This window comes from Microcystis aeruginosa NIES-4325 (genome assembly GCF_008974145.1).
Taxonomy (GTDB): Bacteria; Cyanobacteriota; Cyanobacteriia; order Cyanobacteriales; family Microcystaceae; genus Microcystis; species Microcystis aeruginosa_G.
The window spans coordinates 22,961-80,631 of record NZ_BJKP01000011.1; the positions used below are offsets into that span (position 1 = coordinate 22,961).

Annotated in this window: 55 protein-coding genes, 1 pseudogene and 1 riboswitch (1 of these 57 cut by a window edge); of the genes and pseudogenes, 39 read left to right on the top strand and 17 right to left on the bottom strand. The window is 44.4% G+C overall.

Annotated features, from left to right (window positions below; translation table 11 throughout):
* The 7 genes and pseudogenes from MiAbW_RS08030 to cobJ form a co-directional block, all read left to right on the top strand.
* The coding region (locus MiAbW_RS08030) for an NERD domain-containing protein (protein ID WP_151695751.1) at positions 1–480 on the top strand (480 nt) is incomplete at its 5' end.
* A 57-nt stretch (positions 481–537) separates the two neighbouring features.
* Positions 538–1,194 carry a DUF3782 domain-containing protein gene (locus MiAbW_RS08035; protein WP_151695674.1) on the top strand — a complete coding sequence of 219 codons (657 nt, stop codon included), beginning with the start codon at positions 538–540 and terminating at the stop codon, positions 1,192–1,194.
* A riboswitch (cobalamin riboswitch) is annotated at positions 1,165–1,323 on the top strand. It overlaps the preceding gene by 30 nt.
* 57 nt (positions 1,324–1,380) lie before the next feature.
* Positions 1,381–2,805, top strand: a complete 1,425-nt coding sequence (cobG, locus tag MiAbW_RS08040) for a precorrin-3B synthase (protein WP_151695675.1) — start codon at positions 1,381–1,383, stop codon at positions 2,803–2,805.
* A 1-nt stretch (position 2,806) separates the two neighbouring features.
* Entirely contained in the window at positions 2,807–3,436 is a 630-nt protein-coding gene (locus MiAbW_RS08045; RefSeq protein WP_151695752.1) for a precorrin-8X methylmutase, read from the top strand.
* The gene (gene cobI / locus MiAbW_RS08050) at positions 3,433–4,137 is read left to right on the top strand and encodes a precorrin-2 C(20)-methyltransferase (RefSeq protein WP_151695676.1); all 705 of its coding nucleotides are present in this window, start codon (positions 3,433–3,435) and stop codon (positions 4,135–4,137) included. Before MiAbW_RS08045 ends, cobI begins: the two co-directional genes overlap by 4 nt.
* Positions 4,138–4,277: 140 nt before the next feature.
* Positions 4,278–4,484 (top strand): annotated as a pseudogene (locus tag MiAbW_RS08055) (hypothetical protein); the annotation flags it as partial.
* On the top strand, positions 4,481–5,926 hold the full coding sequence (gene cobJ / locus MiAbW_RS08060) for a precorrin-3B C(17)-methyltransferase (RefSeq protein ID WP_151695677.1): 1,446 nt from the start codon (positions 4,481–4,483) through the stop codon (positions 5,924–5,926). The pseudogene MiAbW_RS08055 and the gene cobJ, both read left to right, overlap by 4 nt.
* A 147-nt stretch (positions 5,927–6,073) precedes the next feature.
* On the opposite strand, the gene MiAbW_RS08065 is transcribed toward cobJ, so the two are convergent.
* Positions 6,074–6,697 (bottom strand): choice-of-anchor R domain-containing protein, encoded by a 624-nt coding sequence (locus MiAbW_RS08065; protein WP_238707221.1) that lies wholly within the window; start codon positions 6,695–6,697, stop codon positions 6,074–6,076.
* 559 nt (positions 6,698–7,256) lie between these two features.
* On the opposite strand from MiAbW_RS08065, the gene MiAbW_RS08070 reads away from it, so the two are divergent.
* From MiAbW_RS08070 to MiAbW_RS08085, 3 genes are all read left to right on the top strand, one after another.
* Positions 7,257–8,012 carry a cobalt-precorrin-6A reductase gene (locus tag MiAbW_RS08070; protein WP_151695678.1) on the top strand — a complete coding sequence of 252 codons (756 nt, stop codon included), beginning with the start codon at positions 7,257–7,259 and terminating at the stop codon, positions 8,010–8,012.
* A gap of 367 nt (positions 8,013–8,379) precedes the next feature.
* Positions 8,380–9,366, top strand: a complete 987-nt coding sequence (dusA, locus tag MiAbW_RS08080) for a tRNA dihydrouridine(20/20a) synthase DusA (RefSeq protein ID WP_151695753.1) — start codon at positions 8,380–8,382, stop codon at positions 9,364–9,366.
* Positions 9,367–9,381: 15 nt separating this feature from the next.
* Entirely contained in the window at positions 9,382–10,212 is an 831-nt protein-coding gene (locus MiAbW_RS08085) for a DUF362 domain-containing protein (RefSeq protein WP_151695679.1), read from the top strand.
* A gap of 230 nt (positions 10,213–10,442) precedes the next feature.
* On the opposite strand, the gene MiAbW_RS08090 is transcribed toward MiAbW_RS08085, so the two are convergent.
* Positions 10,443–10,646 carry a sugar transferase gene (locus MiAbW_RS08090; protein WP_373996346.1) on the bottom strand — a complete coding sequence of 68 codons (204 nt, stop codon included), beginning with the start codon at positions 10,644–10,646 and terminating at the stop codon, positions 10,443–10,445.
* Positions 10,647–11,046: 400 nt separating this feature from the next.
* On the opposite strand from MiAbW_RS08090, the gene MiAbW_RS08095 reads away from it, so the two are divergent.
* From MiAbW_RS08095 to MiAbW_RS08105, 3 genes are all read left to right on the top strand, one after another.
* Positions 11,047–11,277 carry a hypothetical protein gene (locus MiAbW_RS08095; RefSeq protein WP_045360450.1) on the top strand — a complete coding sequence of 77 codons (231 nt, stop codon included), beginning with the start codon at positions 11,047–11,049 and terminating at the stop codon, positions 11,275–11,277.
* 25 nt (positions 11,278–11,302) lie between these two features.
* Positions 11,303–11,797 (top strand): phosphoribosyltransferase, encoded by a 495-nt coding sequence (locus MiAbW_RS08100; protein ID WP_151695754.1) that lies wholly within the window; start codon positions 11,303–11,305, stop codon positions 11,795–11,797.
* A gap of 244 nt (positions 11,798–12,041) precedes the next feature.
* A complete protein-coding gene (locus MiAbW_RS08105) occupies positions 12,042–14,774 on the top strand; it encodes a cation-transporting P-type ATPase (RefSeq protein WP_151695755.1) in 2,733 nt (910 codons plus the stop codon).
* 44 nt (positions 14,775–14,818) lie between these two features.
* On the opposite strand, the gene pyrC is transcribed toward MiAbW_RS08105, so the two are convergent.
* A complete protein-coding gene (gene pyrC, locus MiAbW_RS08110) occupies positions 14,819–15,853 on the bottom strand; it encodes a dihydroorotase (protein WP_151695680.1) in 1,035 nt (344 codons plus the stop codon).
* Between the two features lie 599 nt (positions 15,854–16,452).
* Here pyrC and MiAbW_RS08115 point away from each other — a divergent pair.
* The 3 genes from MiAbW_RS08115 (at position 16,453) to MiAbW_RS08125 (ending at position 20,077) form a co-directional block, all read left to right on the top strand.
* On the top strand, positions 16,453–18,099 hold the full coding sequence (locus tag MiAbW_RS08115; RefSeq protein WP_151695756.1) for a DNA methyltransferase: 1,647 nt from the start codon (positions 16,453–16,455) through the stop codon (positions 18,097–18,099).
* A gap of 201 nt (positions 18,100–18,300) precedes the next feature.
* On the top strand, positions 18,301–19,047 hold the full coding sequence (locus MiAbW_RS08120) for a hypothetical protein (protein ID WP_151695681.1): 747 nt from the start codon (positions 18,301–18,303) through the stop codon (positions 19,045–19,047).
* Between the two features lie 163 nt (positions 19,048–19,210).
* Positions 19,211–20,077 carry an Rpn family recombination-promoting nuclease/putative transposase gene (locus tag MiAbW_RS08125; RefSeq protein ID WP_151695682.1) on the top strand — a complete coding sequence of 289 codons (867 nt, stop codon included), beginning with the start codon at positions 19,211–19,213 and terminating at the stop codon, positions 20,075–20,077.
* Between the two features lie 81 nt (positions 20,078–20,158).
* Here the strand turns inward: MiAbW_RS08125 and MiAbW_RS08130 are convergent, their stop codons facing one another.
* Positions 20,159–20,713, bottom strand: coding sequence for a Uma2 family endonuclease (locus tag MiAbW_RS08130; RefSeq protein WP_151695683.1), 555 nt, complete (start codon positions 20,711–20,713; stop codon positions 20,159–20,161).
* Positions 20,714–20,920: 207 nt separating this feature from the next.
* Here MiAbW_RS08130 and MiAbW_RS19570 point away from each other — a divergent pair, with 207 nt between their 5' ends.
* From MiAbW_RS19570 to recN, 8 genes are all read left to right on the top strand, one after another.
* Entirely contained in the window at positions 20,921–21,097 is a 177-nt protein-coding gene (locus tag MiAbW_RS19570) for a hypothetical protein (protein ID WP_172967354.1), read from the top strand.
* A complete protein-coding gene (locus tag MiAbW_RS08135; protein ID WP_151695684.1) occupies positions 21,094–22,152 on the top strand; it encodes a DUF3326 domain-containing protein in 1,059 nt (352 codons plus the stop codon). Before MiAbW_RS19570 ends, MiAbW_RS08135 begins: the two co-directional genes overlap by 4 nt.
* Positions 22,149–22,730 carry a CPBP family intramembrane glutamic endopeptidase gene (locus tag MiAbW_RS08140; RefSeq protein WP_151695685.1) on the top strand — a complete coding sequence of 194 codons (582 nt, stop codon included), beginning with the start codon at positions 22,149–22,151 and terminating at the stop codon, positions 22,728–22,730. Before MiAbW_RS08135 ends, MiAbW_RS08140 begins: the two co-directional genes overlap by 4 nt.
* A gap of 95 nt (positions 22,731–22,825) precedes the next feature.
* Positions 22,826–23,269, top strand: coding sequence for a DUF3531 family protein (locus MiAbW_RS08145; RefSeq protein WP_151695686.1), 444 nt, complete (start codon positions 22,826–22,828; stop codon positions 23,267–23,269).
* 252 nt (positions 23,270–23,521) lie between these two features.
* Positions 23,522–25,876: a GH116 family glycosyl hydrolase gene (locus MiAbW_RS08150; RefSeq protein WP_151695687.1), complete on the top strand. Its 2,355-nt coding sequence runs from the start codon at positions 23,522–23,524 to the stop codon at positions 25,874–25,876.
* Between the two features lie 597 nt (positions 25,877–26,473).
* The gene (locus tag MiAbW_RS08155; RefSeq protein ID WP_151695688.1) at positions 26,474–27,532 is read left to right on the top strand and encodes a DUF2157 domain-containing protein; all 1,059 of its coding nucleotides are present in this window, start codon (positions 26,474–26,476) and stop codon (positions 27,530–27,532) included.
* An 88-nt stretch (positions 27,533–27,620) separates the two neighbouring features.
* On the top strand, positions 27,621–28,301 hold the full coding sequence (rppA, locus tag MiAbW_RS08160) for a two-component system response regulator RppA (protein WP_151695689.1): 681 nt from the start codon (positions 27,621–27,623) through the stop codon (positions 28,299–28,301).
* Positions 28,302–28,351: 50 nt separating this feature from the next.
* Positions 28,352–30,106 (top strand): DNA repair protein RecN, encoded by a 1,755-nt coding sequence (gene recN, locus MiAbW_RS08165; protein WP_151695690.1) that lies wholly within the window; start codon positions 28,352–28,354, stop codon positions 30,104–30,106.
* On the opposite strand, the gene MiAbW_RS08170 is transcribed toward recN, so the two are convergent.
* Positions 30,083–30,724, bottom strand: a complete 642-nt coding sequence (locus MiAbW_RS08170) for a Uma2 family endonuclease (protein WP_151695691.1) — start codon at positions 30,722–30,724, stop codon at positions 30,083–30,085. The genes recN and MiAbW_RS08170 overlap by 24 nt on opposite strands.
* Before the next feature lie 122 nt (positions 30,725–30,846).
* Here MiAbW_RS08170 and MiAbW_RS08175 point away from each other — a divergent pair, with 122 nt between their 5' ends.
* Entirely contained in the window at positions 30,847–32,019 is a 1,173-nt protein-coding gene (locus MiAbW_RS08175; RefSeq protein WP_151695692.1) for an NAD(P)/FAD-dependent oxidoreductase, read from the top strand.
* A 15-nt stretch (positions 32,020–32,034) separates the two neighbouring features.
* Here MiAbW_RS08175 and MiAbW_RS08180 read toward each other — a convergent pair whose 3' ends face one another.
* Entirely contained in the window at positions 32,035–32,310 is a 276-nt protein-coding gene (locus MiAbW_RS08180) for a hypothetical protein (RefSeq protein ID WP_002768833.1), read from the bottom strand.
* Positions 32,311–32,747: 437 nt separating this feature from the next.
* Here MiAbW_RS08180 and cysS point away from each other — a divergent pair, with 437 nt between their 5' ends.
* Positions 32,748–34,190 carry a cysteine--tRNA ligase gene (gene cysS, locus MiAbW_RS08185; RefSeq protein ID WP_151695693.1) on the top strand — a complete coding sequence of 481 codons (1,443 nt, stop codon included), beginning with the start codon at positions 32,748–32,750 and terminating at the stop codon, positions 34,188–34,190.
* Here cysS and MiAbW_RS08190 read toward each other — a convergent pair.
* Positions 34,173–35,702, bottom strand: a complete 1,530-nt coding sequence (locus MiAbW_RS08190; protein WP_151695694.1) for a glycine betaine ABC transporter substrate-binding protein — start codon at positions 35,700–35,702, stop codon at positions 34,173–34,175. The genes cysS and MiAbW_RS08190 overlap by 18 nt on opposite strands.
* 118 nt (positions 35,703–35,820) lie before the next feature.
* Between MiAbW_RS08190 and MiAbW_RS08195 the strand changes: the two genes are divergently transcribed.
* Both MiAbW_RS08195 and MiAbW_RS08200 read left to right on the top strand, forming a co-directional pair.
* A complete protein-coding gene (locus MiAbW_RS08195; protein WP_151695695.1) occupies positions 35,821–36,825 on the top strand; it encodes a CHAD domain-containing protein in 1,005 nt (334 codons plus the stop codon).
* 12 nt (positions 36,826–36,837) lie between these two features.
* On the top strand, positions 36,838–38,271 hold the full coding sequence (locus MiAbW_RS08200) for a bifunctional orotidine-5'-phosphate decarboxylase/orotate phosphoribosyltransferase (protein WP_151695696.1): 1,434 nt from the start codon (positions 36,838–36,840) through the stop codon (positions 38,269–38,271).
* A 404-nt stretch (positions 38,272–38,675) separates the two neighbouring features.
* On the opposite strand, the gene MiAbW_RS08205 is transcribed toward MiAbW_RS08200, so the two are convergent.
* From MiAbW_RS08205 to carA, 5 genes are all read right to left on the bottom strand, one after another.
* Positions 38,676–38,972, bottom strand: coding sequence for a DUF1816 domain-containing protein (locus MiAbW_RS08205; RefSeq protein WP_080603678.1), 297 nt, complete (start codon positions 38,970–38,972; stop codon positions 38,676–38,678).
* Positions 38,973–39,084: 112 nt separating this feature from the next.
* On the bottom strand, positions 39,085–39,951 hold the full coding sequence (rlmB, locus tag MiAbW_RS08210; protein WP_151695697.1) for a 23S rRNA (guanosine(2251)-2'-O)-methyltransferase RlmB: 867 nt from the start codon (positions 39,949–39,951) through the stop codon (positions 39,085–39,087).
* A gap of 25 nt (positions 39,952–39,976) precedes the next feature.
* On the bottom strand, positions 39,977–40,393 hold the full coding sequence (locus MiAbW_RS08215) for a Mini-ribonuclease 3 (protein WP_151695698.1): 417 nt from the start codon (positions 40,391–40,393) through the stop codon (positions 39,977–39,979).
* 3 nt (positions 40,394–40,396) lie between these two features.
* A complete protein-coding gene (locus MiAbW_RS08220; protein ID WP_036399615.1) occupies positions 40,397–40,747 on the bottom strand; it encodes an STAS domain-containing protein in 351 nt (116 codons plus the stop codon).
* Between the two features lie 74 nt (positions 40,748–40,821).
* Positions 40,822–41,970 (bottom strand): glutamine-hydrolyzing carbamoyl-phosphate synthase small subunit, encoded by a 1,149-nt coding sequence (carA, locus tag MiAbW_RS08225; protein ID WP_151695699.1) that lies wholly within the window; start codon positions 41,968–41,970, stop codon positions 40,822–40,824.
* A 197-nt stretch (positions 41,971–42,167) separates the two neighbouring features.
* Here carA and MiAbW_RS08230 point away from each other — a divergent pair, with 197 nt between their 5' ends.
* Together MiAbW_RS08230 and MiAbW_RS08235 are read left to right on the top strand one after the other, a co-directional pair.
* Positions 42,168–43,052: a helix-turn-helix domain-containing protein gene (locus tag MiAbW_RS08230; RefSeq protein ID WP_151695700.1), complete on the top strand. Its 885-nt coding sequence runs from the start codon at positions 42,168–42,170 to the stop codon at positions 43,050–43,052.
* 529 nt (positions 43,053–43,581) lie between these two features.
* Complete coding sequence (locus MiAbW_RS08235; RefSeq protein ID WP_151695701.1) at positions 43,582–44,361, top strand: pentapeptide repeat-containing protein; 780 nt, start codon at positions 43,582–43,584, stop codon at positions 44,359–44,361.
* 41 nt (positions 44,362–44,402) lie between these two features.
* Here MiAbW_RS08235 and MiAbW_RS08240 read toward each other — a convergent pair whose 3' ends face one another.
* The gene (locus MiAbW_RS08240; RefSeq protein ID WP_151695702.1) at positions 44,403–44,930 is read right to left on the bottom strand and encodes a hypothetical protein; all 528 of its coding nucleotides are present in this window, start codon (positions 44,928–44,930) and stop codon (positions 44,403–44,405) included.
* Positions 44,931–45,129: 199 nt separating this feature from the next.
* Entirely contained in the window at positions 45,130–45,459 is a 330-nt protein-coding gene (locus tag MiAbW_RS08245) for an NAD(P)H-quinone oxidoreductase subunit M (RefSeq protein ID WP_002738864.1), read from the bottom strand.
* Between the two features lie 185 nt (positions 45,460–45,644).
* Between MiAbW_RS08245 and rpsO the strand changes: the two genes are divergently transcribed.
* The 4 genes from rpsO to MiAbW_RS08265 all read left to right on the top strand — a co-directional run bounded on the left by rpsO (position 45,645) and on the right by MiAbW_RS08265 (position 48,232).
* Entirely contained in the window at positions 45,645–45,914 is a 270-nt protein-coding gene (gene rpsO, locus MiAbW_RS08250) for a 30S ribosomal protein S15 (protein WP_151695703.1), read from the top strand.
* A 24-nt stretch (positions 45,915–45,938) separates the two neighbouring features.
* Positions 45,939–46,403 carry a PAM68 family protein gene (locus MiAbW_RS08255; RefSeq protein WP_151695704.1) on the top strand — a complete coding sequence of 155 codons (465 nt, stop codon included), beginning with the start codon at positions 45,939–45,941 and terminating at the stop codon, positions 46,401–46,403.
* A 58-nt stretch (positions 46,404–46,461) separates the two neighbouring features.
* The gene (aroF, locus tag MiAbW_RS08260; RefSeq protein WP_151695705.1) at positions 46,462–47,517 is read left to right on the top strand and encodes a 3-deoxy-7-phosphoheptulonate synthase; all 1,056 of its coding nucleotides are present in this window, start codon (positions 46,462–46,464) and stop codon (positions 47,515–47,517) included.
* Between the two features lie 64 nt (positions 47,518–47,581).
* Positions 47,582–48,232: a Uma2 family endonuclease gene (locus tag MiAbW_RS08265; protein WP_151695706.1), complete on the top strand. Its 651-nt coding sequence runs from the start codon at positions 47,582–47,584 to the stop codon at positions 48,230–48,232.
* 22 nt (positions 48,233–48,254) lie between these two features.
* Here MiAbW_RS08265 and aspS read toward each other — a convergent pair whose 3' ends face one another.
* The gene (gene aspS, locus MiAbW_RS08270) at positions 48,255–50,042 is read right to left on the bottom strand and encodes an aspartate--tRNA ligase (protein WP_151695707.1); all 1,788 of its coding nucleotides are present in this window, start codon (positions 50,040–50,042) and stop codon (positions 48,255–48,257) included.
* Positions 50,043–50,399: 357 nt separating this feature from the next.
* Between aspS and MiAbW_RS08280 the strand changes: the two genes are divergently transcribed.
* On the top strand, positions 50,400–51,182 hold the full coding sequence (locus MiAbW_RS08280) for an aldolase/citrate lyase family protein (RefSeq protein ID WP_151695709.1): 783 nt from the start codon (positions 50,400–50,402) through the stop codon (positions 51,180–51,182).
* A 1,112-nt stretch (positions 51,183–52,294) separates the two neighbouring features.
* A complete protein-coding gene (locus tag MiAbW_RS08285; protein WP_151695710.1) occupies positions 52,295–52,867 on the top strand; it encodes a choice-of-anchor R domain-containing protein in 573 nt (190 codons plus the stop codon).
* A 280-nt stretch (positions 52,868–53,147) separates the two neighbouring features.
* On the opposite strand, the gene MiAbW_RS08295 is transcribed toward MiAbW_RS08285, so the two are convergent.
* Positions 53,148–53,972 (bottom strand): DUF3598 family protein, encoded by an 825-nt coding sequence (locus MiAbW_RS08295; RefSeq protein WP_151695757.1) that lies wholly within the window; start codon positions 53,970–53,972, stop codon positions 53,148–53,150.
* 37 nt (positions 53,973–54,009) lie between these two features.
* On the opposite strand from MiAbW_RS08295, the gene panD reads away from it, so the two are divergent.
* From panD to MiAbW_RS19710, 3 genes are all read left to right on the top strand, one after another.
* Positions 54,010–54,429 (top strand): aspartate 1-decarboxylase, encoded by a 420-nt coding sequence (panD, locus tag MiAbW_RS08300; RefSeq protein ID WP_151695711.1) that lies wholly within the window; start codon positions 54,010–54,012, stop codon positions 54,427–54,429.
* 74 nt (positions 54,430–54,503) lie between these two features.
* Complete coding sequence (locus MiAbW_RS08305) at positions 54,504–55,691, top strand: TRC40/GET3/ArsA family transport-energizing ATPase (protein ID WP_002741890.1); 1,188 nt, start codon at positions 54,504–54,506, stop codon at positions 55,689–55,691.
* A gap of 287 nt (positions 55,692–55,978) precedes the next feature.
* A complete protein-coding gene (locus tag MiAbW_RS19710) occupies positions 55,979–56,188 on the top strand; it encodes a hypothetical protein (RefSeq protein ID WP_181014229.1) in 210 nt (69 codons plus the stop codon).
* Positions 56,189–56,780: 592 nt separating this feature from the next.
* Here the strand turns inward: MiAbW_RS19710 and MiAbW_RS08320 are convergent.
* A protein-coding gene (locus MiAbW_RS08320; RefSeq protein ID WP_151695712.1) for a collagen-like protein crosses the window boundary here: on the bottom strand, positions 56,781–57,671 show its 3' portion. Its footprint extends 474 nt past the window's final position; the window shows 891 of its 1,365 coding nt (coding positions 475–1,365); its start codon lies off the right edge, out of view — the gene reads right to left on this strand; the stop codon is at positions 56,781–56,783.

The following is a 57,671-nucleotide window of genomic DNA, read 5'->3' on the forward strand; positions in this document are numbered from 1 at the left end:
ATTCTCAAAGAACAATCTTTAAAAACCGATCGCCAAATTACCAGAGTCAGTCAAGAAATTGGTAATCTTGGCGGTAAATGGGGACGTTTTGTCGAAAATATGGTAGCCCCAGCTTGTGAGACTTTATTTTTAAATCGTCAGATTCCCGTACATCAAGTTAGTCAAAGAGTCAGAAAAGGTCTTGACGGTAAAACCCTAGAAATTGATGTGTTAGTAACTAATGAAAATCATGTGCTGGTAGTGGAAGTCAAAAGTAGTTTAAGTGTAGATGATGTCAAAGAATTAATCAAAAATCTAACAGAATTTAGGCAATTTTTTCCCGAATATAACCACAAACAATTATATGGGGCAGTAGCAGGCATTGAAATCGAAGAAGGAGCGGATAAATATGCTTATCGTCAAGGTTTATTTGTCTTGGCACAAAGGGGGGAAAATGTAGCGATTCTTAACGATACTGATTTTCAACCAAAAACGTGGTAGGGTCTTTAAAAACAAGATATAATCGGGTTAGTGCCAAGTTAATTCAGAGGAAAAATTATGACCACCACCGCCGATGACGTTTGGAGATTATTAGCCCAATTAGTACAAGCTCAAAAAGAGACAGAAAGATGCTTTCAAGAAACCGAGCGACGCTTTCAAGAAACCGAGCGTGTTCTCAAAGAACAATCTTTAGAAACCGAGCGACGCTTTCAAGAAACCGAGCGGATTCTCAAAGAACAATCTTTAAAAACCGATCGCCAAATTACCAGAGTCAGTCAAGAAATTGGTAATCTTGGCGGTAAATGGGGACGTTTTGTCGAAAATATGGTAGCCCCAGCTTGTGAGACTTTATTTTTAAATCGTCAGATTCCCGTACATCAAGTTAGTCAAAGAGTCAGAAAACGTCTTGACGGTAAAACCCTAGAAATTGATGTGTTAGTAACTAATGAAAATCATGTGCTAGTAGTGGAAGTCAAAAGTAGTTTAAGTGTAGATGATGTCAAAGAATTAATCAAAAATCTAACAGAATTTAGGCAATTTTTTCCCGAATATAACCACAAACAATTATATGGGGCAGTAGCAGGCATTGAAATCGAAGAAGGAGCGGATAAATATGCTTATCGTCAAGGTTTATTTGTCTTGGCACAAAGGGGGGAAAATGTAGCGATTCTTAACGATACTGATTTTCAACCAAAAACGTGGTACAATCCTTAAACTTGTCCTTGGGAAAGTCCAGTGCGATTCTGGTACTGTGCCGCAGCTGTAATCAAGTAAAAAATAAAAAGAGTACATCTTCCCTTTTTCCTTGCGAGTCAGAATACCAATTACAAGCTTTTGATCGGTAGTATAGACAACTAATTTTCTAACTACTTCTCTGCGTCGCATGGAGAACAAACAACGGTGAATTGGTTAGTTAAAGCAAATGCTTGTCCCGGTTTATTTTATGGAACTGCTGCCCAGGATGGGTTTTTAATTCGTCTCCGCACCCCCGGTGGATGGCTCAATTCTCTCCAGGGAAAAGCGATCGCCACTTGGCTCGAACAATGGCAGAGTACAATACAAGTTACCAATCGGGCAAATCTGCAAATTCGCGGACTGCAAAAATCCCCCACTTTAGAAGAATTTCAAACCCTACAAAAATTAGGGTTAGCTGCCCATAATCCCAGGGTTGATCATCTGCGTAATATCATGTCCAGTCCCACGGCTGGAATTGACTGCCAAGAATTGATCGATACTCGTCCATTAGTCCAAGAATTAGATAATTTTATCCAAAATTATCCATCAATTGCCCAACTAAGTCCTAAATTTAGTATCGGGATCGATGGCGGTGGTGCAGTGGGAATTAGCACTGGTTCAACTATGGCCTGGCAACACCGCTATAATGAGATTCAGCTATCGGCAATTACCGTCAAGAATCCAACAAATTTAACTTCTCTTGTTTGCTTTCGATTAGCACTCGCGGGAGATAAACAATTCTATGAAACGGACTTATTAATTGAGCCAGAAAACTGTTTAGCTGTAGTCAAAGCTCTAGTAAAGGTTTATATCGATTATGTTCAAAAAACCCCCAATATCAAGGGGAAAAAACCGCGGATGAAACACCTGCTCAAAGATTGGGGATTAGCCAAATATCTCGAACAAGTTAACTCCCAATTACATCGGACTTCTACCGGCATAATACAAGGGGAAGAATACCAGCAAGCTGTCCATTCTACTCAGCCCTATTTTCATTTGGGAATTCATCCTCAAAAGCAACCTGGATTGTCTTATATTGGTCTATCATTAAGATTAGGACAATTGACGGCTAATCAACTATGGGGATTAGCGGCACTATCAGAAACTTTTGGCAGTGGTCAGTTACGATTAACCCCTTGGCAGACTGTTATATTACCCGATATTCCCGATGAAAAAGTGTCAGAATTGTTGCCAAAACTGGCATCACTAGGATTATCCGCTTCTCCCAGATGGGATGCGGGGATAGTTGCCTGTAGTGGTAAACCGGGCTGTGCAGCAGCGGCCACTGCAACTCAAATTCATGGTTCTATCCTAGCAGATTATTTGCAGGAACGCTTAACCTGCAATTCTCCTGTTAATATTCATTTGACAGGTTGTGCTAAATCCTGCGCTCAACCGAGTCCAGCCGAAATTACTCTTTTAGGAACTACCATCGAGGAAAATGGCCAAATACTAGAAGCTTATCAAGTCTATGTGGGGGATAGTCAAAAATTCTTAGAAACACCTATATTTGAGGGAGAATTTGCCAAGATTCCCCCGCTCATAGTCCAAATTTTAAGCTCCCAAAAATCGAAAAAATTAGATGAATAGAATGGAATACATTAAGAATGGTGAGGAAATTTACCGCAAATCTTTTGCTATTATTCGGGCTGAAACTAACTGGGAAAATCTCCCCGATGACTTAGCTCATGTGGCGGTTCGTCTAATTCATTCCTGCGGCATGACAGACATAACAGAAGATTTAGAAGCATCACCAGACGCGGTTAAAATCGGACGAAATGCCCTCGCTGGGGGTGCAGCAATTCTTTGTGATTCTCAAATGGTCGCTAATGGCATTACCAAAGCCCGCTTACCTAAAGATAATCCGATTATTTGTACCCTCAATCATCCAGAAGTGACCGAGTTAGCACGACAAATTAATAATACCCGATCCGCTGCCGCTTTAGAACTTTGGCGACCTCATTTAGCTGGAGCAGTGGTAGCCATTGGTAATGCACCAACCGCACTTTTTCGCCTACTAGAATTGCTCGACGATCAAAATGTAGATAAACCAGCTTTGATTTTAGGCTTTCCCGTCGGATTTGTAGGAGCGGCAGAGTCGAAAATAGAATTAGCAACTAATAGTCGTGGCGTGCCATTTATTACCCTGCACGGACGTAGGGGAGGCAGCGCAATCGCAGCAGCAGCAGTCAATGCTTTAGCAAAAGAGAACGAATTATGAATAAATTAGGCAAACTTTATGGATTAGGAATCGGGCCTGGTGATCCCGAATTGTTGACGCTAAAAGCACACCGGATTCTCACAACTGTTCCGGTAATTGCCTATCCTACCTTAGAAAGTGGCAAAGTTTTGGCACGGGCAATTGTGTCGGATTTTATCCGTCCCGAGCAGATAGAAATTCCCATGCCTTTACCTTTTAGTGTCGAGCGCAGTTCTCAACCTCATTATGATATTGCCGCCGAAAATATCGCCGAACAGTTAAACTTAGGTCGAGATGTGGCGGTTTTATGTGTGGGCGATCCGATGTTGTATGGCACATTTATGTATATCTTTAATCGCTTGTGCGATCGCTTTTCCATTGAAGTCGTGCCGGGTATTTCTTCAGTGATGGCAAGTGCAGCAATGCTGGGTGTACCTATCACTTATCGAAATGACGTATTTAGTATCATGCCCGCTACTTTAGAGGCGGAAATATTGCGGGATCGCCTAGCCTTTATCGATGCAGCAGCCATTATTAAATTAGGCAGACATTTCGCTAAAGTTCGTGATATTCTCCAGGAATTAGGATTATTAGAACGCGCCCTCTACATCGAACGAGCAACCTTACCCAATCAGCAAATTATTCCGATTACAGAAGTCGATCCAGAGGCTGTCACCTACTGGTCATTAATTCTGATTCCTAGTAAAACTAAACCCCAATAACTCTATAGAGACAATTAAAAATTAAATCAATCTATAATGAAATTATTGCTGTTTTGTTCCCAAAGACTGCCACCATGACTTCTTCCCTGGCTAAATCCCTAAATTCTCAGGCTTTGACATACTCCCACCGTCAAGCTACGTTACCCAACCAAGAAGGGGTGATTTGCTCTCTAGTATTTCCGGGTTTGTGGTTAGATATTTCAGCTTGCAGTGAGCTTGTCGAATCCGCCATACTCAACGGCAATATGTCACGGGTGTTGGACAGCTTAAAGGCTGGAATTAACTCAGCAGAACATCAAGAATTTATCCAAAAGTTAACCGCAGCGCAGTCGGGAGAAGCCAAATGAAACCTCCAGCTATTCTCATTTTAGGAGAAACCAGCATCCCCGTTGCTCGTCAAGTGCAAATAGCCCTACCGGAAGCAGTAGTTTATGGGTTAATAAATCGTACCCAGTCGGCGGATTTTACCTATAGTAATTTTGGCGAAACGGTGCGAGAATTTTTCCATACGGGAACGCCAATTATTGGCATTTGTGCGGCGGGTATTTTAATTCGCACTGTAGCACCTTTATTAACTAATAAATGGCAAGAACCGCCTGTATTAGCGATCGCAGAAGATGGCAGCGCTGTAGTGCCTTTGTTGGGGGGTTTACAAGGGGTTAACGATCTCGCTCGTCAAATTGCCTCGGTTTTGCAAATTTCCCCCGCAATTACCACCACTGGTGATATTAGATTTAAAACTACTTTATTATCGCCACCACCGGGTTATCAGTTAGTTAATCCCGATGATGCTAAGAAGTTTCTGTCTGATTTATTGGCGGGTGAAAAAGTAAAATTAATCGGTGAAGCGGACTGGTTAAAAAATAGTAATTTACCGATTTCATCAGCAGCAAAACTGAGCATTGAGATTATTGATAAAAGTAACTTAAACTTGGCAAAACCTAGCAATACCTGTTTAGTTTATCTGTGGGAGGAAAGCCAGCAAATTAAGGAAAAATCAGGTTTGTCTCTAGGGGATTTAACCCAGGAAAGTCAAGGTAAATTAGCCATAGTTGGAACTGGACCGGGTGCGCTAAATTGGATGTCGCCAGAAGTTCGAGAAGTATTGGAAAAAGCCACGGATTGGGTGGGTTATAAAACTTATTTGGATTTGGTAGAATCCCTGAGAAAACCAGAAATTGTCCGCCATGAATCGGATAATCGGGTGGAACTAGATCGCGCGGAAATAGCCCTAGATTTAGCGGCTAAGGGGCGATCGGTTGTCTTAGTTTCTTCCGGAGATCCGGGCATTTATGCCATGGCCGCGGCCGTGTTTGAGGTATTAGAAAAAAAAGCCAAACCGGCATGGCAGCAGATCGCCATTCAGGTCTGTCCGGGGATTTCAGCCATGCAAGCGGCGGCCGCCAGGGTTGGCGCACCTTTAGGCCATGATTTTTGTGCGATTTCCCTATCAGATATTCTCAAATCTTGGCAGGTGATTTCTCAGCGCATTGAGTTTGCAGCCCGGGCAGATTTAGCGATCGCATTTTATAATCCTGTGTCTCAAGAGCGCACTTGGCAATTGGAGAAGGCAAAAGAGATTTTATTACAATGGCGCTCGCCGCAAACTCCTGTGGTATTAGCGCGTAATTTAGGGCGAAAAGGGGAAACAGTGACGGTGAAATTCCTAGAGGATATGACTATTAACGATGCGGATATGCGGACTATAATTTTGATCGGGTCGAGTAAAACTCGCCTGATTGAGCAAGGTAAAACAAAACAGTGGGTTTATACTCCACGTCACTATTAGGTGATAGGACAAAATTAATTTCTTGGTTGGGATAGGCAAGAGGCAGTGTAACCCATCGGGGAAGGGAGGGAGACGCTGACTTTTCCCATTGCCAGGTGGAACCTTGGCACGAGACAAGAGAATCGAGTCGCCCCCACCCTACTGTTCCTATTTCCGTTTCTTCAGGCTAGAAGCTAACCCTAATCCTCCCAATCCTAACAAGGCAAGCACGGAACCCGGTTCAGGGACGCTAGTGGGTGGTGGACTGTTCTCTGTTCCCTCAAGGCTAAATTGGTAAAAACGACCCGTAGGAAAAATATTCCAAGATGCTGATTGATCGACACTGACAACGTAACCATCATCAATCGTCCAACCGGGGAGTCCTGTTTGATTGTTAGAGTTAGCAACACCCCATGGATACACCCCTACCCCTCCAGTCAATGAAGAAATACCACTGACTAACCAGTAAGTGGTATTAGCGGCTAATGCTTGCGGAGTAGTCAGGGTAAAGGTGTTATTGGCGAGAGTGGTAGTAATGGAAGCAGGGTTAGTAAAATTCGTTATCACAGTACCAGGTTGTCCACTGCTGTTGCTATAGAGACGAAGAAACAAGTTGGGACTGGCGACGAGTTCTTGGAACAAAAGAGTAGCAGAATTAAGGTTATAACTGCCACTGCCAGTGGTAAAGCTTTTTCCTTGCCAAAAGTCAAATTCTGTAAATCCCACGCCCAAAGTTGATTCACTTAAGTTCTCAACGAGGGTGACAGCAGAAGCTTGTTGTCCTAAACCCAAGGAAAGAAGGAGAGCAAGGCTACCCCCCCCCGATTTTTGCCAGAATTTGCTGATTTTTGGTCATTTTTGGAAGTCCTAAAGACAAAAAGGTTGAAATTGGTCTTGATTGATGGTCTATCTTCTGAGCATCTGCTCGGAAAAAAGGTTTGTAGTAACTTAGCGCAGATTAACTCGCTAGGTTGTACGGCCTCGTCCGCAGAATACAGAATTTAGTGTAGAAATGTCAAGTTTTTAAGATAGGTAGTTGATAAGTAGCTGGTTATTAAAGACTGATTATTTATTCCCCTTTTTGCATGAGTGCATGAGTAGAAAATGGGTTTCTCGGAGAAACCCATTTTCTGTGCGTTACTCAACGGATATGGTTAATTGCCCTCACCCCTAACCCTTCTCCCAGAACGGGAGAGAGGAGTAGGATGTCTGCCTCTTTGTGTGATAAGTTTAACTTATATGGGAGCGATCTTTCTTTGTGTTCTTTGTGTCTTTGTGGTTCCTTCCTTTACCCACCCAAGAGAGCCGGTGGGAAGATGGAAAATTAGTTAACCTTTTGGCAATTATCTGGATGACCAAAAATAAAAGAGTGCTGATTTTAGGGGGAACGGGGGAAGCGGCGGCATTAGCGGCTAAAATTGCGGCAATTCCGGGTGTAGAGGCCATCGCGTCCTTTGCCGGTCGCACGAGAGAACCGATTACTCTTACAACTCCTTCTCGCCGGGGGGGGTTTGGTGGTGCCACCGGGTTAGCCAATTATCTGCGGCAAGAAGGCATTGATTGTTTAATTGATGCTACCCATCCCTTTGCCGCACAAATTTCCTTTAATGCCGCTCAAGCCGCCTTGGATTGTGGTATTCCTCGATTAATCTTAAGTCGTCCAGCTTGGGAAAAAGTATCTGGAGATAATTGGATTGAAGTAGAAAACAATCAAGCGGCGGCGAATATTTTATCGGGGTTAGCGCCGCGGATATTCCTCACTATTGGTCGGCAGGAACTGGCAAGTTATGCACATTTAAACAATATCTGGTTTTTGATGCGGATGATCGACCCGCCGGAACCAGATGCCATCGTACCGATTGGAAAATTATTGTTGGAACGGGGGCCTTTTTCCTTGCAGTCAGAGCGCTCTCTTTTGCAAGAATATAACATTGGGGCGATCGTGAGTAAAAATAGCGGCGGTGATGCCACCTACGCCAAAATTATCGCCGCTAGAGAGTTGGGAATAACTGTGGTCATGGTACAACGTCCACCCGTACCTGAAGGAGAAAAAGTGGCTGATGTTAAAAGTGTCCTGGCATGGTTAGAAAAAAGACTGCTCTCTTGATTTTTCTGGGAAAATCATCAGTAAGGTTGGCTGAAAAAGTCAATTGTCTGGTGTTAGGGTGATGGGGTGATCGGGTGATCTGACAGGTGTAGGTATTTTACAACTAAGAGGAAGGGGAGTTGTAAAAAGCATCAACGGGGGTGGGAGGGAAAGAACTCCAACGATGAAGGTGAATCGACAACCCTTTTAGTAAATCAGCAACGCCGCAATTTATTTTGCAGGACTACTTAACCAGTAATTTAGATGGTCAACTTACCAAAAGGCTTTAAAATATCTTGGGGGGAAGACAGGTTATTCTATGGGTTTCTCTGGAGAATGTCTCTATAAGCGATCGATGGCTACCCTCAAGGAGAAAATCAAGGGGAAGATGGGCAATATTTTAAGTGTGGCGCCGATGATGGATTATACTGATCGCCATTTTCGCTATTTTTTGCGACAAATTAGCCGTCGTCCCCTTCTCTACACGGAAATGATCACGACGATGGCGATTAAACACGGCGATCGCTATAAGTTGCTGGGGTTCTCCCTAGCAGAAAAACCTCTAGCTTTGCAGTTAGGGGGTGATAATTCCTATCTTTTGGCAGAATGCGCTAAAATAGCTGAAGATATGGGTTATGATGAGGTAAATCTCAATGTGGGTTGTCCTAGTTCCAGGGTAAAAGAGGGCAATTTCGGCGCTTGTTTGATGGCTAACCCGGAATTAGTTGCGAGGGGAATATCGGCAATGAATCAAGCTGTATCGATTCCCGTGACTGTAAAACAGAGAATTGGCATTGATGATCAGGATAGTTACGAAAATATGGCCAATTTTGTCCGTATTGTTGCGGATGCGGGTTGTCAACGTTTTACCATCCATGCGCGCAAAGCTTGGTTACAGGGATTAAGTCCCAAGGAAAATCGCACCGTCCCCCCCTTACGTTACGATGATGTTTATCGCCTAAAAAATCAGTTTCCCCATTTGTTTATTGAAATTAACGGCGGTATCATTAATTTAGAACAGGCTAGACAACATTTACAATTAGTAGATGCAGTTATGATCGGTCGGGCAGCCTACGATAATCCCTATTTATTTGCCACAGTCGATCGAGATTTTTATGGGGAATCGGTTACTCCTCCTACCCGGGAAGAAGTCATCAAAAAAATGCTTCCCTACATCGATGAGTGGGTGAGTAAAGGTTATAAATTACACCAGATCAGCAAACATCTTTTACAGCTTTTTGCCGGTCAGCCCGGAACTAAGGCCTGGAAGCGTTATATTAGTGAAAATAGCCATTTTACTGGGGCTGATTCTGGGGTAATCTGGCAAGCTTTACAGCAGGTAAATTCCCTAAATGATCTGGCTAATTCCCATTGATTTATTTTCCTCTCTATGATTACCCAATCTTCAATTACTGCTGGGGTGAAAAATTCAGCTATGGCGGATTTTGTTTATCAACCTCCCCCAGCAGTTATCACAGCTAAACGTATTTTAATTAAACCTAATTTAGGTTATCCTGTGCCTCCACCGGTAACGGTTAGTCTGCCGGTATTAAGTCAAGTTTTGCGGGGATTGAGGGAGGTAAATACCAGGGCAGAAATTATCTTGTTAGAGGGAGTTTGTTCGGCTATTTCTTTGAGAGAAATTATCGATATTTTGGGGGTAAAATCTATTCTCGATCCTGGAATAACTATTCTTGATGCTGATAGTTTACCACAGCAAGAATATCCGAATATTTCCCCTTTTCCTGTCCGTTTTCCCTCGATGTTTGCCCCTAAAATTATCGAAGAAGTGGACTGTAGGATCACGATTGGAACCTTAAAACGTACCCATTTAAAGGATAAACCCCTGATTTCTGCTTCTTTAAAAAATCTCTATGGACTCTTTCCTCGTAGTCATTATAAAGCCCGTAGTCCCAACTCGCGAGGGCAATTACATCGCCCCTCCGTACCGCTAATTTTACAGGATGTTTATTTTTGTATCGGTCATCTTTTTGATGGGGCAGTGGTGGACGCTAATCTCAAATATTTTAGTAGTAATTGGCGACCAGATCGAGGAAAATCTATTCCTCTGGGTCAGGTGTTTTGGGGTGATGATATAATTAGCGTGGATCGCAGTGCTTGTCTGTTAGGTGATGAACCAATGCCGAGTTATTTAGATGCGATCGATTCCCTTCGTTATCAACTTTTAAACGGAACTAAAATAGACAAACACTTGTATTAAATAAGATCGGGCTTATTATAGCGTTTCCTAAGCTAGTGAGGTACACCTATTTTTCTTCCCTTTTGCCTTTTGCCTCTTGCCTTTTGCCTAAAACCCATAACTTTTGTACCTCAGCAGACTGAAAAACGCTATATTTCTACTACCTTCATTTCCATTGATTAATAAGCACCTTTGCCAAAGAGAACAATTCGCAGGGTTTCCACTAAGATATCTAGGTCTAAATTCAAAGACTAATTATCGATGTAATACAAATCCAAGCGGGCCGCATCGTTAAAATCATCGATATCCGATCGCCCAGAAATCTGCCATAGTCCGGTAATTCCGGGTAAAACTTGATGACGGATATGATGCCATTGGGCGAATTTTTCCACATCCCGCAGGGGTAAAGGCCGCGGACCGATTAAACTCATTTGACCTAATAAAACATTAAATATAGCGTTTCCTGTTCGCAAGAGGTACATTATCGATGTTAAAAAGTCTGATCAGCAAAGGTTTAAGTGTGCCACTCAGGTGTGAGAACCGCTATATTTTGCCTTCTCATCTCTTGATCTGACAACGCCTAAATCCCCTGTGGCAAGGGCTTACCACCCGTTAAAACCGATGGCTAACCCTCGCTCACGATTTTCTGGTTTTGGCCCGTCGGCCGTCGGTTGACGCAGATTCGACAAGCTCACTGCAAGATGCCAAATATAGGTTACACTTCATCTTGGGGAGAAAGGCAGATTCGACAAGCTCACTGCAAGCTGTAAAAGTTATCGAAGCAGCAATTCAGCCCTATACCGTAAACACACCGCTTGCCCCTTTTTGACTGTTAACCCCCGTATCTGAGACATTATGGATGCTTTTAGTCCCTTTCCCCCTGACTGGACAGAGAAGGCCGTTCACGCCTACAATTTTTGTTGTCCTTACTGCGGGGCAAAGGCTAAAGAAGCTCAGGCCGTTTGGATCAATCGCCGCGCCCCCGTTTTAGGAGAAGATTCCCGTCGTAAATGGCAGGAATTCTATCATTGTCAATGCGATCGAGTTTGGTGGGCTTGGAGTAGTGATCGACCCGCCGAAAAATAAAAATTCGGAATCGAGAATCGAAAATATGGCCGATGTCTATGTTTCTTGGGATGAATACCATCGTCTGATCGAAAAATTAGCGGTAAAAATCGATCGTTCTGGTTGGCAATTTCATCAGATTGTCTGTTTAGCCAAGGGAGGATTGCGCGTCGGTGACATTCTCTGTCGTCTTTTTCGTCAACCCCTAGCCATTCTCTACGCCGCCTCCTACGGGGGGCAAAATCAGCAAATTCGGGGAGAATTAACTATTTCCTCGAATTTAGCCATGGTCGAGACCAAATTGGACAGTCCCTTGTTATTAGTGGATGATTTAGTCGATTCGGGCATCACTCTCCAAAAAACCTCGATTTTGTTACAGGAAAAATACGGGATTACCAATATCAAAACTGCGGTGATCTGGTACAAAGCAGCATCAATAATCAAACCTGACTATTATGTGGAATATTACCCAGATAATCCTTGGATTCATCAACCCTTCGAGCGTTACCAGCTAATTACACCCAAAGACCTCCTAGAATAAAGTCAGTTTGGTATCAGCAGCAGGGAGTTTTGGCGTGGCTGAATCAAGCTATCAATGCCAACTCTCCAGACAACTAGGAGCAGCCGCCGCTTAATCAATTGTCGCTGACGGGGGAATTAATATCGGGAAAAATCAGCAATCGTGAACCGATACAAGACAAAAGCGCTTATGGTGTGCAGCAAGAGCAAGAACCTATCCGACTGATAGGATCAGAATATCCATCTGCTAAATATTGGAGAGCATGATGCCAGTTAAATTATCGTGGCCCCTGTATCATCAACTTTCTCAACCAGAAGTGATTGAATACTTGACCAGCGATGGGTCAGCGGGCTTATCAGCAGAAGAAGTGGCCAGTCGCTACGAAAAATATGGCCCGAATGAACTGCGATTTAAGCCAGGGAAACCAGCTTGGTTGAGATTTTTGCAGCAATTTCATCAGCCGCTACTCTATATTCTCCTGCTTGCGGGTACTATTAAGGCATTTTTAGGGTCTTGGACGAATGCCTCGGTGATTTGGGGAGTTACTCTGATCAATGCCATTATTGGCTATGTGCAGGAAGCTAAGGCGGAAGGTGCGATCGCTTCCCTAGCCAAAGCCGTAACCACAGAAGCGACGGTGTTGCGAGAGGGACAAACCCTCCGGATTCCATCTCGGGATTTGGTGCCTGGAGATATCGTTTTATTGGCATCGGGGGATAAAGTACCGGCGGACTTGAGGCTGCTGAAAGTCCGGAATTTGCAGGTGGATGAGTCTGCCCTGACCGGGGAATCCTTGCCAGTGGAAAAAGCGATCGAACCCTTACCCGGGGATACGCCCCTAGCAGAAAGGACAAACATGGCCTACGCAGGGAGTTTCGTTACCTTTGGACAGGGCAAAGGGATCGTTGTGTCCACGGCCAATGCCACCGAAGTGGGGCAGATTTCCCAGTCGATGGAAAGCCGAGTCAGCCTTAGCACACCCCTGACCCGTAAATTTGCCCAATTTAGCCGCACCCTACTCTACGCAATTTTGACCCTAGCAACCTTGACCTTTGCCATCGGGTTAGGACGGGGGAAATCTTGGATTGATATGTTTGAAGCTGCCGTTGCCCTGGCAGTGAGTGCGATTCCGGAAGGGCTGCCGGCAGTGGTAACGATTACCTTGGCCATTGGGGTCAACCGCATGGCCCGTCGTCATGCGATTATTCGTAAACTGCCCGCAGTGGAAGCATTGGGGAGTGCGACCGTCATTTGTTCCGACAAAACCGGAACCCTAACCGAAAATCAAATGACTGTACAGTCCATTTATACCGAGGGGCAATATTACGCCGTTAGTGGTGGTGGCTATAGTCCCAGGGGCGAAATTAGTCTGATCACCGATGGCAACCCTGGCAGCCCCTTTGCAGAGGAATTGCCCCCGGCCCTGGGGGATTGTCTGGTAGCTGGTTTGCTTTGTAATGACTCCCAGCTAAAACAAACGGGAGAAGATTGGTCAGTGGTGGGGGATCCTACGGAAGGGGCGCTGATTGCGGCCGCCGCCAAAGCAGGTCTCAGTCAATTGGGGCTATTGTCTTTAACCCCACGATTGGATGCAATTCCCTTTGAATCTGAGTACCAATATATGGCAACCCTGCATGATGGCATACCTCGTCTGATCTATGTCAAGGGATCGGTTGAGTCGCTGATGCGTCGTTGTTGCCAGATGATCGATCGCTATGGTCAGATGACCGCGCTGAACGTCGAACAGATCGAGCAAGCGGTGGAAACGATGGCAGAGCAGGGTTTACGGGTGCTTGCCTTGGCCAAAAAAGCAGCAGCGACCCATCAGCATTCTATCGACCATGAGGATATCGAAACAGGCTTGGTGTTTCTAGGATTACAGGGCATGATTGACCCGCCTCGTCCAGAGGCGATCGCTGCCGTTCATGCCTGTCAAAGTGCCGGGATTCGGGTCAAGATGATTACTGGTGATCATCTTGTCACGGCGCGGGCGATCGCTGAACGGATGGGCATTAAAAGGGCAGCACAAGTCTTAGCATTTGAGGGAAAACAATTAGCGCAAATGGATAATCATCAACTGGCCCAAGCGGTTGAAGATGGATCGGTATTTGCCAGGGTTGCTCCTACCCAAAAACTGCAACTGGTGGAAGTACTCCAGTCTCAAGGAGAAATCGTGGCGATGACGGGCGATGGTGTCAATGATGCGCCGGCTCTCAAGCAGGCCGATATCGGCATTGCCATGGGGAAAGGAGGAACGGAAGTCGCCCGGGAATCTGCTGATATGCTCCTCACTGATGATAACTTTGCCTCGATCAAGGCCGCTGTGGAAGAAGGACGCACCGTTTATCAAAATTTACGCAAAGCGATATCTTTTCTCTTACCCGTCAATGGTGGTGAATCGATGACCATTCTGATCAGTACTTTACTGGCGCGAGATTTACCCATCCTCTCCCTACAAGTACTCTGGTTGAACATGATCAACTCGGTCACGATGACTGTTCCCCTGGCCTTTGAAGCAAAATCCCCCGGCATTATGCAGTCACCACCACGCAATCCCAATGAACCTTTGATCACCAAAAAACTATTGCGCCGAATTTTGGCTGTTTCATTGTTTAACTGGATTCTGATTTTTGGTATGTTTGAGTGGGCTAAATCGACCACAGGAGATATTGCCGTTGCCCGCACAATGGCAATTCAATCCCTTGTGGCAGCACGGGTTATCTATCTGCTCAGTATCAGCCAATTAGGGATGAGCCTAGTGGACTACCTGCGCCGTCAGTCAACGTCGATCACTAATGCACCGATCCTAATTTTGGGGATTGTGGCTGCTGTTGCCCTACAAATTTTGTTTAGTCAATGGGGGGTGATGAACAGTCTGTTTGCAACAGCCCCACTAACCGGTCATCAATGGCTAATCTGTTTATTGCCGATGCCGCTCATGGTGCTTTGGGCAATTTTTGCCAATGTTATCGATCCTCCTCATTGTCATGGGAAATAACTAATCGTCAATTCTTGACCGCAACTACCAAGACTGGCGGTTTTCTATTCCCCTAATTGCCAGGTTATCTCTTCACCTGCTCGTAACGGCACCAGTCCGGATTCGGGAAATGGCAATTCATCGGGAATGCGCCAAGGGGTTTTGGTTAAGGTGATTTGTTCGGTATTTCGGGGGAGTTGATAAAAATCTGGCCCGTGGAAGCTGGCGAACCCTTCCAGTTGCTCAAGTGCATCAACGCTCTCAAAGGCTTCTGCGTACAACTCTAGGGCGTGCAGAGCCGAATAACAACCCGCGCAGCCACAGGAACTTTCTTTGCTGTAGCGAGAATGGGGTGCGCTATCGGTCCCTAGAAAAAACTTGCGGTTGCCCGATGTGGCCGCTTGCAAAAGTGCCAAACGATGATCCTCTCGTTTCAAAATCGGCAGGCAATAAAAATGGGGACGAATGCCACCGGTAAAGAGAATGTTTCGGCTAAATAATAAATGTTGGGGCGTAATTGTGGCGGCGACGTTGTTGTTAGTAGATAGAACAAACTTGACCGCATCGGCAGTGGTAATGTGTTCAAATACGACACGCAGTTTCGGAAATCTTGTTATCAGTGGGATTAAGTGCTTCTCAATGAACACTTTCTCTCGATCGAACACATCAATATGACCATCAGTAACTTCTCCGTGCAGTAGTAGCGGCATATCCAGCTGCTGCATCGTCTCAAAAACGCCATCGCACCTACGAAGGTCCGTCACCCCCAAGTCGGAATTAGTTGTGGCACCGGCCGGGTAGTATTTCACCGCTTTGACAAACTGGGAGGCTTTCGCCGCCATAATTTCTTCGGGACTGGTATTATCGGTGAGATAGAGGGTCATCAGTGGCTCGAACTTTTGACCCTCTGGAACTGCTGCCAGAATGCGATCGCGATAGGAGGCAGCATCAGCCACTGAGCGCACTGGGGGCTTTAAATTCGGCATGATAATGGCACGGGCAAACTGACGCACCGTATGGGGTAGAACCGCTTTCATTGCCGCACCATCGCGGAGATGAAGGTGCCAGTCGTCGGGTCGAGTTATTGTGAGTCTTCGCATTGTTCAATCATACTACGGTTAGGGTTGCCACCTCACCCAAGATAAGGGTTTTAGTTGATTGGAAAGAACCTTTGATTTTAGCAGCGAAATTGATTTGACGGTGACAATAATTCCTCTTGACAAAATCCCAGCACTTGACATATACTTATTTATATAATGGGAATCCGTGCCTGCCTGCGACCCCCTCATTTTCAGGCTAGATAGACTTAAGGAAAATTAAATTTTGGGCGCACACAGTTCGAGCAACTCACTGACCACGATGCGCTTCTTTTTGCATGAGTAGAAAACGGGTTTCTCGGAGAAACCCGTTTTCTGTGCGTTACTCAACGGATTTATAATTCCTCTTGACAAAATCCCAGCACTTGACATATACTTATTTATATAATGGGAATCCGTGCCTGCCTGCGACCCCCTCATTTTCAGGCTAGATAGACTTAAGGAAAATTAAATTTTGGGCGCACACAGTTCGAGCAACTCACTGACCACGATGCGCTTATTGTAATTAGTACAATTATATTATTTTCTGGAGCGATTGTATTTTTCCTCTTTAAGGGGGAATAATAATACAATTGAGAATGCAGTCAATCCCCTTAATCTCTATGGTCAATAAACTATACTACGGTGATAACCTAGAAGTGCTGCGGAAATATATCAAAGATGAATCGATCGATCTTTGTTATATCGATCCACCCTTTAATTCTAAACGCAATTACAACCAAATTTATAACAACTTAGGCAAGGAAGATCAAGCACAAGCACAAGCGTTTGTAGATACCTGGACATGGGATAATCACGCTAACGAAGCTTTAGAAGAAATTCAAAGCAACTATCAGGGTAAATTTACCAGTCAGACTATCGATTTAATTGACGGTTTAACCAAAGTTTTAGGTAAAGGCAGTCTTCTCGCTTATCTGGTGAGTATGACTCTGAGGATCGTGGAAATCCATCGAGTTTTAAAATCTACCGGTAGCTTTTATCTCCACTGCGATCCTACTGCTAGTCATTATTTAAAAATAGTTTTAGATGCTATTTTTTGCTCTCAGGGGGGTGATTTTAAAAATGAGATTATTTGGAAACGAACGTCAGGGCATAGTGATTCTAACAGGTATGGAAGAGTTCATGACGTAATTTTCTACTATTGCAAAAGCTCAAAAGTAGATTGGTATCAGCAATATCAAGCCTATGATCAAAAATATATCGAGCAATATTATAAATATAGTGATTCTAATGGTCGTCGATTTATGTCTGGAGATATAGGAGCGTCTGGTTTATCAGGTGGCGGCTACGATTATGAGTGGAAAGGAATAAGAAGAATTTGGCGTGTGCCAGAAGAAACAATGAAGAAACTAGATAAGGAAAACCGCATTTATTATACAAAAAATGGCTTTCCCAGACTGAAAAGATACTTAGATGAAATGGAGGGATTGCCTATACAAGATACTTGGATAGATGTCGAAGCTTTAAGATCATGGCATACCGAAAAACTCGGTTATCCCACGCAAAAACCAGAGGCATTGTTAGAAAGAATAATCAAAGCAAGTAGTAATAAAGGAGATGTAATTTTAGATGCCTATTGTGGGTGTGGAACGACTATCGCTGTAGCAGAGAGATTAGAGAGAAACTGGATTGGAATTGATATAACCTATCAGAGTATTAGCTTAATGTTAAAGCGATTAGAGGACTCCTTTGGTAAAAATGTTTTAGACAAAATTGAACTGAATGGTATTCCCAAAGATCTAGAATCAGCCAAAGCATTAGCCACTAAACCCGATGATCGTACCCGCAAAGAATTTGAGAAATGGGCGGTTTTAACCTATAGTAATAACCGGGCTGTGATTAATGACAAAAAAGGGGCAGATAAAGGAATCGATGCTATTGCCTATTTTCAGGGAGATAAAGACAATCGGGAGAAAATTATTTTTCAAGTAAAATCTGGTAATGTCAAATCGGGAGACATCAGAGATCTACAGGGAACTATGACACTACAAGGGGCAGCCCTGGGTATATTTATCACCTTGAAACCCCCTAGCAAAGATATGATACAAACAGCCAAATCTGCGGGAATTTATCGCGGTCGTTATATGAGTCAAAGTGTCGATAAAATTGAGATTGTGACAGTACAAGAAATCCTTGAACAGAAAAAACGTCTCGATGTTATCCTCACCTTTGAAGTCCTGAAAGCTGCCGAAAAACAAAGGGAAACCCAAGGACAACAAATGAGTTTAGATATACCCTTCCCCGATTAAAGTTTTTTTCTAAAAAAGACTTGACAAAATCCCCGTACTTGACCCATACTCTCTGAGGGTACGGGTAGAAAGTGGACGCTATCAGTGTCTTGTCCACACCAGTCCGTTAGATTGTCGGTAATCTCGATTTCCTCCCTACTGATTCGGAGAGGGGCAGAAAAACCGCATCTTTTCTCGATTTATTTTTTTATCTCCCAGAAAATGCGTAAACTCTTTTCCGCTTTCTTCCTCGCTGCCTTAATCACCACCCCCGTTATCCTACCTTCTCCAGCCTTAAGCGAAGTTCGTCAAGAACGGGTACAATTCAAAGCAGGAACATCTGGAACAACCATTCAAGGCAAAATCAAGGGAGGACAGGTCGTTCAGTACCTAATTCGCGCTAATGCTGGGCAGAATATCTCCCTTGCCTTCAATAGCGATAATGGGGGTGCTTCTTTCAACCTTTTTGCACCGGGTAAAGTCCCCGGCAAGGATGCGGCGATGGTTATCGGGTCTAACGCCGGTAACACTTATGAAGGAATCCTACCAGCGGACGGCGATTATACGATCCAAGTGGGTTTGATCCGCAATTCAGCGCGGAATAATGAGGTGGCTAATTATCGCCTAAAAATCTTTATTTCCAATTACTACGACCAAAGCGATGCCAAAGTACCCGGAACAAATTACCATGCTACGGGTAGTGTTACCTGTTCTATGGGCGACGGAAAACCGGCGGGATCTTGTCCCTTTGGTGTCACCCGTCGAGGCAACGGTAGTGCTGATGTCACTGTCACCAAACCCGACGGCCGCAAGCGTATCATTTTCTTTGAAAAAGGGAAAGCGATCGGCTACGATGTTAGTCAGGCGGACTCCGGGGCGTTTAGTGCCTCGAAAGAGGGCGATATTTATTTTATTCGCATTGGCAAAGAACGCTACGAGATTTTTGAAGCGATCATCTTTGGGGGTTAGGTGCTGCTTTTCGTAACAGCCAAGCATAAAATCCCCATTTAGGATAGTTTGAAGTATATCTGGGCCTTTAGGAAGGTTTTTAACCCTCCTTTTGTTATTTTTTGGGATAGGGTTTTGATTTTGTTAAAATATAGGTCAGACTTAACCTATAATTGAATTGAAAATGTATGATTCTACCTGTAAATTTATCGCCCTTGAATATTCGAGAGACTTGGCCGATTGGTTACTGGGTAAACCCTTAGAATTAACAGAAATTAAACCCTCGGAATTATCCCTAGAGCCAATTAGAGCCGATACTTTAATCTTTTTGGAGTCGGAAGAATTAATCTTACATATCGAGTTCCAAACCGACCCTAAAGAAGATATTCCCTATAGAATGCTAGATTATGCCACCAGACTCTATCGACGCTATCCCCGTAAACCTATCCATCAAGTGGTTATTTATCTAAGGAAAAGTGACTCGCCCAAAGTCCGACAGAATGATTATAAACAAGGGAAAACCTCTCATCAATTTGAAGTGATTAGACTTTGGGAACAACCCTCGGAACCCTTATTAAAGGCCCCCGGACTGTTTCCTTTTGCCATACTCGCTCAAGCGGAGAAACAAGAAAACTTACTGCGGCAAATTGCCCAAGAAATCGAGCAAATCAGCGATAGTCGAGAACAAAGTAATCTGGCTGCATCTACTGCAATTCTAGCCGGGTTAGTATTAGAGAAAGACATCATCCAACGATTATTGAGGAAAGACATCATGAAAGAATCAGTTATCTATCAAGAAATCTGGTCGGAAGGTTTACAAGAGGGACGACAAGAGGGACGACAAGAGGGACGACAAGAGGGACGACAAGAGGGAGAAGCTAACCTAGTTTTACGTCTATTAAATCGGCGTGTAGGGGACATTTCTCCCGAATTATTGCCCAATATTCGCAGTCTTGACCTAGAACAGTTAGAAAACTTGGGAGAAGCTTTGTTAGATTTTCAGTCACCACAGGATTTAGAACAATGGCTGGAAAATTGCCGAGCCAGTTAGTACAAGTAAACTAAATGCTGTCTGTCTATCCATTGCCATGGAAGCAGCAAGCTCTCAACTCCCTTGAGAGTAGTTCACATTTTAATCTATTCCCCGGTAGAGATCGGCGATCGCTAACTCTAGGTTAATACTTGGCAGGATCACCCGATCGCCTGTCTCGTAAATAGTTGTTTCCCATATCCCCTGAGAATTACGACGACGGCATTCCACGCGCTGGACTTCTTGGGAAATTAATACATATTCTTCTAAAGTTTCTATCTGTTGATAATCTTGGAATTTTTCGCCCTTGTCAAAAGCGGCCGTACTGGGGGAAAGCACTTCCGCAATTAGTTTCGGATAGCGTTTCAGATAACGATCTTGGCGATCGCGCGGATCGCAGGTAACAAAAGCATCGGGATAGTAATAAAACTGATCTTGATAGTTAACCTTGACATTACCCGAGTAAAACCGACAGTCTGTAGAGTCGCCGAAATGTTCGTCAATGACTTTGAGAAAATTGAAGGCAATGCGATCGTGATTATCCGTACCGCCGGCCATCGCATAAACCAAACCACGTCGGTATTCATGACGGATCTGACTCTGGCGCTCGATAGCGAGATATTCTTGGGGACTGATGTAGTTGGGAACTGCGATCATAATCTCTAGGGGAAAGCCTACTATTAATCATAGTACGAGAACGGCTCTGGCTCTCCTATTCTTTGTGTGATCAGTTTAACTTACATAGCAGCGATCGATCTTTGTGTCCTTCGTGTCTTTGTGGTTCCTGACCCAGAGAGCCGATAAACCAGCGCAAGAGGGCAAAATCTTGATAAACTGAGGGGATAACTATCCTGGACCATTCCCATGACCACTCACTTTATTAGTGCCGAAATCGACCTACAGGAAACCCCGCAACAACTGCAGCAAGAAATCGAAAAAGAATTAGCCAAACGCGGTGAACCCTTGCGTTGGGCAATCACAGAAGTGGATACCGAGAATAATCAAGTCAAAATCGAAGCGATTGTCACCACTGCCTCGTGAATTCCCGTCCCTATACCGCCGTACTAATTATTCCCACTGGCATCGGGGCCGCGATTGGCGGTTATGCTGGGGATGGCATTCCCGTGGCCAGAGCGATCGCCCAAGTTTGCGATCGCCTAATTACCCATCCCAATGTCCTTAATGGCGCACAACTGTACTGGCCTCTAGCCAACACCTATTATGTGGAGGGTTACGCTTTAGATCGTTTTGCCCGGGGGGATTGGGGATTAAGTCCCGTCCATCAAAATCGCATCGGGTTAATATTCGATCGCGCCATTGAATTTGACCTCTTGCAAAGACACCTTCAGGCTGCCGATGCTGTCCGGGCCACCCTAGGCTTATATCTGACCGATTACGTTATCACCGATGCCCCCTTAAATGTGCAGTTGCGAGGGGCAGCCTCTGGGGCCAGTTGGGGAACAATTGGCAATCCCGACAGCTTGCTGCGGGGAGCAGAAAAACTGATTAAGCAGGGCCGAGCGGAAGCGATCGCCATTGTTGCCCGTTTTCCCGACGATCCCGATAGCATTGCCCTGGCTAATTATCGCCATGGTCAAGGGGTGGATCCCCTTGCCGGGGCCGAAGCGGTAATTTCCCATCTGGTGGTGCGACAATTCCAAATACCGGCGGCCCACGCCCCCGCTTTAAGTCCGCTGCCCCTCGATCCGCAACTTTCCCCCAAGGCCGCGGCCGAAGAAATCGGTTATACTTTTTTACCCTGCGTTTTGGTGGGTTTGAGTCGCGCCCCCCAATTGGTCAAGCGGCCCGCTCCCAATGCTATTTGGGGCCGGGAGGTGGACGCGCTGATCGTTCCCGCCAGTGCCTGTGGATCCAGCACAGTTTTAAGTTTTTGTCAAGAGAAAACTGTACTGATTGCCGTGCGGGAAAATAGTACAAGAATGAAGGTGGCCCCAGAACCTCTAGGGGTGAAAGCAATTAGGGTACACTCGTATATGGAGGCGATCGGTGCGATCGTTTGTCAACGGGCAGGGGTTAACCTAGCATCTCTTCGCCCTAATTTAAACTCTTTACGCTGTTTATCCGAGAATCCGTGACTAATTCCCCTAATCCCGAATTTGATCCCCTGACACGCACACAAGTCCTCACCATTATGGCGGTAACGGCGATTATCTTGCTGGTAGTCGCCAAAGTTTGGCAATATTTCGGTGCGATCGCTATTCCCGCCATTCGCTGGACTCTCCCAGATTTCCTGTTCGGATTAGCCTTAGCGGGGGTAATTAGTGGAATTAGTGGGCTTCTCTATCGTTTTTGGTCTAGTTATCGCCATAGTGCTAACGCTTACTTAGAATTAGTCATTAAACCTTTAGCTTGGCCCGATTTAATTTGGATTGGATTACTGCCGGGGTTAAGTGAAGAATTATTATTTCGTGGGGTAATTTTGCCAGCTTTGGGCTTAAATATCTTTGGTTTAACCGTTTCTAGTCTGATTTTTGGCATCCTCCATTTTAGCGGTTCCCAACAATGGCCTTATGTTATCTGGGCAACTGTTGTCGGTTTTGCCCTCGGTTATACCGTCATCATAACTGGTAATTTATTAATCCCGATCCTCGCTCATATTATCACCAATCTCCTCGCTAGTTTTCTCTGGAAATTACAGCATAGTAATCAGTAATCAGTAATCAGTTATCAGTTATCAGTGGGTAAGTAATCAGTAATCAGTTATCAGTTATCAGTTATCAGTGACTACTCCTGTCTCCTATAAAAAAAATGGAAGTGCAATTTCGCGAATTTAATCCTTTTGATGTCTGGTTTTGGCTGGAATTTTCCACAGTTCCCTCGAATATAGAACAGCAGTATGTAGAAGAAGTTTTTGCCTCTTGGTTTTATTTGGGTAAATTAGGGGCTTTCAATGCCGAAAACCTACAGGTACAGGAGGTGGGAATCGATATTAGTTATATGGAATACGATCCAGATATGGCCGAAAATGCCTTTATGTCACCGATGCACAATATGACCGATTTTGAATACTTAGGTACTTGGGGACGTTGTTGGTTTGATCTCGGCACTAGCGATCCTATTGCTTTAGATATTTTAATCAATGCCTTGACCCAATTAAGTAAGGATTTTGTCGATATTAAACGTTTAATTATCGGTGGAGAAAATCAAGATTGGCCAGTTAGCGATCGCAGTAATTATCTCTTTAGCGAATAATTAGGGTTTACTGAAAAAGTTTCTTGGTGGAGTCAGTAGACCTCTTGCAAAAGTCTTAAGTATATCCTTGTACAGCAACATTTTTGAAGATTATCAACTACTAATAAATAATTAACTGAAAGTCCCTCCCATTATTGTTTCTATCGTTTGTTTTCGGATTTATGCAAGAGGTCTAGTATTCTCCGAGTCAGGAGTTTCCCACACCTCACTTCCCCACTTCCCCACACACACCCCACTTCCCCACTTAAATCTATGCTTAATCTCGTCTCCCTTCCAGAAATTCCCGCAGCCGCTTGGAAACGTCCTCTAGGCAAAGGTTGGGAAAAACCCTATAGCGTCCGCTACACCAGCAATTTAGATGATGGTCCTTGGCATGGGATGCCCCTAGGGGGATTTGGGGGCGGTTGCATCGGACGTTCCCCCAAAGGTGACTTTAACCTCTGGCATCTGGACGGCGGTGAACACAGTTTTAATAGCCTTCCTGCCTGTCAATTTAGCATTTTTGAACAAACAGAAGACGGAAGCGCCCAAGCCTACGCTATGGCGACGGAAAGACCCACGGATGGAACATTATCGCGCTGGTCGTGGTATCCATCCGAAAAGGGAACATATTCGGCCCTTTATCCCCGCAGTTGGTATGAGTACAAAGATGTTTTTCAGACTCAATTAATTTGCGAACAATTCTCACCGGTTTGGGCGCATAATTACCAAGAAAGTAGTTATCCTATTGCCCTATTTGAATGGACGGTTCATAACCCCACCGATAAACCGATTACTATTAGTATTATGCTGACTTGGCAAAATACAATCGGTTGGTTTACTAACGCGATTAAATCCCCAGTGGTTAAAGTGAGAGATGATGGTAGTCCCGTCTATGAATATCAATCGAAATGGGGGGAAAGTGAGGGTAATTATAATCAATGGATTGTCGATAATTTCCGCATTGGCTGTCTGATGCGTCGGGATTACGAAGACCCCAGGGAAGGGGATGGACAGATGGCGATTGCTAGTATCACTAATCCGAGTCTAGAGGTATTCTATCTGGGTAAATGGAACCCTGCGGGCGATGGGGGCGAAGTTTGGGACTATTTCGCCATGAATGGCTCTTTACTGGATATTGAGGACGAAACCCCCGCCGAAAAAGGGGAACAAACGGCCACGGCCATGGCGATTCGTTTTACCATTCGTCCGGGGAAAACTCGCAAAATTCCTTTTATTTTAGCTTGGGATTTACCCGTCACCGAATTTGCCCAAGGAATTAACTATTATCGTCGTTATACGGACTTTTTCGGTCGCAATGGTCAAAATGCTTGGGCGATGGTACGCACAGCCTTAAAACACGGCGATACATGGCGAGAAAATATTATTAACTGGCAAAAACCGATCCTAGAACGCAGCGATCTGGCCGATTGGTTTAAAATGGCTTTATTTAATGAATTATACCTCCTAACTGACGGCGGCACTCTCTGGACAGCAGCCACGGAACAGGATCCTATCGGTCAATTTGGGGTCTTAGAATGTATTGATTATCGTTGGTATGAAAGTCTTGATGTGCGTCTCTATGGTTCCTTTGGGTTACTGATGTTATGGCCGCGCTTAGAAAAGTCCGTCATGGAAGCTTTTGCCAGGGCAATTCCCAGCAGTGACAATACTCCTCGGATTATCGGTTATAACCAAGCTAGTGCCATTCGTAAGGCTAAAAATGCCACTCCCCACGATTTAGGCGCCCCCAATGAACACCCTTGGCAAAAGAGTAATTACACCAGTTATCAAGATTGTAATCTCTGGAAAGATTTAGGCAGTGATTTTGTTTTATTAGTCTATCGGGATTATTTATTAACGGGGGCTAAAGATGAGGATTTTCTGCGGGAATGTTGGCCGTCAATTGTCCTGACTTTGCAATATTTAAAAACTTTTGACCTTGATAAGGATGGGATTCCCGAAAATTCCGGCGCACCAGACCAAACCTTTGATGATTGGCGTTTACAGGGAATTAGTGCCTATTGTGGTGGTTTGTGGATAGCGGCACTAGAAGCGACGCTTAAAATTGGGGCAATTCTTGGGGAAGATACGGCAATTTTTGCCAGTTGGTTACAGCAATCTCGCGCTATTTATCATGATACTCTCTGGAATGGAGAATATTATAATTTAGATAGTGGCAGTGGTTCCGATGTGGTGATGACTGACCAATTATGTGGTCAATTTTATGCCCGTTTATTGGCTTTACCGGATGTGGTAGAAAATCAATACACGCAATCAGCTTTAAGTAAGATTTATGAGGCTTGTTTTCTCAAGTTTTATGGGGGAAAATTTGGGGCAGCTAATGGTTTAAAACCCGATGGTACTCCCGAAAATCCCGAGGCTACTCATCCCTTGGAAGTTTGGGTAGGAATTAATTTTGGGTTGGTGGCTTTTTTACTACAAATGGGAATGGAAAAGCAAGGATGGCAAATTACGGAGGCGGTGGTGCAACAAATTTATGAAAATGGCTTACAATTTCGCACCCCAGAAGCAATAACGTCGGTGGGAACTTTTCGCGCCTGTCATTATTTACGCGCCATGGCTATCTGGTCCATCTATGGGGTTTTGACGGAATTTCAGGGCTAAGTTTTCTTTGCGACTAACACTAGGTCGCCTTTTATCAGTTTTAATGTAACAATGCCATTAATATACACAATTCTGGCTTTAAGTCAATAGCCTTTACAAAACTTCAAAAATTGCCTCACAAAAAAATGTCATCCCTAGGGGCTTTTTTTGGGGAATGGTATCAATACAGTCCCCTGATTGTCTCGTTTTTGCGTTGATTTGAGGCTTAACGCTTAGACTAAGCCCACAGCATACCACCACTATACCAGATTAAGAAATGTAGTCAACCCCGATTTACAGCCAAATTTGGGCAAATTCTGGGAAAGTTCAGATATTGTAACTTCCTTGTTACATTTAACTGATTGGCTAAAGTATTTAAATATTTTAATTATTTAATAATAAATAATATAGCGTTTCCTAAGCTAGTGAGGTACACCTATTTTTCTTCCCTTTTGCCTTTTGCCTCTTGCCTTTTGCCTAAAACCCATAACTTTTGTACCTCAGCAGACTGAAAAACGCTATAATTTATACTTATAATAATCCCTTCTCTCCACTTGCCACTCTTCCATACCTTTTAAACAGGATTTAGTATCATTAGCTTAAGGACTATAGAAGATTATGAGACTAGAAAAAGAAGATTTTGATTGGGCGGTACAAGAAAACCTAATTACTGCCAGCCAAGCTGAAAATTTATGGACGGCTTTTTTGTCCCGTTATCCCCAAGAAGATGAAGTTAATCGCCCTCGCTTTAATTTTGCTAATGTGGCCTATTATTTTGGGGCATTAATTGTTATCTCCGCCCTAGGGTGGTTTATGAACAAAGCTTGGGAGAGTTTCGGCGGTGCAGGCCTATTTTTTATTGCCCTGTTTTATGCAGTTTGTTTTATTTTTACGGGAAAAAATCTCTATTTTCGGCAAAATCTCAAAATACCTGGCGGCCTTTTATTTACCATGGCAGTGGCAATGACTCCCTTAGCAATCTACGGTTTACAACGCTGGACAGGATACTGGCAGGCCGGAGATCCTGGCATCTATCGAGATTTCCATACATGGATTAAAGGCAGTTGGTTTTTAATGGAATTAGGCACGATTATCGCAGGATTAATAACTTTGCGATTTGTTAAATTTCCTTTTTTAACTGCACCCATTGCCTTTAGTCTGTGGTATATATCAATGGACTTAACCCCTTTACTATTTGGAGAAAACGAATATACATGGAGACTGCGACTGTGGGTATCATTTTGGTTTGGAATTGTCTGTTTAATAACGGCCTATTTAATTGATGTACGTCAGCGTCGCAGTCGGGGCGATTTTGCTTTTTGGCTATACCTATTCGGATTAATTATGTTTTGGTTTAGTCTATCTTTCCTAATCGAGGATAATGAAGCGCAACGATTTTTGTACTGTCTAATTAACTTGGGATTGATGTTATTATCCATCCTGCTAAAAAGGAGATTATTTGTGGTTTTTGGAGGTATCGGAGTCTTTGCCTATCTTTCCTATCTTTCCTATCGTCTCTTTGCCGATTCAATTTTCTTTCCCTTTGCCCTAACCGCCCTAGGACTTAGTATTATCTATATGGGAGTTTTATATCAGCGTCATTACCAAACCTTGGCTAGATTTATTGAAAGTTATATTCCTCTCGAATGCCGCAATTTATTACCCAAAGATCGATAATTAGGAGAAATGGGGATATGGGGAAATGGGGATATGGGGAGATTCAACTAAAAAAAACCAAAAACCCAACACCATCTTTTTTACTTTTATGAAAATACTTATCGTTGATGATGAAAAAGAATTAACCGAACCCTTAGAACAAATTCTTGCTCAAGAAGGCTATGACGTTGATATTGCTAATAATGGTCGGACGGGGTTAGAATTGGCACGAGAGAATAATTATGACCTCTTAATTCTCGATTGGATGTTACCCCAGCAATCTGGATTACAAATCTGTCAATATTTACGCGATCAGGGGGACACCACTCCCGTTTTATTTCTAACCGCTAAGGATACCATAGACGATCGAGTGGCGGGATTAGATGCCGGTGCTGATGATTATTTAGTCAAACCCTTTCAACTGCGAGAATTATTAGCGAGAGTCCGCGCTTTATTGCGTCGTTCTCCCAATTTTGAAGCTAGTAATAGCAGTAAATTAAAATGCGCTGATTTAGAACTCGATAGCGAAAATCAAGTGGCCTATCGTCACGGTCGCACGATTAGTTTATCAGCAAAAGAAGTACAATTGTTAACTTTATTTATGACCCATACCGGGCAACTTCTCACCCATGAACAAATTTATCAGCATCTCTGGTCAGAAGGAGAGCAACCTAATAGTAATGTAGTTCCTGCCCTGATGCGCTTGCTGCGGCGTAAAATCGAAGTGGCCGGAGAAACACCTCTAATTAATACTGTCTATGGGAAAGGCTACCGTTTCGGGGAAAATTAGGGGATGCTGAAAGATAATAAGAATAGCAACTGATTACTGATTACTGATATATGTTATCCTGCCTACAAATTGAAAATTTTACCCTCATCGATCGCTTAGAACTAACTTTCGGCAGCGGATTAAATGTACTGACCGGTGAGACGGGGGCAGGAAAATCGATTATATTAGATGCGATCGATATTGTTCTCGGTGGTAAAGTCAATCATCGCGTCATCCGTCAGGGAAGCCAACAATCAACCCTAGAAGCAACTTTTTCTCTGACTCCAGAATTAATTGTTTGGCTAGAAAGTCAGGAAATTGACCTATTAGAGGATAATACTCTAACAATCAGCAGGGAATTAGTGATTACTAATAATTCCTTGCGTTCTCGTTCTCGGATTAACGGAGTCGTCGCTAATCGCCAACAAATGGCGCAAATAAGAGATTTGTTGGTAGAAATCACTGCCCAAGGTCAAACAGTCCAGTTAATGGACGCTAATCGACAGAGGGAATTATTAGATCTCTACGGGGGTGAGTCGCTGCTGCGGCAGCGGGAACAAGTAGCCACAGCCTACCTTAACTGGCAAGAAAGCAAGAATAGTTTAAATAATAGGTTGCAATCGGAACAAAATCGCCTACAGAGATTAGATTTACTAGAATATCAACTAAAAGAACTAGAATCAGCTAATTTAACTGACGCTGACGAGTTGGAACAGTTGGAACAGGAAAGAAACCGACTCTCCCACGCTGTCGATTTGCAAAATTCCAGCTATCAAGTCTATCAACTACTCTACCAAAATGATCGCGATCAACCCGCCGTCGCTGATTTGTTAGGAAAAGCTGAAAATATCTTGACAAATATGATGGTTTATGATAGCAGTTTAGAGCCAATTTTAGAGATGGTGCGATCGGCATTAAATCAGGTGGTGGAAGCGGGACAGGAAATCAACGTTTATGGGGATAGTCTAGAGGCAGATCCCGATAGATTGAACGAGATAGAAGAGAGAATTGTCCAACTTAAGCGCATTTGTCGCAAATATGGCCCAAGTTTAGCTGAAGCGATCGATTATTATCAGAAATTACAGCAGGAATTAGCGGAGTTGACGGGAGAAGGACAATCGATTGAGGAATTAGAAAAAATTTGTCAGCAACAGGAAAAAATCTATCGAGAAACTAGCACCCAGTTGACCTTTTTGCGACAAGAAACCGCTAGTCAACTAGAAAAACAATTGGTACAGGAATTAAAACCTTTAGCCATGGAAAAGGTGATTTTTGTCTGTCGGATTGCCCCGGGTAATCCTAGCAGTCTGGGAGTCGATCAAGTGGTATTTTATTTTAGTCCCAATCCAGGGGAAAAAATCCAACCTTTATCCAGTACCGCTTCCGGAGGAGAAATGAGTCGTTTTCTCCTAGGGTTAAAGTCCTGTTTTTCCCAATCTCAATCGGCAGCGGCAACCCTAATTTTTGATGAAATTGATGCGGGAGTATCGGGAAAAGTTGCCCAGTCAATTGCCGATAAATTAGATCAATTAGGTCAACAATATCAGGTTTTATGCGTCACTCATCAACCCTTAGTGGCTGCTTTAGCCGATCACCATTTCCGAGTTTATAAACAAATGATTGCTGAAGATAATCCCACCAATCTCTCGGAAATTCGCACGGTTGTCCGGGTTACTTCTCTCGATAATCGTCAGACGAGAAGGGAAGAATTGGCACAATTAACGGGAGGAAATTCGGCAGCGTCTGCCATCGCTTTTGCCGAGTCTTTATTGGATAAAGCGGCTGCCAAAAAACAGGAGGATTTAACCTTGAAATTGACTGATTAACCAACGTCCTACCTGACTTTGATCCTTGCTGCGCGCCTGTTGTAAAGCTGACTCTAAAACCGCCAGTTTTAAATTAGGTAAAACCTTTGATATATCAATTCTTTTGCTACCTAGATCGATTATTTCAAAAGCAAATATTTGGGGATAATCTACCTTAACACTCCAGTATTCACTCACTCCTAATTCTTCATGGAGTAAGCGTTTATTGCCTAGGTCATCATTAAGGGTAGATTTTGAGATTTCAATGACTAAATCTGGTGGGGGATACTGATTTAAATCAATAATTGAAGTACCGTAGGGAATTAGATTAGCTTTGTCAGCAAAATAATAAGATATATCCGGTTGGACTTCTCGATAACCAGACTTGCGAAAACTGCAATTATCTTTGGCACTAAAGGCCAGATTTTTTAGGGTAGCATAGAGACTAACAGCGAAGATCAAAATAGCATGATCGCTGGCATGATCGTTACCAATAGGAGTCATTTCTAATCGATAATAGCCATTGTAATAATAACTTTTCCCTTGATTTTCTGGGAAGTTTTTAATTGCTGCTAAGTATTCTTCCCAACTACCTCTAATCCATAAGTCAGTCATCCCCCTATTTTCTAGCTGTTGCATAGTTATCCGATCCCGCTTTGAACTTTTTCTCTGATTATAGCAACTATTGATCAAATCAGAACCAGGAAACTGAGCAAGTATTAATGATAGAATAGATTAATCGAGTAAAAATTAGCCCAATTATGACCACAACTTATGATTATATAATTATCGGTGGTGGTATCACCGGTTCCGCCTTAAGCTATGAACTAGCTAACCTAGGCAGTCGAGTCCTCTTATTAGAAAAAGAAACCCATCCCCTCAACGCCACTTTCTACAGTTACGGTGGTTTAGCCTATTGGTCGGCCACCACAGAAATCCAGAGAAAATTATATCAAGAAGGTCGAGAAATTCAGCGCAATTTATCCCAGGAATTGGGCATAGATAACGAATACCGGGACATAGACTTAATTCTCACCGTTAACCCCGAAGATGACCCAGCTACTGTGGCCGAAAAATTTGCTATCTTTACTATTACCCCCGAAATTCTCGATCCGCAGGCAGCGATCGCTTTAGAACCCCTATTAAATCCCGCAGCTATCTCCGGAGTTTTACGACTGCCCCACGGTCACATTAACGCCGAAAAAACTAATTTTGCCTATCAACAAGCTTTTCTGCGTCTGGGAGGCACGATTATTCGGGAAGCTGTCATCGAATTAATTGAAACTGCATCGAGAATTACTGGCGTAAAAACTCCTAAAAATAATTATTCTGCCGGGGAAACTATCGTCTGTGCTGGGGGATTAACCAGGTCTTTACTGCAAAAATCCGGTATTGCTGCTCCCGTCTATTTTACCCATGCCCAGGTGATCAAAATTCCCCCCAGCGAGATAAAATTAAACACCCTAGTTATGCCTGCAATTGCTGCCAGATTGCTATTAGAGCAAAAAATCACCCAACTAGAAAATCAGGGCATTTGGCAAAGAGAAACCCCAGAAATAATTGCCAGTGTTTTAGAAACGGGGGCGGTACAATTCCGGGATCAAAGCCTTTATCTAGGGCAAATTAGCGCCATTATCACCGATCCTGGCGCGATTTTAAACCCTCTGGCCGGGGAAAAAGCAATACGGGCCGCCGTGGGGACATTGCTGCCCCCCTTGGCCTCTCTCCCCGGCAGCTGTCATCATTGCCTAGTGGCCTTTGCCCCCTCGGGACGGCCCCTAGTGGGAGCGATCGCCGATAAAGTGGGATTGCAGGTATTTTCTGGTTTTACCAGTACACTTGTATCTGCTCCGCCCCTGGCCCGACGTTTTGCGCATCATCTGCTGGGGGAAAATGACGAAATAATTACAAAAGTCAAAAGAGAAATTAACTGATGATTGCCATTAATCCTAATCGACTTTTTCCAACTGCCAAAGAATTTGGTTTCCCTCCCGTCTGACCCGGGAGATTACCCAATTTCGCCACGGCCAATGGTCGCCTCGACTGGTAACGGCACCTGGATTAATATCCATTAAATCGGCTACTTCGGCGCTGGTAATCAAATAACCGCGATTGGCCACTTCATCGGCAATGCGTAGGGTTTCGATGAGATTTCTTAGCTGGTCAACTCTTTCTCCCCGGGGTAATTGGATTTCATCGCCAGCGCTATTAGGTGGTTCATTCATAGTTAGGGTCTGGTCAAAGTTTATTAACAATTAAAAATTGTCGGTTGAGGCAAACAAGCAAGCTTCCCCTATCGTTATTCTATCGATTCTATCAATAATAGTTCCCATCAAAACAGTCCTAAGCTGTTCGTAATTTAAATTGCTTGTTGAGACGAGGCAAGAGGCACTCTTGCAAAAGGCAACAGTAAAGGGATTGGGGGCGGTTCGGCTAATCTAAGAGTAAGCGGTTTAAATGCGTCTTAGCTTATCTCCTCGAGTCTTACCGTCACATCTTTACTAAAACCCCAAAAACCCCTTGACAAAAAACACAGAATATAGTATGTAAATCAGGGAAAGTGGTTAGCGGTCACTGATAACTGATCACTGATAACTGATAACTGAAAATAACTGCTATAAAATTGGACTAGCCTTTTTCCCCAGAAAAAAATTCCCCATCCATGACCTTAATCCTCTACAACACCCTCAGTCGTCGCGAAGAACCCTTTACCCCCCTCATCCCCGGTATTGTCTCCATGTATTGCTGCGGCATTACCGTCTATGATTATTGCCATTTGGGTCATGCGCGTACCTGTGTGGTTTGGGATGTGGTGCGGCGTTATTTGGAGTATCTCGGTTATAAAGTGCGCTATATTCAGAATTTTACCGATATTGACGATAAAATTCTCAATCGGGCTAAAAATGAACATACCACCATGGCAGCCGTGGCCGAGAAATTTATCCAGGCCTACTTTGAGGATATGGCAAAATTAGGAGTCAGACCGGCGGACGCTTATCCCCGGGCCACTCATACCCTCGACGGTATCAAGCGCCTAGTCTATGAATTAGAACAAAAAGGCTACGCTTACCCCAGCGATGGCGATGTTTACTATTCCGTCCGTCGTTTTTCTGATTATGGCAAACTATCAGGGCGAAAACTCGATGATCTGCAAGCCGGGGCCAGCGGCCGGGTAGAAACCGACGACCCGGAAGCAATTAAAAAACAAGACCCCTTTGATTTTGCCCTCTGGAAGGGGGCAAAACCGGGGGAACCTAGTTGGGATTCTCCCTGGGGCCAAGGTCGTCCGGGGTGGCATATTGAATGTTCGGCCATGGTCAAAGAACAATTGGGAGAAACTATCGATATTCATGTGGGGGGAAGTGATCTAATTTTTCCCCACCACGAAAACGAAATTGCCCAAAGTGAAGCGGCTACGGGTAAACCTCTGGCCCACTATTGGTTACATAATGGCATGGTTAAGGTGGCCGGGGAAAAAATGTCGAAATCCCTCGGTAATTTCATCACTATTCGCGAGTTATTGGCAAAATATGACCCCTTAGCCGTGAGATTATTAATTTTAGGCGCCCAATACCGCAAACCGATCGATTTTTCCGATGAGGGATTGCAGGCGGCCACTAATGGCTGGCATACTTTACAAGAGGGTTTATCCTTTGGTTATAAGCATCTTCAGCCAGATAATCCCGGAATTACTGACCAAGAGCTAGAAAATCGCTTTCAAGAGGCGGTAAATCACGATTTTAACTTTGCCGGTGGTTTAGCGGTGTTATTTGAAATCGCTAAGGAATTACGCAAGGAGGGTAATAATTTAACCCATGCGGGTAAGACGGACAGCAATCTGGCCCAATTAGCGGTAAAATGGCATACTTTGGTGAAATTGTCTAGGGTTTTGGGCTTAGAAATTGCCGCCGACCAGGGAGAAACCCCTGTTTCTGGGGGAATTAGTGCAGCGGATATCGAAAATCTAATCCAACAACGGACAGAGGCGAAAAAAGCGAAAAATTACGCCGAAAGCGATCGCATTCGCGCGGAATTAAAAGCCCAAGGCATTACTTTAATCGACCAACCCGGGGGAGTGACTAAATGGTTAAGAGAGGGAGACTAGAAATTCTTTGACCACTTCCTCCACCCTACGATTGCGGCCATCCACCTGATAGTTTAATTTCTGCATAGTGCTGGAGGTAATTTTGCCGGTGAGTTTGGCTAAAACCCGTCGCAATTGGGGATATTTTTGCAGACTATCCCGGTTAAAAATCGGCACCGCTTCGTAGGGAGGAAAATAGCGTTGATCATCTTCTAGGATGACTAAATCTAGCACGGGAATTAAACCATCGGTGGAATTTCCCGCCACTAAATCCACTTGTTTTTCGGCTAAAGCGCGGTACATTAACCCTAAATCCATCACTTTCGGGGGTCGGGCAAAAGTTAGGCCATAGGTCTTCGCTAATCCCTTGTAACCGTCTTCCCTTTCCAAAAATTCATAACCAAAACCCGCTTGCCAATTGGGAGTATATTTAGCCACCTGCGAGAGAGTTTTAAGATTGTATTTACTGGCGGTTTCTCCCCGGATAACAATGGCGAAATTATTCTCGAATCCTAAACTGGGAAACACTTCTAGATTAAATTTTTCTGGATAAATCTCTTGCAGCTTTTCAGAGACTAATCGGGCATCGTTAAGGGGTTTTTCCTGCAAAATTCCCGTGAAAGCCGTGCCAGAATACTCCACATAACCATCGATTTTACCCGCTTTCACCGCTTGATGACAGATCAGAGTACCACCGAGATTAAATTGACGATCAACCCGTAAATTCGTCTCTTTTTCGATTTCCTGTGCTAAAATTTCCCCTAAAATCACCTGTTCGGTAAAATTTTTGGAACCGATCACCACGGTGCCGGGGGATGAATGGAAAATTTGAGTCAAGAGGAAAGATAGCAGGGCCAAGCCGATTAAACCTAAGCCCCATTGCCATTTAGAGGGCTTTTTCGGGCGTTGCGAAGGGGAAAAGGCCTTTTCTAGCCAACCGAGACTCCAATCGGCAACAAGGGCTAAAAAAGCTGCAGGAATTGCCCCCGCCAAAATTAACTGATTATTTACCGTGGCAATACCGCGAAAAATAAACACTCCCAAACCACCGCCACCGATGGCAGCTGCGATCGTGGCCACACCGATAGCAATCACCGTCGCAATTCTCACTCCTGCCAAAATTGTCGCCCTAGCGAGGGGTAATTCGATATAGCGCAGGATTTGTCCGTCGGTCATACCTAGGGATAATCCGGCTAATTTTAATTCGGGATCAACTTTTTTGATGCCCAGATAGGTATTTAAAACAATTGGCAGTAAGGTATAGAGAGTTAGGGCAACAATAGCGGGAATTTTGCCGATTCCTCCCAAAAAAGGCACGGAAATTAAAAAACCAAATAGGGCTAAACTGGGGATAGTCTGTAGGGTGTTAACGATCGCTATAATCGGTTGAGCGAGAATAGCTTGACGACTAATTAAAATACCTAGAGGAATCCCGATTAAGCTACCCATAGCCATGGCTATTCCCGTCAAGAAAAGATGCTCTCCAGTGCGAAAAGCGATTTCCCCCGCATAATCTAGCCAAAAACTATCCATAAACTTCTCTTAAAGCGGATGCTTCATCCTATTGTATAGAATAAATAGTATCTATTAGTTCCAGTCTTGATTTAAAGATTCTATCACCATCTTGACATTATTTACTCCCTAAAGACCAATGACTAACAAATTTAATCTTCGGGCTAAAACTTTTGCCGATTGGGCTTATATCGGTATTGATAAACATTTTCATAAAGTTCTTAAACACGAAGCTGGGGTTTTACTCGATCAGGATCCGGAAGAATTACATCAAATTCGTGTGGGAATGCGTCGTCTTCGCAGTACCTTAACCGGTTTTGCTCCCGCTTTAACCATGCCGAAATATGCCGATCAAAAACGGGTGGGTAATCTGGGCAGAATTTTAGGAGAATTGCGGGATTTAGATGTGTTAAAAGAGGCTTTTATCGCTCATTATCAGCCAATTTTACCCCCGAAAGAACAGGAAATACTAAAGAAAGTTTTACAAGTTCTGGAAAGCCGAAGAAAGAAGGCTTTTGCTAAGGTAGAAAAACTCTTAAAGTCCGACAAATTTATCAATTTTAAGGCAGATTTTGCCAGTTGGTTGGATAATCCCACCTATCAACCGATGGGAAAATTAGATATTGCCACAGTTTTACCGGACTTATTATTACCGCAAGCGAGTCGATTTTTACTCCATGAAGGCTGGTTAGTTGGGGTAAATTTAGAGGAAGATCAAAAAGTAAGAGAGTTTTCTAGTCAAGAAATTGATGACTTATTGGAAAAAGAAGGATTATTACTGCACGATCTCCGGAAAGAGGCCAAGCGTTCCCGCTATAATATGGAGTTATTCCCTCAGTTTTATGGCGACAAATATAAAGAGTATCTAGAAGATATTAAAAACCTTCAAGGTATTCTCGGAGAAATGCAGGATTGTTGTGTTCTCTCGGATTTTCTTAGCCAAATTTTCCCCAATTGTCTTGCCAAGGAAATGCCCACTTTACTAGAAATTTTTCAAAATATCCGTCACCAAAAATGGCAAGAATGGCAACCGCTACAAAAGAAATTTCTTGACGCTGACACCAGAAAAAGTCTGCACCAGACAATTTTACAGCCTATTTTTCGTCCAAATAGTGTAGAATTAGAAACTAATCCAGAATCCTGAGATTAGGAACCGATGAATTTTTTTCAAAAGTTAAACCACGCCATTAGTCAAAACCAGACTCTACTTGTCCTCGGTTTGGATGCTAACCCCGAAATGATGCCCTCCACCCCGGGAGAATTAATCGTTAATTTAGAACAGTGGCTCAAGTTTATTATCGATGAAACCGCTCCTTTTGTCTGTGCCTACAAACCAACTTTAGGCTTTTATCAAGCTTTGGGAGCAGCGGGGTTAGAATTATTACAGCGAATTTTGACGGCAATTCCCGCTCATATCCCGGTAATTTTGGATGCTAAACACGGTGATATTAATACCAGCAGTATTTTAGCCGAGACTATCTTTAAAACTTGGCAGGTGGACGCGGTTACTCTCAATCCCTACTCCGGACAGGATCACGTTGCTCCTTTTTTAGTTTACCCCGATCATGGCGCTTTTATCCTCTGTCATACTTCCAATCAAGGCGCGATTAATCTGCAAGAATTTCCCAGTCGCGACAATCCTTTTTATCTGCAAGTTGTCAAAGAAGCTTGCAGCTGGGGAACTCCCGAACAAGTATTTTTAGAAGTGGGAACTACTCAACCAGAGATTTTGACCAAGATTCGCAATTTTGCCCCCGAAAGATTGATTTTATTACGCAGTATTTGGGAAGACAAAAGTAAATTCTCCGAGTTAATTACTGTGGGTTTAAATAGTCATGGCGAGGGTTTATTAATTCCTGTACCCCAAGACTTTTTATCTCAACCAGATTTGGGGTCAAAAGTCAAGGATTTACGCGAGGAAGTCAATAAAATTAAACAAAATCACCAGCAAGAATCGAGCCAAGATGATACTTGGACTGCTAACGTTTGTCTTTTAAAACAACATCCTCATCAGGATTTAATTCTACAATTATTTGATATTGGTTGCTTGATGTTTGGCGATTATGTGCAAGCATCAGGAGAAACTTTTTCCTATTATATCGATCTGAGAAAAATTATCTCTAATCCTAACATTTTTCAGCAGGTAATTGAAGCCTATGGAGAAATATTAAAAACCTTGACATTTGACCGCATTGCTGGTATTCCCTACGGTTCTTTACCCACAGCTACGGGTTTATCTTTATTATTAAATCATCCGATGATTTTCCCCCGCAAAGAAGTAAAAGCTCACGGCACAAGAAGAGTAATTGAAGGTAATTTTCAAGTGGGGGAAACGGTGGTAGTGGTGGACGATATTTTAATTTCTGGTAAAAGTGCGATCGAGGGGGCAGAAAAGATTAAATCGGCGGGATTATTAGTTAATGATATCGTGGTTTTTATCGACCATGGTGGCCCGGTTAAAGATAAACTTCGTAGCCATGGTTATCAACCTTATTCGGTTTTAACCCTAGCAGAAATTACCGATACTCTCTACGAAGCGGGAAGACTGACAGAAGCAGAATATAGCTGTTTTTTAAATCGCTCCCATTGATATTTAGCCATCAGCCTTGAGTCAGTTATCAGTTACCAGTTATCAGTAGGAAAATAGAATATTAAGTGAGCAGTATTACGGCCTTTATCCTCAAGAGGAAGTTTAACTTAATTCGGTATTCATCCTGACTCCCAAAAACGAAAGCTTGCTATCTCAGCCTTAAGATAACTGCCATAAGTAGCAGCCTTATGCTGTTTTTTCACTGTTTACTGATCACTGATCACTGATTACCGCTCTCTTATTCTTTGTGTGATAAGTTTAACTTATATAGTAGTGATCGATCTCTGTGTCCTTTGTGTCTTTGTGGTTCGTTCCACTCACTGCCCCAAGAGTGTATCTTAGAATACATTTTCCCCACCAAACCGGAGAGAGCCTGATTACTGATTACTGATCACTGAAAATTGTTAAGAAACTTGACTGCGTAAGACCTTTAGGGTATTCAGGAGCTTGCTTTCTTCTTTTTCCTCAAAAATAGTTAAATCTTTCGGTTTACAACGTTTTATATCCAATTTAATCCCCTGCGCTCCTTCTGTTTTCAAATCTTCTTCGTAACCAGCTTGAGCGACTTCAGCCTCGTCTTTAGCGAGAAAAGGACCGAAATAATAAGTACATCTGGGATAGTCGGTTTTAATCTCGACCCAGTAGGCTAATCCGAACATTTCCAGTAAGCTAATCAAAAATTCTTTCATTTCGTTCCCCATCTAAATCTACTCTGGTGGTTTTGTTACGTTTGTTTACATTTCGCAAACTTCCTTCCTATTTTATTTATACTTTTTCCTTTTGGCTATTGGGAGTGTCGAAAAATACAGATTTTCAGTCGGGGGAATTTTGCCAGCGTTGACGGTAAACCTCGTAAAGAGCCATAGCCGCCGCCACCGAAGCATTGAGACTGGGGGTTTTGCCTGCCAAGGGGATAGATACCAACTCATCGCAGGACTTTTGGGTTAGCAGACTCAAACCTTCTCCCTCCGAACCTACCACCAATCCTATCGCACCTGTTAAATTAATTGTGTGTAAGGATTTACCACTTTTTGCCGCCGTACCGTAGAGCCAAAAACCGGCCGATTTTAATTCCTCTAAAGCACGATTGAGATTAACCACCCTAGCGACGGGTAAATATTCCAAGGCCCCCGCTGCCACTTTCATCACCGTCGATGTCACCCCAGCGGCGCGACGTTGGGGAATAACTACCCCCTGACAACCCATAGCTTCGGCGGTGCGAATAATTGCTCCAAGGTTATGGGGATCCGTAATCCCTTCAGCGATAACAATCACGGGGTGGCGACTTTTGCCCTTAGCTTTTTCGATCAGATCGGCTAATTCGATATACTCATAGGGAGACATCTGGGCGGCGATCCCCTGATGATTGGCTTTATTGGTAATCTGATCGAGACGCAGATCGTCCACCTCATCAATTACCGTGCCGTTGGCCTTGGCTTTTTCTAAGAGGGTATGATAACGGGGATCATAACGGAGTCGATTGACTACCCAAATCCGATTAAGTTGGCGCTCCTCCTCCATGGCCGTTAAAACCACCCGGCGCCCGTAGAGCAGATCATCAGTTTCCTGGTTTTCTGGAGTTACTGCCGGGGATTTAGCCAGAATTGGCCCAGTTTTTGACTGGGAAGGCCGGCGAAAATTACGATTATCGGACTTGCTACGAAATGGTCGATCGCTCATGATTGCATGGATTAATAGTAGAGGGCTATAATTCTAGTTTTTCTAATAGTTGATGTAATCTTGAGGGGTCTTGTAGATAAAGATAGCCGAACAGGGTTTCTAAACTGCTGGCCTGCTGATAGACTTGGGCTGTCAGACGACGGCGTTTTCCCGTGACGGCATTGCGTCCCCGGCGCAGAATTTCTTTTTCTTGGTCTGTCAGATAGGGCTGCAGTTGTGCTAAATCTAAAGCCTGTTGTTCGGCCCTGACTTTGCTTACCACCTGAGCGTGATAGTCTCCCAGACGCTGGGGCGGCAGTAAGTAATAAGTGCGGATGTATAATTCATAAACAGCATCCCCCAGATAGGCCAGAGAAGCGGGCGATAATCGGTCAAGACCCTCTAGGATTGGTGAACCCTGGCCACTGACCTGTAAGCGAATTTGTTCGAGAGGAGATTCCACGATTTACGCTTTTTCTAGATATTCGATCGCCGCTTCTAGGGTGGGTTGCAGGGAAAAAAACTTCTCCAATCGCACCAGTTTTACGGTTTGAGTCACCCGGGGATTGGTAACAATTTGTAAACTGCCCCCTTCAGTTTTGGCCTTTTTCACCAATTTTACTAGGGCCCCTAAACCCGAGCTATCGATAAAATCAATCTGAGCGAGGCTAATAATCACATCCTTAGGACCTTCGTCCACATAGCCTTCGATCACCTTACAAAAAGTCGGTTCGGAAAAGGCATCTAAAAGACCCGTCAAACGGAAAATTTGGTACTTATCTCTGACCTCGCGCGTGCCTCGCAAGCTGACGGTCAAGTTAATTGCTTCTGGAATAATCGCCTCCTAGCCCTAGGGCTGTAAAAATCAAAACCCTAGTATATCCTAAAAATTTACGACCGATCCTTTTTTGCTTGCCGCATTAAATCGACAAATTTGGCAAACAGATAATCGGCATCGTGGGGGCCGGGACTGGCCTCGGGGTGGTATTGTACCGAGAAAAAGGGCAGAGACTTGTGTTTTAAACCCGCTACGGTGCGATCATTGAGGTTGAGATGGGTAATCTCCACTTGCGGATTTAAAGATGCCTCCTGCACGGCAAAACCGTGATTCTGACTGGTAATTTCCACCTGTTGCTGGAGTCCACAGGGTTGATTTAAGCCGCGATGACCAAATTTCAGTTTAAAGGTTTCTGCTCCTAGGGATAGGCCTAAAATTTGATGACCCATACAGATGCCAAAAGTGGGTTTTTCCCCTTGTAAAAGTTCCTTGGCTAGGGCAATCCCTTCGCTGACAGCCGCCGGATCTCCCGGTCCGTTAGAAAAGAAAATACCATCGGGATTATAGGCGGCGATTTTTTCCGGGGGAGTGTCGGCGGGAACCACGATCACCCGACAACCGTAGCTGGCTAAACGCCGGAGAATATTGCGTTTGATGCCAAAATCGATCGCCACTACCGTTAACGGTTCTTGATCGCTATCAATTGACGCAAATTCCCAGGCGGACGGGGTAGGAGTCGTCCATTCGTACACTTCTTTGGTGGTTACTTCCTTAACGAGATTTAACCCAGCCATACTAGGGGCTGCCTGCACCAGGCGCAGTAAATCATGATAATCGAGTATTTCTGTCGAAATTGCCCCATTCATCGCCCCAAACGAGCGAATTTTGCGGGTCAGGGACCGGGTATCGATGCCGTAGATGCCAATAACATGATGAGCGGCCAGATAATCCGGTAGGGATTGGCTAGAACGCCAATTACTGGGCCGGTGGCAGATATTTTTGGCGATCGCTCCTTTGACCTGGGGACGAATTGACTCCTCATCCTCGGGGTTAACCCCCGTATTTCCCAATTCCGGATAGGTAAAAGTGACGATTTGACCAGCATAACTGGGATCGGTGAGGACTTCCTGATAACCGGTCATTCCCGTGTTAAAGACAACTTCGCCGACGGTGGTTCCCTTGGCTCCGAAGGAATAACCCTCGTAAACTGTACCATCGGCTAGAACTAATAAGGCTTTTTGACTAGCAGCACTTGATATCATCGTCAATTTTTTAATCTTGAGTAGTGGTGAGAAACAGAAGTCAAGGATAGACTAGAACAGGGACTAGAAAACGAATTGCTTAGTTTTAATTGGCTAGAGCGTTTTATGATTAAGAGTACGTCCGCTCAAAGACAACAGCTTCCCCTGACTAGCCATCGGCAAGATACTATCGCTTAAAAAATAACTATATAAGTAATATGAGTCCAAGAAAACTGACTGATGCCACGAAAAAAGAAATTCTTAAGCTTTATCGGGAAACGGAGGCCACCACTTCCACGTTAGCCGAGCGTTATGGCGTGAGTAGTTCTACGGTCAGTCGTTTTCTCAAAAATTCTTTTTCTAGCGAGGAATACGAGCAATTAATCCAGAAAAAACGCTTGGCCCGTAGTCCTCGTGGCCTCGAGGAGGAGGAAGCAGCGGATTTACCGGAAAAAGCGATCGAGGTGATTAGTGTTCGGGCAGCGCGCATCGAAGCTAAGGATGAGCAGGATTTTGAGCAACCGATCGCTTCTGTGCAACAATTAACCCTGTTAATGGATACCTCTTACCCGCCAGAAGGAGATAATTCAGAAGATATAGAAATTAATAGCGATAAGACCCTAGAAACCGCTAATTTAACCGAGTTTTTCGTCGAAGCTATCGAGGCAGAGGAGGAGGAAGAGGAGCTTGACGAGGATTGGGATGAAGACGAGGAGGAAGATGAGGAGGAAGATGAGGAGGAGGAGGAACTAGCGGGGAGCTATTTAGGCCCGACTATCGTTAAAACCGCCCAATTACAGATATTACCCCTCTCGGCGGCGGCTTTTCCCAAAACCTGTTACTTGGTGATTGATCGCGCTGCCGAATTGATCACCCGTCCCCTCAAGGATTTTGCCGAATTGGGTAAGGTTCCCCCTCAGGAAATCCAGCAGCGCACTCTCCCCATCTTTGAAAGTCATCGCATCGCTCGTCGTTTCTCCAAGCGCAAGGAAAAAGTGATTAAAGTTCCCGACGGTCGCCTGATCGAAAAAGCTCACGCTCAACTGGAAGCTAAAGGGATCACCCGTCTGCTCATGGATGGTCGTATCTACGCTTTAGAGTAGGCAATTAGGGGGGTTAGCAGGGTGTGGGGTGTGGGGTGTGGGGTGTGGGGAGACCACTTCGTGCGCGACGTTCGGACGTTCGGCGAAGCTCAGTCGAGCCGCGATGCTCAGTCGAGCCGTTGCGGGGGGAGCAGGGAGAATAAATAAAAATAATCCTCCTGACTCCTGACTCCTGAATACTGTCTTCTAACCCCACCAAAAAACTTTTTACCGCAAACCCTAAATATAATCGAGTTTGAACAATAGATAAGTTTTTTAACAAGAGTAGTTTCAGATACTAATTAGCCGATGGACTGGGGTAGAATTGGGGAAACCAGTCAAACTGTTTTAGCCAAGCTGTTTAACTATGATCAAAATTAACTTGCTGTTCGGGTTATCTTCTCTTAAAAAATCGATAAAAAACTTTACATAAACTCAAAAGAGAGACTGATAAATTTGTCATCTAAAAGCTGATTTAGTTATCGGACAAAGTTTTTAGGTGCTTTTGTTGATTACTTCTTAACCACCATCTTAAAGTAGAAGAAGGGAGATGAAAGTTAATCAGTTACTAAGACTCTACGAACAAGGAGAGCGGGATTTTTTAGGCATTGACTTGATGAGTCTAGACCTACAACAAGTGACTCTGATTGCTGTCAATTTTGCAACGGCCAATTTGCGCGGAACTAATTTGAGTCGCTCTTTTCTGACTAAATCAAATCTGCGGGGAGCGAGTTTAAATTGGGCGAATTTAACCTATGCCAAATTAAGTCAAGCGCAATTAGTAGAAGCGGACTTAACCAAAGCCAATCTCACTGGGGCTTTTATGGTCCAAGCAAATCTGCGTAACTCGCGATTAAGTGGGGCAGATCTTTCCCATGCTAATCTCCGGGGAGCGAATTTATGCGGGGCGAATTTATGCGGGGCGAATTTATACTTAGTTAATCTCCTGGAGGCAACCCTAGATAAAGTTAATCTCAATTGGGCTAATTTGCAACAAGCGCGGTTAAGTGGGGCTAAATGTCGTCAGATTTCTGCAAGGGAAGCCAATTTTAGCGGCTCTTTTCTTAAAGAGGTGGACTTTCAGGGGGCCAATTTAGAAAGGGCTAATTTTAGCGAGGCACGTCTGACGGGTAGTGATCTACGCGGGGCTAATTTAGCGGGTGCTAATCTAGCGGGAGCGCGTTTACAAGAGGTAAATCTACAGGGAGCGGACTTGAGGGGTGCTAACTTGACGGAGACTTGTTTTGAGAGTGTCACCGGTTGGACAGAAATCGTCCAAGAAGATGATATTTTCCCCGTAGACTGGTTTCAGCCCCGTTTTGCCACTTAAAAGTCAATATATCGGCCGAAAGCCTCTCCTTTTCTTCTCAATTAACGATTAGCTGGACTGGTTAATCTTTGGTTAGGAATAGGAATTTGGGGAGCATTATTCGGCTCATCCTCGAAGGGTAAAGCAGGGGGAGGAGGAGGAGTGGTAGCGGTGGGAGAGGGCGCTGGAGATGGACTGGGATTAACGGCAGCGGGGGGACTTTTCGGGGTGACGACGGGTGCGGGAGAGCTAAAACCGAGGATATCTTTGCCAAAGGGAAAAACATTCGTCCAGCGTTGAATATTGGGGTTGCCAAACCAATCTTGACGGGACACCTTCACCGCCAGGAGAGGTGCGATCGCACCTGATTTCTCGGCCGTTATTAATAAATCAATTTTATTAAGACCCTGTTGTTGATTAAAACGACTGATGATAGTTTTCTCTGCTAATTGCGATGCTCTAGTCAATAATCCTTCGTAGGATTCTCCCTGTTTAACTCTGATGGGAAGATTAACAGTGGATTGAGCAAAAACCACATCAACGGCGATAATTCCCGTCAGCAGCGTTAAAACAGTAATAGACTTGTACATAGGACAGATGGTTAAACAGGTGCTCCCTGGCTAGGGTCGGGATCTTCCCTGTGAGGGTTCCCTGATCGCCTTCTTAAATTACCATGAGCGATCTCTGGCCACAACTGAAAAATTTCCAGTAGCCAAATCGTGCTTGGCTCCTAGCAATAGAATTCCGCCCACGCTAACCTGAGAGTAGAGCGTGGGGTTTCTCGACTACTCACCCTAATTTCGGTAAACCCATACTATAGTTCTGGACTCTGGCATTGAGATTATAGCTAATTTCGCCTTTTTGCAGGAGAGAACGGATAAAATGTTCTAGATCTGAACCGATGCGACGGAGATTATATTCGCTCAATTCTTCCCCATTGTAGGATTCTACCAATTCATCAAACTTACTATAAACCTTATTGAGAGCCACTTCTTCCCAATTAAATTCATTATCGGGATCCACATCAAGAGTCAAGACATTGTTACTCTCGATCAATTGATTATTTTTTACTTCAGCCGTATAAATGCGAATATGACGGGTCGTGGATTTTAACAGCATGGAATCTTCAGGGTAAGTTAGACGCTATCTCTAAGATTTTGCCATGATTTGCGGCAATGGGGAAATGGGGAGATGGGGAAGCTGTCTCATCACCCTGTCTCCTGTCTGCCTAACAATGTTTACGGATCGAGCAGAAACGTGATACTATGATAGATTGCAGTGTTTAAGCAGAGATCACGAGTCCTATGGCCTTAACCCAGACCAAAAAACAAGAACTAATCGGCCAATATCAGGCCCACGAAACCGATACAGGATCATCGGAGTTACAGGTAGCTTTCTTAACCGAGAGAATCAACCAACTGACCGAACACCTGAAAGCTAACCCGAAAGACCACGCTTCCCGCCGGGGATTACTCCAGATGATCGGTCGTCGTCGGGGACTGTTAACCTATATTCAGAAGAAAGATCAACAACGTTATCAAACCCTGATTGGTCGTCTCGGAATTCGCCGTTAAGCTTACCCCCCTTGCATCCCTACCATGGCCTCTGAATCGAAATCGACGGAGAAAAAACAGCGTCTCCCCTTTGAGCCGCGCCAAAATAAGCGAAAAACCCCGAAAATTGCCCCTAGTCCCGTGCCACCGCCGCTAAAAAATCGCTCCGAGGAAACCAGCTTAAAGGCAATTCCGCAAGTGGTCAGTCAACGGATGGCCAAACGGATGGCGGTATTTTGTGGCATTCCGACAGTATTGGGGATAACTTCCTTTTTTGGCTTCTACTGGATTATTAGCCACAATCTTCTCGAAATCCCTTCCTACGTCGCCATGCTCGTCAGTTTAAGCCTGTTTGGTCTAGGTTTTATCGGTCTGAGTTATGGCATCTTCTCCGCTTCTTGGGATGAGGATCGGGTGGGGGACTGGCTAGGATGGCAAGAATTTCAAGCCAATTTTAGCAGAACGATCGCCGCTTGGCGGTCCGGCAAAAAAGAACTGGAAGAAAAATAGATAACCTCTAGAAATCGTCAACAATAGAGATTAAAGGAAACAATAAAAGGTTAATGCCATGATTGTTGTCATGAAAGTTGGTTCCCCGGAAATTGAAATCGAGCGCGTCGGTGCCGAATTCGAGGCATGGGGATTAAGTCCCGAGAAAATCGTCGGTAAGCATAAAGTTGTCATCGGTTTAGTCGGAGAAACCAGGGAATTAGACCCCCTACAAATCCAAGAATTAAGCCCTTGGATCGAAACCGTCCTGCGAGTCGAACAACCCTTCAAACGCGCCTGTTTAGAATACCGTCACGGGGAATACAGCGAGGTTTTAGTCCCCACTCCTAACGGTGTTATCCCCATCGGCAGAAATCATCCCGTTAGCATTGTCGCCGGCCCCTGTTCGGTAGAAAATGAAGCCATGATCGTGGAAACTGCCAAACGAGTAGCGGCAGCCGGGGCGCAATTCCTCCGGGGTGGTGCCTACAAACCCCGCACTTCTCCCTATGCTTTCCAAGGTCACGGGGAAAGTGCTTTAGAATTACTAGCGGCGGCTAGAGATGCCAGTGGTTTGGGTATTATCACGGAAGTAATGGACGCAGCGGATCTCGATAAAATTGTCGAAATAGCCGATGTGGTGCAAGTGGGAGCCCGCAATATGCAGAATTTTTCCCTCTTGAAAAAAGTTGGGGCGCAACCGAAACCGGTCCTACTCAAGCGCGGCATGGCGGCCACTATTGAAGATTGGTTGATGGCGGCAGAATATATCCTCGCGGCAGGAAATAGCAATGTTATTCTCTGCGAACGCGGTATCCGCACCTTTGACAGTAAATATACTCGTAATACCCTAGATTTATCCTGTATTCCCGTTTTAAGAACTTTAACTCACCTGCCGATCATGATCGATCCTAGCCACGGTACGGGTAAATGGGAATATGTACCGACCATGGCCATGGCTTCCCTAGCAGCTGGGGCCGATTCCTTGATGATTGAGGTACATCCTAACCCGGCGAAGGCCTTGTCCGATGGGCCGCAATCCTTGACTCCAGACCGGTTCGATCGATTAACTCAGGAGTTAGCGGTCATTGGTAAGGCGATCGGGCGTTGGCCCCAGGTTCCGGCACTGGTTTAATAAGATGGTCAGGGGGTGAGTCAACCCCCTTTTTTGGGCATAAATTTCGCTTTTCGGGGCAGTTATGGTGACAGTTCCTCTGGAGTTAAATACTGAGCAAATTAGGGGTGAGAAACGGGTAGTTTTTTATCATCTCAGTTGGTTATCCTATCAGCAAATTTTACAGGCAATAGGAGAAAATAATCGCGCCCATTTATTTTATGATCGTGGCACTTTAGAGATTACTATGCCCCTAGAAGAACACGAGTTTTATCGAGAATTAATCGGACGTTTTATCTATTTTTTGGTGTCCGAATTGGGTTTAAAAATTAAAAGTCTGGGTTCCACAACTCTAGCTAGGGAAGATTTAGAACGAGGGGCAGAACCTGACAATGCTTACTATATTCAAAATCAAGCTAAAGTGCTGGGGAAAAGAATTAATTTAACTGAAGATCCGCCCCCAGATTTAGTGGTGGAAGTGGATATAACCCACACGGATATTAATAAATTAGCACTTTATGCCTGTTTGGGAGTGCCAGAATTATGGCGTTTTAATGGACAAATCTGGCGCATTTATCGGTTAGAAAAGGGGGTTTATCAGGAAGAAGAATTTAGTCCCACTTTTCCCCTAGTTCCCAAAACTAAACTCTATGAATTTTTAGCCACTGCTAAAGAGGATGAAGTCAGGGCAGAAAAGAATTTAAGAGCATGGTGTCAACAGAATTGCAAAAATTAGGTGGGCATTGCCCACCCTAATCTTAGGATGGCGGTTTGTAGGTAGAAGCAACGGATAATTCTTTTAATTGCTTCGCTGCCACTGTCGAAGGTGCAGAAGTGAGTAAACAACTAGCTTGCTGGGTTTTCGGGAAAGCAATCACATCGCGAATCGATTCTTCCCCCGCTAACAACATCACCAAGCGATCTAAACCGTAGGCGATGCCACCGTGGGGAGGGGTTCCGTATTCAAAAGCTTCTAACAAAAAGCCGAATTTATTATAGGCTTCCTCTGGGGATAGACCGATGGTGGCGAAGACTTTTTCCTGTACTTCCCGTTGATAGATGCGCAAACTGCCGCCACCGATTTCAACACCATTAAAAATCATATCGTAGGCTAGGGCGCGAGCATGGGCTAGATCCTCTAAATCTTCGGGATTAGGGGCAGTGAAGGGGTGATGCAATGCTTCTAGGCGTTTTTCCTCGGCGTTGTATTCAAACATCGGGAAATCCGTCACCCAGAGGAGGTTGATTTTCTCCGGATCAATTAATCCCAATTGTTCCCCTAAAACTAAGCGTAGGCGGGATAGGGATTTATTGACTGTATCGGTATCTCCTGCCCCAAATAAGAGCAGATGCCCCGGTTTTGCGCCAGTCTTCTTGATTAAAGCCTGTTTTTGTGCCTCTGTCAGGTTATCTTTAATCGCACCGATGGTATCAAAATCGTAGTCTTCGCGCACGCGGATGTAGGCAATTCCCTTCGCCCCCGCATCGGTGGCTTCTTTGAATAAATCCCCACCCGGTTTGATTCTGACGTTAGAAATCGCCTCGTTACCGTTGGGAATCGGTAAAACTTTCACCGTCCCACCACTAGCGATCGCACCTGAAAACACCTTAAATCCCGAATCGGCAAAAATCTCCGCCACATTGACCAATTCCAAGCCAAAACGGGTATCGGGGCGATCGACCCCATAGCGATCCATAGCCTCAGCATAGGTTAAACGGGGCAGGGGCAGGCTTATATCAATATTTTTGACTTTTTTGAAGATATGAGCGATCAAAGCCTCATTTAGGGCTAAAATCTCGCTTAAGGAGAGAAAACTCATCTCCATATCCAACTGAGTAAATTCCGGTTGACGATCAGCGCGCAGATCTTCATCCCGGAAACAGCGAGCGATTTGATAGTAGCGATCCATTCCCGACACCATTAATAATTGCTTAAATAATTGCGGTGATTGGGGTAAAGCGTACCATTGGCCTGGGCTGACCCGGGAAGGAACCAGATAATCCCGCGCTCCTTCAGGAGTAGATCGAGTTAAAATTGGCGTTTCCACTTCGATAAAATGCTGTTCATCTTCGAGAAAACGGCGCATTTCTTTGACAACTTGGTGACGTAGTTGTAAATTCTGACTCATACGCTCCCGGCGTAGGTCTAGATAGCGGTATCGCAAGCGCACATCTTCCCGGACCGATTCGCTTTCGGAACTGGAGACGACAAAAGGCAGTTGTTTAGTAACCCCGTTGAGAATCTCGATGCTAGTGGCGTAAATTTCGATTTCTCCGGTGGCAATGCGCGGGTTAAGGGATTCGGGGGGCCGTTGACTGACTGTTCCCGTCACCTTAAGGACATACTCGTTTCTGACGGTTTCAGCGGTGGGGTAGGAAGCGGGGGTTCGTTGGGGATCGCTGACGATCTGGACAATACCACTGCGATCCCGCAGATCAATAAAAATAACGCCACCGTGATCGCGACGACGATCGACCCAACCGAAGAGGGTGACACTTTTTTCAATTTCGATCGCGCTAAGGTCGCCACAGTAGTGAGTTCGCATAGTCTAATTAGAGAATTACTTATATAACGAATGTAGTATAGAAAGGATGTGGCCAGAAAAAAATCAGACGGCCTTGCTCATTATGCCAGTATTTTGTCGCTTTTGTCCCCTTGTTTAGGGTATTTTTCTGGTCTCCTAAGTAGCTGGTTTTAATTAAATTGAAGATAGATTTTGGGTTCGATCCCCCCTGCCCCCCTTGATAAGGAGGGATCGGCACATCCTTAATCCCTCCTGAATAAGAGGGCATCTGACAATTTTTAACACCTACCTACTTAGTCCTCAGCTATCGGCTTTTCGCAGATCGGCTATAATCAACAAGGCTCCTCTAGCAGTTACCGATTGTCAACGATTAAAATCATGAATTGCTTAGAAAAAAAAATGGTGCAACTGTTAAGAGAACTCAGGGAAGATCACCATGTTTCAGGGGTAAAAGCGGAATTCGAGACGGAAGGAACCCGACTGACGGAAGCGATGCGGTTGAAAGAAATTAGTCTGAAAGCGGGAGTGGATTTTAATCTGAAAATCGCCGGTTGCGAAGCGATGAGGGATATCTTTGATGCGGTTAATTTAGGAGTCGATCGCTTGATTGCTCCTATGGTAGAAACAGCCTACGCTTTACAAAAATATCTGCGGGCAGCTAGGAGGGTTTTAGCCGATCAAGGGGTGGAAGATGTGGAGTTATTGGTTAATATTGAAACTATTACTGCCTGTGATAATTTTCAGGAAATGTTGGCGATTCCAGAGATAAAATCTCTCCATGGTATCGTCATCGGACGGATGGATTTAGCCTGTTCTTTGGGATTAACTCGCCGGGATGTCAATAGCGAGCAAGTTTTGGCTCTGGTTTTACCTTTGGCAAAAAAAGCCAAGGATGCTGGTTTGACTGTTGCTATTGGGGGTGGGGTGTCACTGCATTCTTTACCGTTTTTCAAAATGTTCTGCCAAGGACATTTTGACCGCTTCGAGACGCGCAAAGTTATCTTTGATTGTCCCCAAGCTTTGGATAATTTTGGTTTAGCTTTGCCCAAGGCGATCGAGTTTGAATTACTCTGGCTAGAGAATAAAAAAAATTATTATGGTGCTATTGTTCGTGAAGATGACCAGCGTTTAGCACTCCTCCATGATTTACTTTTTGGTTAAAGATATTGGTCCTTCGATCAATCGTGCAAAACCTAGGCATATCCAATCAATCTGACAAATAAAAGGTAAGTCCGGCTGCATAAATCTAAAAACCTTGTTGGATCAGATTTTTAGACTTTTTGGTTTCCAAAAAGTGCCAGGGATTGGATCGATCGGGGGGAAATTGGCTCTCTTATTCTTGGTGTGTTTAACTTATATAGGAGTGATCAATCTTTGTGTCCTCTGTGTCTCTGTGGTTGCTTCCACACCCCCGCCCCCACCAACCAACTTTTTGCCGCAAACCCTAGATAGTTAACAGTTTCCCATCCCCAGTAGCTAATCTGGATACTTTCCTCGCAGCACATCTGGTACATTTTGTCAAAAAAAGTTTTTCACTTTAACATAAGTACACATATTTTTGACAAAAGATCTTTTTCGTCAAAGGAGCAATTGGCAAGTTTTTACTGGGCACGAATTAGTCATCCTAGACGTGGTAAGGGTTTCAAGGTACAAGTGCTAAAAATGCACAGAGTAACCCAATTCTTAGATTTTAGCAGCCGGCTGTAACTATTGCAATCTCGTTGACAAATAGGAATTTTTCTCAATTATTTTTTAAGAAAAGTAAAGATGAAGGAATGTAAATTTAAATCTTCTCAAGTATATTCAGATTTTGATAAATTTTTATTATACAAAGACCAGTGATCAGATTTGATTTTTCAGCGAACGGTATTAGGTGGGGAGTCAGCTAAAACCACTCCAATACCCAAGATGGCTGAGGTTTCAGGTAAGGGGCGAAATCGCCGATTATCCCCGTAATCATTGCGACTATTACCGCCGTACTCGCTCTTTGCCCTCTGCCTAGAGGAATCCCACTTGGCACGACCAGAAACCGCCCGATGTTCAATACCACTTTCTAGCTACTTGGTCAATACTCTATAGAATGAATTAATAATTCTCGGAGGTAAATGATAACGATAACTGATCAATGGTTGAAAAGAAGAGACGGCTGTGATAGGGTCGTCGTAATATTTCTTAACTTCTTTAGAGATCATGAAAACCTTATCTATGTCTTTGGTGTTAGCTGGCGTTAGTAGTTCTCTTGTACTGATGGGGGGGTAAACCCTGTCCGCGCGGTGGTTCTGATCGGGAATCTCCCGCCAACGAATGATGATCAGGCTACTGCCATTAGTGTTGATAACGAGCGGGTAAGAGCGCTCGCCTTTACCCTACCCGCGGGTAACAATTACAGCCTCGACAACGCAATCCTGCGACTCCGTAACCTCCGTATCGTCAGTCCCGCAGACATTCCCCTCGTCCAGATTCGCAATGATGGGGGCAGCAATCCGGGCAGTACCGTCCTAGCCAGTTTCACCAATCCCCCCAATCTAGGACCGGGAACCTTTGACTACACCTTCACTCCCACTGCCCCCTTCACGTTTATTGCGGGGACGAAATACTGGTTAACCGTTGCCAGCACCCAAGGGCAGTTCGGCTGGAACATCGGTACGACTCCGGGTATAACCCCGACGGGAATCGCGACGCTATCGGGAAACCGAGTGAGTAATAACGGTGGATCGACTTTCTCTAATTCTGCCAATTTCAACAGTTTCCAGATCAACGCAACCAAGGTTCCCGAACCTAGTGCGATTGCGGCGTTGTCCCTGTTCGGATTGGGATTACTGGGGGTTAAAGGTCGTCGGAACTAGGGGTAACAGTAGGTTGATTCATCAATCAACCTACTGTTACCCCCCCGATGTCGTAGGGCTGATTGATTCTCTCTTATGTCATTCTCTCAAATCCTTATCTGGCAACATTTTAAGTCGATTTCGGCTCTCTTATTCTTTGTGTGATCAGTTTAACTTAATATAGGAACGATCAATCTTTGTGTCCTCTGTGTCTCTGTGGTTCCTTCCACACCCCCGCCAGCAGGACTGTATCTTAGAATATATTTTACCCACCAAACCCAAGAGAGCCTTATTTTTTACCTTAAAACACCTTTTCCTCCGTCACCAGAGTAATACCCGTCCATTCTCCCTTCTGATCATAAGAACGAATTAAGCGCTGTCTTTGAGTAGGAGAAAGTAACCAACCCACCTCTAAAACAAAAGGATGACCGGCAGTAATTTTCAGAGGTGTATTACAGGAAGCTCCATCAGGCAGCAGCAGAATTTGCACCGGCAGCGGACTATTTTCAAACAACAATCTTTGTCCTTCAATACGAGCGCTAGAAGTAATTTGACTATCACCAAAAGTCAAAGTTTGCGAGAGATAATTATCCCCCTGACGCTCGATCGATACATGGGTAGAATAGGCAGCAGAATTATAAAAATCCCGTCCCGTTGTCACTGCTTGTCCTCGCCATTGACCCAGTAATTGCTCCACCGTTAACATCGCTCTTTCTGGTGACTGAGAATCAACTAACTTTTCCCGAATTAAAGTCAAGCGATCGAACTCACAGCGTTCATTAAATAACTGTACGATTCTTAATCGTCTGTCTCCAGAGATTAACCCAAATTCTGCTCCGAATGGTGAGGAAAAACTACTAAAATATAAAGAACCTTGGCAAAAAGCTCCCGTCTGGCTAAATAGAATACCCTGGTGGAGAGAACTATACTCTAAAATCAAATCTTCCGGCACTCGATCGCTGTAGAAACGGCGGACTAATTGACGAATCGATCGATTATTATTAATGCCTTGCAAAGATACCAAAGTCGGGGTATCTTCGATCAAGTCGCCTTGGGGAGACATACGGGTAAAAGAACCTTGCCATTGACCGAGATTTTTTAGTAAACATTCCCACTGGGAGAGCATAATAATTGAGGTAATTGGGGGAAATAGGACAAAATACATGGGAACAATTCGATTAATGCACGCCAAACTTCATCGAGTGCGCGTCAGCGAGGCTAACGTCGATTATGTCGGCAGTATCACGATCGATCGAGAATTGATCGATCGGGTCGGTATTTTGCCCCTTGAAGAGGTGGATGTGGTCAATCTTAGCAATGGTAAGCGCTTTTCTACCTACGTTTTCCCCGGCCAAACCGGGGAAATTTGCCCCAACGGTGGTGCGGCGCTGCTCTGTCAACCAGGAGATATTTTGATTATCTATGCCTACGAACAACGTCCGCGGCAAGAAGTTCTCGAAAAGGGTCATTTTGCCAAAGTTCTCGTCGCTGATGCTGAAAATCGCTGTCAGCAATTTTTTGAACAGAGCCTAATTCCCCGGGGTAATGGTCGGGGAGTGGAATTCTATAGCCAAGAATGCTGATTCTTGTCCCAAATTTGTTAACTTTCCCGTCATAATAAGAATAAGTAATGTAAATTTTCTTAGAATCAGCCCCCATGCGTGTAATTCTCATGACCGGTAAAGGAGGCGTGGGTAAAACCTCCGTCGCCGCCGCTACAGGACTCCGCTGCGCCGAACTTGGCTATAAAACCCTAGTTCTCAGCACCGATCCCGCTCACTCTCTCGCTGACAGTTTCGATCTCGAATTAGGTCACGATCCTCGTTTGGTACGTCCCCATCTTTGGGGGGCAGAATTAGACGCACTAATGGAATTAGAAGGCAACTGGGGCGCAGTAAAACGTTACATTACTCAGGTATTGCAAGCTAGGGGTTTAGATGGAGTACAAGCGGAAGAATTAGCGATTTTACCCGGAATGGATGAGATTTTCGGCTTAGTTCGCATGAAACGCCACTACGATGAGGGTACTTATGATGTGTTGATTATCGATTCCGCACCGACGGGGACAGCTTTACGATTGTTGAGTTTGCCAGAAGTGGGCGGTTGGTACATGAGAAGATTTTACAAACCGTTACAGGGAATGTCGGTGGCATTGCGACCACTGGTGGAACCTTTTTTTCGACCGATCGCCGGTTTTTCCCTGCCGGACAAGGAAGTTATGGATGCTCCCTACGAGTTTTATGAGCAGATCGAGGCTTTAGAAAAGGTTTTGACCGATAATACTCAAACCTCGGTTCGTTTGGTGACAAACCCCGAAAAAATGGTGATTAAGGAGTCTTTACGCGCCCATGCCTACCTAAGTCTCTATAATGTTTCCACCGATTTGATTATTGCTAATCGGATTATTCCCGACAAAGTAACCGATCCTTTCTTTGCCCGTTGGAAAGAAAATCAACAGGGTTATAAACAGGAAATTTACGATAATTTTCATCCTTTACCAGTTAAAGAAGTTCCTCTCTACTCGGAAGAAATGTGTGGTTTACCCGCTTTGGAAAGACTGAAAGAAACTCTTTTTGCTGGGGAAGATCCGACTAAGGTTTATTACCAAGAAAACACCATTCGGGTAGTTCAACAGGAAAATAATTACAGTCTGGAATTATATTTACCCGGCATACCCAAGGAACAAATACAACTAAATAAAACTGGAGACGAGTTAAATATTCGCATTGGGAATCACCGTCGTAATTTAGTCTTACCCCAAGCTTTAGCAGCCCTGAAACCTTCCGGGGCAAAAATGGAAGATGATTACCTGAAAATCTCTTTTAGCAACGTGGTGAAAGTTTGACATACTCCCCCCGTCAAGCTAGGCTGTGACGGGGGATTCTTTCCATATCCCTAGCAATGGACGCGACCACCATTGGCAGTAAATTTGTAGTTTTGTCGATTAATGTCTTGCTGGCGGGCAGTGGGATTCCCATCGCTTGGTAGATCATCAGGGCTAATCAACTGGGCAGCTGGAAACCTCACTGACAAAAACTGATCAGACAGATCAAAGAAGCGGTTCCTAATGGCTGGACTGTAATTGTCCCAGCCGACCGCGGCCTGTACGCGCCTTGGCTGTATCAAGTGATTGTGGAAGCTGGCTGGCATCCGTTTTTAGGCATTAACCAGCAAGGACTGGTCAAAATTTCCCCTCACGGTCGATGGCAGCCCTTAGATGACCTAGTTTCAGCCCCTGGACAATCTGTGTTTACCGTGACCTCAAATCCGACGGCTGGCAATGGCAAAACACAAAGTCTGCTTGACCCAGAGCGTGCCGAACGCCTTTGGTTAGCTATGTAGCCACTCTCTGGATGGTTATGCTGGGTGGAGAAGCCGAAAATCAATTTCCTGAACCCAATTTGGCGCCACTTCCCCCCCCAACACACTGTCTTTGGAAAAACTCTCCACCTCAAACCCTGACGTCAGATTTCTTGTTTTCTTCTGGGTTCTATTACCCTAGTTGCTGATTTACTGAAAGGTTTATCGATTCACCTTCATCGTTGGAGTTCTTTCCCTCCCACCCCCGTTGATGCTTTTTACTACTCCCCAACGGGGGGTTTGGATTGAGTGATAAAATCGGAAGTAATACTAAATCCGTTGAGTATAGGCTGCATATCAGGAGAGGCACTCATGCAAAAGGGGGAATAAATAATCAGCTTTTAATAACCAGATTGGCTCTTCTAGGTTCTCTGTGATAAGTTTAACTTACATAGGATTGATCGATCTTTGTGTCCTTTGTGTCTTTGTGGTTCGTTCCACCCCCTCGCTAGGAGGAATGTATCTTAGAATACATTTTACCCACCAAACCTGGGAGAGCCCCAGATTTAGTATAATTAATCTTGCTTAGGTACTTCAGACTGCACCAGAGAAAGAAGAAGGGGACTTTTTTAACTTACCTCCGTGGCATATTTGCTCCTTTAATCGTATCGCGGATGACGATTTTTTGTTCTTTGGAATAACCGGCAAAAGAACGAGTAGCGAGTAACTCGATTTCTACCCCAGTACCCGATCGCAAAGATTCCACAGGTAAGGGTAATTGGCCGATATCCAGAATAAATTGATTGCCCTCCTGTCTGACCAAATTAGCAGGCATATCTCCTTCATAGCGAGTGACAAAATCAGTTCTGGGACTGGTTTGCAGGTCATCTGCTTGCCAACGGGTGACGCGATAACGCAGTTTAAATTTAGTGCCGATTAAATTCGATTGGGAAGCTTTATCCTCCAGAAACAGCCTTAAATTAGTACCATTTCCTGTAATACCTTTTGCTTCTAATTGGGTGACATCTCGTTCAAAAACAGCATTATAAACGACAAATTCCGTAACATTATTGCGTTTTTGAGTGGTTCCCTCAATCCAGAGGTCACTGGGGACAGTTACCTTCATTTCCTTTTGATCATCGAGGGTTAAAGTAAAACGCTGATTAGCAAACCGGTTAAACTCTTGGGGCGCATTCCAAATTAAAATAAAAGAACGTTCCGATCGATCTACTAAAATCCGATATTGATCATCGATCAGCGAACCGGGGGCAAATAAAGACATGGCCCCGGTGCGAGTTTCCCAACTATTTTTAGATAGAATATAACCCCGTTCTTTTAACTCCGCCAGGGGAACAGTTGCGCTCGGTTGATCGGCAGTTAAAGGGCGATCGATTTGAATTAAAGTTAACTGTCCTAAACGCCCCTCGCGACCGTTACGGCCATTATTACCCGTCGCCCCATCGAGACCATCCTGACAGCTAAATTCTCTGGTGGTACAGCTATAATTGGCATCACCTGGCCTACC

What these genes read in the sequence shown, in the direction of transcription:
- MiAbW_RS08035 (WP_151695674.1), top strand. Translation starts at nt 538, where the DNA reads ATGACCACCACCGCCGATGACGTTTGGAGATTATTAGCCCAATTAGTA.
- MiAbW_RS08045 (WP_151695752.1), top strand. Translation starts at nt 2,807, where the DNA reads ATGGAATACATTAAGAATGGTGAGGAAATTTACCGCAAATCTTTTGCT.
- cobI (WP_151695676.1), top strand. Translation starts at nt 3,433, where the DNA reads ATGAATAAATTAGGCAAACTTTATGGATTAGGAATCGGGCCTGGTGAT.
- cobJ (WP_151695677.1), top strand. Translation starts at nt 4,481, where the DNA reads ATGAAACCTCCAGCTATTCTCATTTTAGGAGAAACCAGCATCCCCGTT.
- MiAbW_RS08070 (WP_151695678.1), top strand. Translation starts at nt 7,257, where the DNA reads ATGACCAAAAATAAAAGAGTGCTGATTTTAGGGGGAACGGGGGAAGCG.
- dusA (WP_151695753.1), top strand. Translation starts at nt 8,380, where the DNA reads ATGGGCAATATTTTAAGTGTGGCGCCGATGATGGATTATACTGATCGC.
- MiAbW_RS08085 (WP_151695679.1), top strand. Translation starts at nt 9,382, where the DNA reads ATGATTACCCAATCTTCAATTACTGCTGGGGTGAAAAATTCAGCTATG.
- MiAbW_RS08095 (WP_045360450.1), top strand. Translation starts at nt 11,047, where the DNA reads ATGGATGCTTTTAGTCCCTTTCCCCCTGACTGGACAGAGAAGGCCGTT.
- MiAbW_RS08100 (WP_151695754.1), top strand. Translation starts at nt 11,303, where the DNA reads ATGGCCGATGTCTATGTTTCTTGGGATGAATACCATCGTCTGATCGAA.
- MiAbW_RS08105 (WP_151695755.1), top strand. Translation starts at nt 12,042, where the DNA reads ATGCCAGTTAAATTATCGTGGCCCCTGTATCATCAACTTTCTCAACCA.
- pyrC (WP_151695680.1), bottom strand. Translation starts at nt 15,853, where the DNA reads ATGCGAAGACTCACAATAACTCGACCCGACGACTGGCACCTTCATCTC.
- MiAbW_RS08115 (WP_151695756.1), top strand. Translation starts at nt 16,453, where the DNA reads ATGGTCAATAAACTATACTACGGTGATAACCTAGAAGTGCTGCGGAAA.
- MiAbW_RS08120 (WP_151695681.1), top strand. Translation starts at nt 18,301, where the DNA reads ATGCGTAAACTCTTTTCCGCTTTCTTCCTCGCTGCCTTAATCACCACC.
- MiAbW_RS08125 (WP_151695682.1), top strand. Translation starts at nt 19,211, where the DNA reads ATGTATGATTCTACCTGTAAATTTATCGCCCTTGAATATTCGAGAGAC.
- MiAbW_RS08130 (WP_151695683.1), bottom strand. Translation starts at nt 20,713, where the DNA reads ATGATCGCAGTTCCCAACTACATCAGTCCCCAAGAATATCTCGCTATC.
- MiAbW_RS19570 (WP_172967354.1), top strand. Translation starts at nt 20,921, where the DNA reads ATGACCACTCACTTTATTAGTGCCGAAATCGACCTACAGGAAACCCCG.
- MiAbW_RS08145 (WP_151695686.1), top strand. Translation starts at nt 22,826, where the DNA reads ATGGAAGTGCAATTTCGCGAATTTAATCCTTTTGATGTCTGGTTTTGG.
- MiAbW_RS08150 (WP_151695687.1), top strand. Translation starts at nt 23,522, where the DNA reads ATGCTTAATCTCGTCTCCCTTCCAGAAATTCCCGCAGCCGCTTGGAAA.
- MiAbW_RS08155 (WP_151695688.1), top strand. Translation starts at nt 26,474, where the DNA reads ATGAGACTAGAAAAAGAAGATTTTGATTGGGCGGTACAAGAAAACCTA.
- rppA (WP_151695689.1), top strand. Translation starts at nt 27,621, where the DNA reads ATGAAAATACTTATCGTTGATGATGAAAAAGAATTAACCGAACCCTTA.
- recN (WP_151695690.1), top strand. Translation starts at nt 28,352, where the DNA reads ATGTTATCCTGCCTACAAATTGAAAATTTTACCCTCATCGATCGCTTA.
- MiAbW_RS08170 (WP_151695691.1), bottom strand. Translation starts at nt 30,724, where the DNA reads ATGCAACAGCTAGAAAATAGGGGGATGACTGACTTATGGATTAGAGGT.
- MiAbW_RS08175 (WP_151695692.1), top strand. Translation starts at nt 30,847, where the DNA reads ATGACCACAACTTATGATTATATAATTATCGGTGGTGGTATCACCGGT.
- MiAbW_RS08180 (WP_002768833.1), bottom strand. Translation starts at nt 32,310, where the DNA reads ATGAATGAACCACCTAATAGCGCTGGCGATGAAATCCAATTACCCCGG.
- cysS (WP_151695693.1), top strand. Translation starts at nt 32,748, where the DNA reads ATGACCTTAATCCTCTACAACACCCTCAGTCGTCGCGAAGAACCCTTT.
- MiAbW_RS08190 (WP_151695694.1), bottom strand. Translation starts at nt 35,702, where the DNA reads ATGGATAGTTTTTGGCTAGATTATGCGGGGGAAATCGCTTTTCGCACT.
- MiAbW_RS08195 (WP_151695695.1), top strand. Translation starts at nt 35,821, where the DNA reads ATGACTAACAAATTTAATCTTCGGGCTAAAACTTTTGCCGATTGGGCT.
- MiAbW_RS08200 (WP_151695696.1), top strand. Translation starts at nt 36,838, where the DNA reads ATGAATTTTTTTCAAAAGTTAAACCACGCCATTAGTCAAAACCAGACT.
- MiAbW_RS08205 (WP_080603678.1), bottom strand. Translation starts at nt 38,972, where the DNA reads ATGGGGAACGAAATGAAAGAATTTTTGATTAGCTTACTGGAAATGTTC.
- rlmB (WP_151695697.1), bottom strand. Translation starts at nt 39,951, where the DNA reads ATGAGCGATCGACCATTTCGTAGCAAGTCCGATAATCGTAATTTTCGC.
- carA (WP_151695699.1), bottom strand. Translation starts at nt 41,970, where the DNA reads ATGATATCAAGTGCTGCTAGTCAAAAAGCCTTATTAGTTCTAGCCGAT.
- MiAbW_RS08230 (WP_151695700.1), top strand. Translation starts at nt 42,168, where the DNA reads ATGAGTCCAAGAAAACTGACTGATGCCACGAAAAAAGAAATTCTTAAG.
- MiAbW_RS08235 (WP_151695701.1), top strand. Translation starts at nt 43,582, where the DNA reads ATGAAAGTTAATCAGTTACTAAGACTCTACGAACAAGGAGAGCGGGAT.
- MiAbW_RS08240 (WP_151695702.1), bottom strand. Translation starts at nt 44,930, where the DNA reads ATGTACAAGTCTATTACTGTTTTAACGCTGCTGACGGGAATTATCGCC.
- MiAbW_RS08245 (WP_002738864.1), bottom strand. Translation starts at nt 45,459, where the DNA reads ATGCTGTTAAAATCCACGACCCGTCATATTCGCATTTATACGGCTGAA.
- rpsO (WP_151695703.1), top strand. Translation starts at nt 45,645, where the DNA reads ATGGCCTTAACCCAGACCAAAAAACAAGAACTAATCGGCCAATATCAG.
- MiAbW_RS08255 (WP_151695704.1), top strand. Translation starts at nt 45,939, where the DNA reads ATGGCCTCTGAATCGAAATCGACGGAGAAAAAACAGCGTCTCCCCTTT.
- aroF (WP_151695705.1), top strand. Translation starts at nt 46,462, where the DNA reads ATGATTGTTGTCATGAAAGTTGGTTCCCCGGAAATTGAAATCGAGCGC.
- MiAbW_RS08265 (WP_151695706.1), top strand. Translation starts at nt 47,582, where the DNA reads ATGGTGACAGTTCCTCTGGAGTTAAATACTGAGCAAATTAGGGGTGAG.
- aspS (WP_151695707.1), bottom strand. Translation starts at nt 50,042, where the DNA reads ATGCGAACTCACTACTGTGGCGACCTTAGCGCGATCGAAATTGAAAAA.
- MiAbW_RS08280 (WP_151695709.1), top strand. Translation starts at nt 50,400, where the DNA reads ATGAATTGCTTAGAAAAAAAAATGGTGCAACTGTTAAGAGAACTCAGG.
- MiAbW_RS08295 (WP_151695757.1), bottom strand. Translation starts at nt 53,972, where the DNA reads ATGCTCTCCCAGTGGGAATGTTTACTAAAAAATCTCGGTCAATGGCAA.
- panD (WP_151695711.1), top strand. Translation starts at nt 54,010, where the DNA reads ATGGGAACAATTCGATTAATGCACGCCAAACTTCATCGAGTGCGCGTC.
- MiAbW_RS08305 (WP_002741890.1), top strand. Translation starts at nt 54,504, where the DNA reads ATGCGTGTAATTCTCATGACCGGTAAAGGAGGCGTGGGTAAAACCTCC.